Raw genomic sequence first — 47,249 nt, forward strand, 5'->3', positions numbered from 1 at the left:
GCGCGGCCGCCGGGTCGGCATGCATCCGGACCCCGCAGGCGGCGCGCTTCCCGCGGCGGCCGTCCTCCAGCTTGTGCCCGGCCGGGAGGGCGAGCCCGGCCTTCTCCGGGGCCGCGCCTGAAGTTGACTTCCGTGGCGTCCTGCAGGATCGGGACGGGACCGCCGGCGGCCCGGATGCGCAGGGCGGACGCCGCGGAATGCCCCCCGGGGATCCCGTCTCCGCTGGCAGTCCCGCCGGAGAGGAACCGGCGGGCGCCTCGGCGTCCGGCCGGTCCCGGACCGCCGCGGGCAGCGGCTTCCCCGGCCGCTCCCCTAGGGCCCCGGGCATCGCCCCGAGCCTGCGGTCCAGCCGCCCGTCCCCCGGACCGCTCCCGGCGGCCTCCGGTTCCACCCGGCTCCGTGCCAGGCCCGCACCCCGCGCATCCGGTGCCGCATGGCGGCTCATGACCCTATCGCCGCCGCCAGGGCCAGGGCTGGCAGGCGAACCAATTCACCGCATCAACTTGCGGGGAACTGCAAGTCCGGCGGGGCGGATACTGCGTTCCGCATCGGCGTGCCGTAGACGCCGCCATACTTGAGCATGGCCCAGATCCCGCGCGCTGTCTTGTTCGCGACCGGGACCGTGGCAACATTTGCCGGGCGTCGGCCACGCAGCCGGGCGAGCCACGTCCAGGATTTTCTCCGCCAGCGCATGATCGACCTGCTGCCGTGGATCAGCAGGCGGCGCAGGTAGCCATTGCCGCGCTTGCTGATCCCGCCGAGACGATCGACGCAGGCTGTGGAATGCTGCCGCGGCACGAGGCTCCGCCAGGCCGCCAAGTGGCGGCCGGACTTATAGTCGTCCGCGGCGCGGGCCGATGCGACGATTGCCGTCGCTTTGACGACGCCGACGCCCGGGATCGTCATGATCCGCTTGCAGGCCTCGTCCTGCGCGGCGAGGGAAACGTGCCCCTTGTCGATGGATGCCAGCTTTTCGGCAACCTGCTCGAGCTGCTCGACGAGATAGGGCAGCGCCTGCCGCGCAGCCATGGGCAGGCGGGTGTCTTCCTCGTCCCCGATCACGTCGACCAGAAGCTTCACGCGATGGGCGCGCCGAGGCCCGACAACGCCGAATTCCGCCAGGTGGCCACGGATCCCGTTGATCGCCTGCGTGCGCTGCCGGATTAGCATCTCCCGCACGCGATGCATCGCCAGGATTTCCTGCTTGCTCTCCTCCTTGACGGGCGCGAAGCGCATGGACGGCCGGGTCATGGCCTCGCAGATAGCTTCCGCGTCCGCCGCATCGTTCTTGTTCGCCTTGACGTAAGGCCGGACATATTGCGCGGGCAGCAGCTCACGTCGTGGCCGAGGCTCCGGAGAGTCCGGGCCCAGCAATGCTGCCGGGACAGGCTTCGAGGCCGATCTGGCAAGGCGGCAACGCCCTGAAGAACGGCTCCACCTCCTCGCGCTTGAGCTTCCTGCGCGAGACCGGCTTGCCCTCGCAGTCGGCGGCGTGGACCTGAAAGACGGACTTGGCGATGTCCAGCACGACAAGGGCAATGGGTTCTGGAATGTTCAATCTCCTCTCATGGCAATCTGCCGCTCCGGTTGCACCAACGTTTCCATTCCGGGCGAGAGGGGGCATCCATGCCATCATGGCTGAGCGCCCCGGTCAGGACCAGCGTCGCAAATTCCGCGGTCAGGCGGCAGGATGGCCGATGCCGTCGAGCACCGCCCGCGCCGCCCTCAGCCCGGGCGGCGGGCCGCCGCGCCCCAGCCGCTCCATCGTCAGCCGCGCCGCCTCGCGCTGCGGCCCCGCATCGGCAAGCACCTGCAGCAGCGCCTCGGCGATCGGCTCGGGGCGGCAGTTCTCCATCAGGAATTCCGGCACCACGCGGCTTTCCGAGACCAGGTTCACCAGCGTCACCGTGTCGATCAGCGCCATGCGCTTCATGATCGCGTTGGTGAGGCGCGTGAAGGTATAGGCGATCACCATCGGCGTGTCGGTGGCGGCCAGTTCCAGGCTCACCGTGCCGGACGCGGCCAGCGCGGCATCCGCGGCGGCGAAGGCGGCGGCTTTCTCCATCAGCGTGCTGCCGCGGGTCGGATCGAGGATCAGCGGCTTGACCGTCCAGCCGGCCGTCACCTCGCGCACCAAATCGGCCACCGGCGCGGCGGCGGGCAGCACGAAGCGCGCCCGCGGCTCCTTCGCGGCCACCCCGGCAATGGCCGGACCGAAGATCGGCGCCAGCCGCGAGACCTCGCCCTTGCGCGAGCCCGGAAGCACCAGCACCAGCGGCGCATCCGGCGCGATGCCGTGGCTGGTGCGGAAGCGGCGCGCCGCCTCCGGCCCGGGCTGCTGTTCGGCCGCGACCGGGTGGCCGACAAAATCGCAGCGCATCCCTTCGGCCTCCATGAAGGGCGGCTCGAAGGGCAGCAGCGCCAGCACCTGGTCGATCATCTGCGCCATCTTCTTCGCCCGGCCCGGCCGCCAGGCCCAGACCGACGGGGCGACATAGTGGATCGTGCGGATTTCCGGCGCCTTCGCCTTCACCAGCTTCGCCACCCGCAGCGAGAAATCCGGTGCATCGATGGTGACCAGCGCATCGGGCTTCGTGGCTACGACATGCTCGGCCGTTTCGTGCAGCCGCCGCCGCAGGTCCATGTAGCGCGGCAGAACCTCGGCCAGCCCCATGACGCTGAGCTCGTCCATCGGGAAGAGGCTCGGCACGCCCGCCGCCTGCATCAGCGGACCGGCCACGCCGTCGAACCGGATGCCCGGCACGAGATCGCGCAGCCCGGCCGCCAGCGCGCCGCCGAGCGCGTCTCCGGACGGCTCGCCCGCCAGCAGGAACAGCCGCGGCGGCGGCGCGCTCAGATCGCCCATATGCTGATCCCCTTCTCTTCCGCCAGCCGGACCGCCTCGCCCGCATCGAGCACCATCACGCGGCCCGCTTCGAGACAGATGCCGTCGAGCCCCGCCGCGGCAACCCCGGCCACGGTCGCGGGACCGATCACCGGCATGTCGGCGCGCATCTCCTGCCCGGGCTTGGCGACCTTGACGAAGGTGCCCCCGGTCTCGGGGCGGCGCTCGGGGCGGTGGCGCGCCACGTCCGACAGCAGCGCGTCGGTGCCGTAGATCGACTCGATGCCGAGGCATAGCCCGCGCGCCACGACACAGGCCTGCGCCACGTCCTGGGCGCCTATGGCCGACAGGATGGCGCGGCCGCGCTCTGCGTCGCGAGCCTGTGCCTCCGAGGGGGCATTCCGGGTCATGGCACCGGCGGAGGCGACGAAGTCCGGCAGGAATTCATGCGCGCCGCGGATGCGGAACCCGTTCTCCTCGAAGATCGCGATCACCATCCGCAGCAGCGCGTCGTCTCCCGCCTTCAGCCCGCGGAAGATGCGCGGCACCAGCCGCAGGGTCTTCAGGTCGAAGCGGCGGGGATCGAAATCGGGGCGGTGGAGGATGCCGGCCATCGCAACCTCCTCGACCCCATGGGCGCGCAGCCCGCGGAACAGCGCGCCGAGGCGCTCGACACGGAAGGGCACGACCGGATGGTTTCCGGGAACGCCGGAGGGATGGCCCTCCATCTCGGCCAGCACCACGCCGCGCCCGGAGGCGGCGACCGCACCGGCCAGCGCGACGGGAAGGCCGCCCTGCCCGGCGATGATGCCAAGGGGACCGGCCACCGGCTCAGCGCGGGGTCAGGAAGGACCGGTCGGTCTGACCGAGGATGAACTCGACGATGTCGCGCACATACTGGCTCTCGGTTTCGTCTGCGAGCCTGCGGGCCCGGTCGAGGAAGGCGCCCTCGCCCTGGGCCAGCATCTGGTAGGCGGCGCGCAGCGCGGTGATGTCCGAGCGTGCCACGCCCTTGCGCTTCAGCCCCACCAGGTTTAGCCCGTCCAGCTCGCCGCGCGGCGCCTGCACCAGCCCGTAGGGGATCACGTCGTTGGTCACCATCGTGACTGCGCCGATGATCGCGCCCTTGCCGATGCGCACCCATTGGTGGATGCCCGAGAGCCCGCCGATGATCACGTCGTCATCGATCCGGCAATGCCCGGCCAGAGCGGCCTGGTTGGCCATGATCACCCGGTTGCCGACGATCACGTCATGGCCGACATGGGAGCCGGTCATGAACAGGCAGTCGTCGCCCACCTGGGTGATCCCGCCGCCGCCCTCGGTGCCGGTGTTCATCGTCACGCCCTCGCGGATGCGGTTGCGCTTGCCGACGACAAGGCGGGTTTCCTCGCCCTTGAACTTCAGGTCCTGCGGGATCTCGCCCACCACTGCGCCGGGGAAGATCACCGTGTCCTCGCCCACCTCGGTCAGGCCGGTGACGACGGCATGGCTCTTCAGGTGCACGCCGGGGCCGAGCACGACCTTGGGCCCGACAAGGGAGAACGGGCCGACGATGGCGCCCGCGCCGATCTCGGCGCCGGGTTCGACCACGGCCGAAGGATGGACCTGCGCGGTTTGGTGGATGCTCAAGAGATCACTCCTTGGGGACGTCGATCATGGCCATGAATTCGCATTCGCAGGCGGTTTCGCCGTCGACCGAAGCCACGCCCTTGAATTTCCACACCTTGCCGCCGCCACGCAGCGCCTCGACCGACAGCATCAGCTGGTCGCCCGGTGTCACCTTGCGGCGGAACTTGCACTTGTCGACGCCCATGAAATAGACCAGCGCGTTCTTGCCCACGAGGTCGAGCGACAGGCCGACCAGCACGGAGGCTGTCTGGGCCAGCGCCTCGATCTGCAGCACGCCCGGGAAGATCGGGGTCGCCGGGAAATGGCCGGTGAACTGCGGCTCGTTCATGGTGACGTTCTTGATGCCGGTCGCGGATTTCGACGCCACGATGTCCTTCACCCGGTCCACCAGCAGGAACGGGTAGCGGTGCGGGATCACCTTCTGGATCAGGTCGATATCGGCGGTGGCGGGGCAATCGGTCATGGTCGTCCTGTCTTCGGGATCAGATGCGCTTGGGCCAAGGGGTTAGCAAGCGGCGCGCAGCGGGGCAAGCGGCTCAGTCGCCGTCCTGTGCCGAGCCGCCCTGCCCGGGCACCGCCATCGGCCGCAGCATCCGCGGCGTCGGGCGCAGCTCGGGGCTGGGCTCGGCCGGGCCGAGCGAGCTGGCGCCGTTGCCGATTTCCGCGTCGAGCCGCTTCACCGCCTCCTCGGTGATGTCGACCACGTCGAAGGCCATCAGCACGACGGTGTTGTCGAGGATCACCTGCGCGCCGCGGTCCTGGGCGATCTCGGCGAGGATCGGCGCCGCGCGGTTGACGAAGTTCTGCCGCTCGGTGTCGAGCCGCTGCTGCAGGTTCCGCGCCTTGCGGTCCTGCTCCTGGCGCAGGCGCTGGACCTTCTCGTCGAAATCCGCGGCGAGCTTCTCGAATTCGGCGGCGGGCGTCGCCCCGCGCCGGTCGGTCAGCTCCTGCTCCTCGGCGGTCAGCTCGGCCTCTATGCGGCGGTTCTCGGCGGCCAGCGCGTTGCGGTCGCGCTCCAGCTCGGCGACGATCCGCTTGCCGAGCGCGCTCTGCGAGAACATCGCCTCCTGGTTCAGGGTCAGCACCGGGCTCGGCGCCGCCTGCGGGACGGCTGCCGCCAGGCTCCCGGCGGGCGCCGCCGGGGGGACGGCCGTGGCCGGCGCATCCTCCTGCGCCGCGGCGCCCCCGGCTGCCAGAAGCAGGCCGAGGAGCAGCGCGGCCTCAGAATTTCGTCGAGATCGAGAAGTCGAAGTTCTGCTCTTCGTCATAGTCTTCCTTCATCACCGCCCTGGTGAAGTCGAAGCGCAGCGGCCCCAGCGGCGTGGTCCAGAACAGCGACGCGCCCAGCACCGCCCGCAGGTGGAAGCTGTCATCCACTTCGCCCTCGGTGCCCTGGGTGTTGTCCAGTCCCCAGACCGAGCCGGTATCGAAGAACACGCCGCCGCGGACGCCGTATTCCTCGGGCAGGCCCAGCGGAAAGTCCATCTCGGTGCGCAGCGCGGTGTAGTAGTTGCCGCCGAGCGCGTCCTCGTTGGTGGCCGTCAGGTCACGCGGGCCGAAGCCGTTGCGGTCGAAGCCGCGGACCCGGCGCCCCGCGCCGAAGCGGTCGATGATCCGCGTGTCCTGGCCGTTCAGCGCGGCGATCGCCCCGCCCTGAAGTTCGGCGCGCAGGTTCAGGTCGGTGCCCATCAGCTTGGTCTCGCCGAGCAGCGAGGCGGTGGTGCGGATGTAGTCGCTGTCGCCGCCGAGCCCCGCGAGGTCCTGGGAGAACTGGAAGCGGATGCCCGCATCCGGGTTGATGCCGACGCGGCGGGTGTCGAAGGTGTAGGTGTAGCCGATCGAGCTGGTCAGCCGGTCGCCCTCTTCCTCTTGCAGGATGATCGAGCTGCCGTTGTCGCTGGTGCCCTCGGTGCCGGTATCGACGTCGTAGAGGTCCTCCTGCGCCAGCCGGTAGCGGACGCTGAGGCGGGAATAGTCGCTGAGATTGAAGCCCAGCGAGGGCTGGATGCCGATTTCCCGGGTGCTGTAGTCGGAGCTCCACTGGTCGGTCGAGGTGTAGAAGGCCTCCATCGTGCCTGACACGTCCCGGCCCAGAAGCGCGGGCTCGGTGAAGCGCAGGCTGCCCGCGGCGTTGTCGACGCCGCCCGAGACCGAGAAGGACAGCTGCTGGCCGCGGCCGAGGAAGTTGCGCTCGGACAGGTTGAACGTGCCGCCGAAGCCGTCGCCGACCGAGTAGTTGATGCCGAAGCCGATCTGGCCGGTGGGCTGCTCGTCGACATTCACGTCGATGATGACGCGGTCGGGCGCGGTGCCGTCGCGCGGCTGCACGTCGGCCTTGGAGAAGAAGTTCAGCGCGCGGATGCGCGAGGCGGCGTTGCGGATCTCGCGCGGGTTGAAGGGGTCGCCCTCGACCGTGTCGAACTGGCGGCGGATCACCTCGTCGCGGGTCGAGGAGTTGCCCTCGATGTCGATCCGCTCGACGAAGATGCGCGGGCCGCGGGTCAGCGTGTAGGTCAGGTCCAGCGTCTGGGTTTCCGGGTTGCGCTGGATGCGCGGATCGACCCGGATGAAGTCGTAGCCGTCCATGATCGCCTTGCGCTCGAGCCGCGCGATGCCGTCGTCGATGCGCACCGGCGAATAGAGCTGCCCGGGCTTCGTGCGGACGATGCCGTCGAAGGCGGCGGCTTCGATCTCGGGCACCTCGGAGGCCAGCCCGACCTTGCCGAAGCGGTATTGCTGGCCCTCGCGCACATTGAACGTGATGAAGAACGCGTTGCGCTCGCGCGAGAATTCGGTGGAGACCGAGGTCACCTCGAAATCGACGAAGCCGCGGGCGCGGTAGAAGTCGGTCAGCACCTGCCGGTCATAGGCGATGCGGTCCTCGACATAGCTGTCGCGGGCAACGAGCGCGCGGAACAGCCCGGCCTGCTTGGTGCCAAGCACGTTGCGCAGCCGGCGGTCGGTGAAGCTCTTGTTGCCGACGAAGGCGATGCGCTCGACCTCGACCACGGCGCTCTCGGTGACCTCGAAGACCAGGTCGACGCGGTTCTGGCTGCGCGGAATGATCCGCGGCGTCACGATGGCGCCCAGCCGCCCGGCCTGGCGGTAGGCCTCGGCGATGGTGCGGGCGTCGTTCTCGGCATCCGAGGGGCTGTAGACGCGGCGCGACTTGGTGGTCAGCAGCGGCATCAGCACGTCGTCGTCGATCCGGCGGTTGCCTTCGATCGAGATCTGGTTGACCGTCGGGAATTCCTTGACGGTGATGGTCAGCACGGTGCCGGAGAGGTCGAAATCGACCGTCTCGAACAGGCCCGACCCCATGATCCGCTGGTAGGCGGCGTTGATCTGGCCGGTGGTCAGCGGCGTGCCCGTGCCGATCCCGGCATAGGTCAGGACCGAGCTGTCATCGACCCGGAGGTTGCCCTCGACCTCGATGCGCGACAGGCTCCGCCCGGCCTCCTGGGCGAGCACCGCTCCGACCGGCATGGTGGCCAGCGGCGCGGAAACCGCGAGCCAGGCCGTCATGCTCCATGCCACACTGTTCCGGAGACCGCTCCGCCTGTCCTGCTGCCGCGCCATGCCCACCTCGAACCGTTTCTTGCCTTGTCCCGTCCGTAGACCGTGGCGGCGTGCTTGTCAAAACGGCTTGCGGTTTCGGGGGTGCCATTTTTTGTGGCTGTGGCCGGCCGGCCCCCATCATGATGGGGGTGCGGCCATTTCTTCAGCAGAAGATGTCGTTGGTCAGCGCAAAGGCCATCAGCCCGAGGATCAGCGCCAGGCCGCCGGCCATCAGCACACGCAGCGCGCGATCGGACGGCGGACGGCCCGCGACCGCCTCGTAGGCGAAGAACACCAGGTGTCCGCCGTCGAGAACCGGAATCGGAAAGAGGTTCATCATGCCGACCGCAGTGGACAGCACGGCGAGGAACCAAATGAAGCTGTCGAGACCCTGGCTTGCCGCCGCGCCCGAGGTCTCGGCGATGCCGATCGGGCCGGAGAGGTTGCAGGACGAGATCGCGCCGGTGATCATGTGCCACAGGCCCGAGAGGCTCTGTTCCACGATGAAGGCCACCTGCCCCGCGCCGATGGCGACCGCAGAGAACGGTCCCGGCATTTCGGTCACCGGATCGAAGAACAGCCCGCCGGTCACGCCGATCAGGTAACGCGTCTCGAAGCCGCCGTCGGCGGTCGGCATGTCGGTCTGGCGCGGCGCCAGCTCGACCGGGAAGGTATCGCCGCCGCGCCAGATCTCCAGCGTCAGCGGCTCGCCTGCCGAGACCGTCACCGCGTCGCGCAGGTCGTCGAAGGAGGAAATCGGCGTCCCGTCGACCGACAGGATGTAGTCGCCGCTTTCCAGCCCGGCATCCATTGCCGCCGATTTCGGGCTGACCGAGGACACCAGCGGCGGATAGGGATAGGGCCCGATGGCATCGACCTGGCGCCCGCCGCGCAGAACGGTGTAGTCGAGCTCCGGCGCCTTGGGCAGGGTCGAGACGAAGCTGTCGAACCCGGCCAGTTCCGGCACCTTGGCTCCGTTGATTTCCAGCAGCTCGTCGCCGGGTTCCAGGCTCTGCACCGCGGGCGGCATCGGCCGCAGCGTGTCGATGGTCAGAGGATCGGTCGCCTGGCCCTGCCACAGGATCACCCCGGCGAAGAGCACGACCGACAGCACGAAGTTGAAGACCGGCCCCGCCGCCACCGTGGCGGAACGCGCCCAGAGGGGCGCGGCATGCATGGTCTTCCTCAGCGTCGCGGCATCCATCTGCTCGAAGCCGCCGTCCCTGCCGGCGCTTGCCGGATCGGCATCTCCGAGAAACTTGACGTAGCCGCCCAGCGGCAGCGCGGAGATCTGCCACAGCGTGCCGCGCTTGTCGCGCCAGGACGCGATGCGCGGCCCGAAGCCCAGGCTGAACACCTCGGCGTGGATACCCGACCAGCGGCCGACGATGTAGTGCCCGTATTCATGGATGGCGACGATGACCGACAGCGCGACCACGAAGGCGGCAATCGTCCAGATGAGATTGCCGAATTGAGGGATCAGCCCGATCAGGTCCACGCCTTAGCCTTTCTTGTCCGTGTTCCGCGTCCGTCAGTGCGCGGCTTCGCCGAGCCTGAGCGCCGCGTCCGCGGTATCCCGGGCAATTTGGTCCACGCGGGTCACCTCTTCAAGGGTGACCGGACCGGAGAGCGCGCTGCCCGCGGCCAAATCTTCGAGAACGCGCGCCACGACATCGGACATTTCCGTGAAGCGGATGCGCCCGGCGATGAAATGGTCGAGCGCGCGTTCCTTGGCGCCGTTGAAGGCCGCGCCATGCAGCCCGCCCGCCGCCATCACCTCGCGCGCCAGCCGAAGCGCGGGATAGCGCGTCTCGCAGGCCGGGCGGAAGGTCAGGCTGCCGAGCTTGACGAAATCCAGCCGCTCGACGGGAAGCGCGCGGCGCTCGGGCCAGTTGAGCGCATAGCCGATCGCGTGGCGCATGTCGGGCGCGCCCAGATGCGCCAGGATGCCGCCGTCATTGTGGGCGACCATCGCGTGGATGATGCTCTCGGGATGGACTACGGCCTCGATCTTCGCCGGGTCGATGCCGAAGAATTCGCGGGTCTCGATCAGTTCCAGCGCCTTGTTGAACATCGAGGCGCTGTCGATGGTGATGCGCTGGCCCATGGCCCAGTTGGGATGGCTCGACGCCTGCGCCAGCGTCGCGCCGGGCAGATCCTCGAGCGGCCAGTCGCGGAAGGCCCCTCCCGAGGCGGTGATGATCACCCGCTCCACCGAGGACAAGTCCTCGGCCTGCAGCGCCTGGAAGACCGCCGAATGCTCGCTGTCGACCGGCAGGATAGTGGCGCCGTGGCGGCGCGCGGTCTCCATCAGCAGCGGCCCGGCGCAGACCAGGCTTTCCTTGTTGGCCAGCGCCAGCGTCGTGCCGTGGCGCAGCGCGCGCAGCCCCGGCGGCAGCCCGGCGGCGCCGACGATGGCCGACATGATCCAGTCCGCCGGACGGTCCGCCGCCTCCAGCAGCGCCTGCGGCCCGGCCGCGGCCTCGGTCTGCGTGCCCGCCAGCAGCACGCGAAGTTCGGCCAGCCGTTCGGGATAGGCCGTGACCGCGATCTCGGCGCGGAATTCGCGCGCCAGGGCGGCCAGCTTGGCAATGTTGCCGCCGCCGGTCAGCGCCACCACGCGGTAGCTCTCCGGATCGCGGCGGATCAGGTCGACCGTGCTGTCGCCGATCGAGCCCGTCGCGCCGAAAATGGAAATCCTGCGCATTGCCTATCCCCAGGGCGCGGGCGGGAAGCCCACCACCTGCTCCACCATCAGGAACAGCACTGTCGCGCCCAGCATGCCATCGAAGCGGTCGAACAGCCCGCCATGGCCGGGGATCAGGTTGGAGCTGTCCTTGACGCCTGCCCGGCGCTTCAGCGCGCTTTCGGCGATGTCGCCGAGCTGCGAGGCCATCGACAGGCCGATGGACAGCCCGATCACCTCGTTGCCGCCGCCGAGCAGCGAAATCGCCCCCCAGCCGACCAGCGCGGCGCCGATCCAGCCCGCGACGGTGCCGGACCAGGTCTTCTTCGGGCTGATCTTCGGCCAGAATTTCGGCCCTCCGATCAGCCGGCCGGCGAAATAGCCGAAGACATCCGTGACCACGACGACGAGGATCAGCCAGGCCATCCAGGCCGGGCCGAAATCGCCGCGCACATGGACGAGGCCGAAGCCTGCCAGCAGCATCAGCACCGAGAAGATGGCGAAGGTCATCTTGCGGTGGACGAGCCGGGAGATGCCGACGAAGGCGGGAAGGATCAGGAAGGGCACGCCCCAGCCCTCGGGCAGCAGCATCGCCAGCAGCGAGGAGACCCCGGCGACGGCGGCAAGGATGCCCGCCTCGCCCGAGCCGCACATCCGCGCCAGTTCCCAGACCATCAGCCCGACGGCAATGGCGACGAAGACCGCCAGCACCGGACCGCCCACCGTGACCACCGCGATGCCCGCCCCTGCCAGCACCAGCCCGGACAGGAGCCGGGGACCGAGATCGGCCATCTTCGATCCCGGCGCGGTCCTGGCAGGGTCGTTCATGTCAGCACGGCCCCGAAGCGGCGTTCGCGGGTGCCGAAATTCTCGAGGATGCTGCCCAGCTCGCTGCGGCCGAAATCCGGCCAGTAGACCGGCGTGAACTCGAATTCCGAATAGGCGGCCTGCCAGAGCAGGAAGTTCGAGATCCGGGTCTCGCCCGAGGTGCGGATCACCAGGTCGGGATCCGGCAGGTCGGCGGTGTCGAGATAGGGACGCAGGCTGTCGGCATCGACCGTGTCGGCGCAGATCTCGCCCGCAGCGACATCGGCGGCCATGCGCGCGGCGGCGCGGGCCAGCTCGTCGCGGGCGCCGTAGTTCAGCGCCACGGTCAGGTGCAGCGTGTCGTTGCGGGCGGTCGCCTGCTCCAGTTCGCCCATCAGGCGCCGCAGCTTCGAATTCAGCGGGCGGCGGTCGCCGATGAAGCGCACGCGCACGCCGTCCCTCACCAGATCGGCCATCTCGGCGCGGATGAACTGCCGGAACAGCGCCATCAGCCCCGCAACCTCGGCCGGCGCGCGCTTCCAGTTCTCGGTCGAGAAGGCATAGAGCGTCAGGTAGCGCACGCCGTGGTCGGGGCAGGCCTCGACGACCTCGCGCACGCGGCGCGCGCCCATCTTGTGCCCGTACAACCGCGGCTTCCCCCGGCTCTTGGCCCAGCGGCCGTTGCCGTCCATGATGATCGCGACATGTGATGCCGGAGAAACGGAGGAATCTTTTGCCGCCAATTTATCCTCGTGCGATGGACTTTACAAACGCGCCCCGGAGGGCAAACAGGTAATTCCCGCCGGAGCGGGCCGTAAGGGGCATGCAGGTGCCTTACACCTGCATGATCTCAGCTTGCTTGGACTCGAGCGCCTTGTCCACATTGGCAATGGCGGTGTCGGTCAGTTCCTGGATCTCGTCTGCCCAGATCTTCTGGTCGTCCTCGCTCATGCCGGCGGACTTGGCCTTCTTGATCTGGTCCATGCCGTCGCGGCGCACGTTGCGAATCGCGACGCGGGCATGCTCGGCATATTGCGCGGCGACCTTCGTCAGCTGCGTCCGTCGCTCTTCGTTCAGCTCGGGGATCGGCAGGCGGATGATGGTGCCGTCGACCACCGGGTTGATCCCCAGGCCGCTTTCCCGGATCGCCTTCTCGGCCTTGCCGACCAGCGACTTGTCCCAGATGTTGATCGTCAGCATCCGCGGTTCCGGAACGTTCACGGTGCCGATCTGGTTGATCGGGGTCGAGGACCCGTAGGCATCGACATGGATCGGTTCGACCATGGTCGCTGCCGCGCGGCCGGTGCGCAGCGTCTGGAATTCGTGCCTCAGCGAGGTCATGGCGCCGTCCATGCGGCGCTTCAGGTCATCGAGATCAATCTCTAGGTCGTCTTCGGTGGACATGAGCGAGCAGCCTCATTGTTTCTTTCGTTGCCGGCTTCGGACCGCCGCAGCGGGAGCCGGGATGCATGGGGGCAGAGCCGCCCGGGCCGCGAGGCCCGGCACGGTTCTATACGCCTAACCATGCACTCTTGTATAGGTCCCCTCACCCCGCAAGATGCCGCAGAACCCGCCGGGCTCGTCCAGCGGGAAGACGATGATGGGCTTGTTGTTGTCCCGCGCCAGTGCGATGGCCGAGGCATCCATGACCTTCAGGTTCTTCGCCAGCACCTCGTCATAGGTGACGCTGTCATAGCGCTTAGCGTCCGGATTGGTGCGCGGATCCTTGTCGTAGACGCCGTCGGTGCCGTTCTTGCCCATGAAGATCGCCTCGCAGCCCATCTCGTTGGCGCGCAGCGTCGCGGCGGTGTCGGTGGTGAAGTACGGGTTGCCGGTGCCGGCCGCGAAGATGCAGACGCGCTTCTTCTCCAGGTGGCGCACGGCGCGGCGGCGGATGTAGGGCTCGGCCACCTCGTCCATGCGGATCGCGGTGATCACGCGGGTGTGAATCCCGAGCGCTTCCAGCGCCGCCTGCATCCCCAGCGCGTTCATCACCGTCGCCAGCATGCCCATGTAGTCGGCGGTGGTCCGCTCCATCCCCTGCGCGGAGCCCTGCAGCCCGCGGAAGATGTTGCCGCCGCCGATCACCATGCAGATCTCGACGCCCATCTGGTGGACCTTCAGCACCTCGGAGGCGATGCGCTCCACGGTCGGCGGATGCAGGCCGAACCCCTGGTCCCCCATCAGCGCCTCGCCGGAAATCTTCAGCAAAACCCGCTTGAACGTCACCGGCGTCGCTGCTTTCTCGTCACCCATGTCACACAATTCCTCGAAGTCCTCTCATGCGCCGCGACATTGTCCGAAACTGTCCTCAGGCACAACCATCCACTCGGTGCCGCGGCGACGGCGCGCGGGCATTCGCCGTGGATAGCCGCCTGCCCGATGCCGATCCCGGCCGTCCCGTCCTGCTCTCGGGCTGCACCGCCTCCGGCAAATCCGCGCTGGCGCTGGAGCTCGCGCAGCGGCAGGGCCGCGAGATCGTCAATGCCGACGCGCTGCAGGTCTATGACGGCTGGCGCATCCTGACCGCGCGGCCCGATGACGCGGACCTCGCAGCGGCGCCGCACCTGCTCTACGGCCATGTCGGCTACCGCGAGACCTATTCGGTGGGCGACTGGCTGCGCGAGGTCGCGCCGCTGGTCGCGCGCCGCCCCGCCCCGGTGATCATCGGCGGCACCGGCCTCTATTTCCAGGCGCTGATGAAGGGGCTGGCGGACATCCCGCCGACCGATCCGGACATCCGTGCAGAAGCCAACGGGCGGCTGGCCGAGGACGGGCTGGCCGCGATGGCCGACGCGCTCGATCCGGAAACACGGTCGCGGATCGACCTGCTGAATCCGGCGCGGGTGCAGCGCGCCTGGGAAGTGCTGCGCCAGACCGGCCGCGGCCTCGCCTCGTGGCAGGACGAGACCGGCCCGGCGCTGGTTCCGCCGGGCGCGGCCGACTGCTTCGTGGTGCAGATCGGCCGCGACGCGCTCAATGCCCGGATCGACCGGCGCTTCGACGCGATGATGGCGGCGGGCGCGCTGGAGGAGGCGCGGCGCATGGAACCCGACTGGGATCCGGACCGGCAGTCCTCGCGCGCGATCGGCGCCCGGGAACTGGTCGGGGCGATCCGCGGCAGCATGTCCATGGCAGAGGCGATCGAGGCCGCGAAACTGGCAACGCGCCAGTATGCCAAGCGCCAGAGAACCTGGATGCGCAGCAAGATGGGAAGCTGGATTGCCGTGACGTCTCAAAATTAACCGTTTATTTACGCGATGGGCATGTTATCGCAGGGTGGGGTCCGGTGCGCAGCGAAATGCGATCCGGCCTTGGCCGAATCTGTCAATTTTCCTAGTATCCTGCGGAGTTGCGAGGGAGATCCCATGTTTGACGCGCAGTACAGCGAGAACGTATCCCATCCCCTGCGGGTCGTGCCGCTGTCCCAGCTGGCCCGTGCAGGCGGTCTGGGACTCGGCGCCGAGCGGAGCTACATGGCGCCGGTCCTGTTCTGGATCGCCCATGGCCAGGGACGGCTCAGCGTCGGCGGCGCGCTGCGCGGCTATACCGGCCACAACGCCATTTTCCTGCCGGCAAACCTCTCCCACGGGATCGAGATCTCGCCGCGCTGCCAGGGCACCGCGGTGTTCTTCGCCGAAAAGAGCATGCTGCCCTTCCCGCCGACGGAGCTGCACCTGCGGATGCAGGGCGTGCAGGTCCAGTCCGAGATGAACCAGCTGATCGAGGAGCTCCGCCTCGAATCCCTGAGCGACAGCCCCGACCGCGACCTGATGCTGTTCCACCGCGCCGCGCTGATGCTGCTGTGGCTGAACCGCCAGTCGGGCAAGCCGCATGTCCCCAGCGTCCAGGTGTCGGACATGCTGCGCGCCATCGCGCAGCCCAAGCGCTGAGCGGACCGCCCAGGCGGCCCGCCGCGATGACGGGCCTTGCCGCGCCGCAGATAGCGGACCATCCTCCCTCCAGATGCAGCAGGCCGGCCGGGTGCCTCCGCGCCGCTTCCCTGCTGCCGACGTGACTGCCGCGCCCGAAGGAAGCGACCGATGAGCCATGCCCGCCCGCCCCGTGCCCTGCCCCATCCAGCACTAGCGGAGCTGCGGCGGGACTGGCGTTCGGGCGGCATGGGGCGGCGCGAATTCCTCGCCCGCGCCACCGCGCTCGGGGTCTCGGCCGCCGCCTTCGGACCGCTGCCGCGCGCCGCCGCGCAGGACGCGCCGGGCAGCGTGATCCGCATCCAGATGCGGGTGATGCCGCAGGGCGATCCGCGGCTCTGGGATTTCACCGAGATGTCGAATGCCTGCGCCGGGCTGCTCGACACCCTGGTGCGTGCCGAATCCGACGGCCGCCTGGCCGGGGCGCTGCTGGAGTCCTGGGAAACCGCGCCCGACGCCGCCTCCTACGTGCTGCATCTGCGTCCGGACGTGACCTGGTCGAACGGCGACGCCTTCACCGCCGAGGATGTCGCCGCGAATTTCGAGGGCTGGTGCGACCGCACCATTCCCGGCAATTCGATGGCCTCGCGGCTGCCCGCGCTGATCGACCCCGCCACGGACAGGCTGCGGGCGGGCGCGGTGACGATCCTCGACCCCCACACGGTACGGCTGGAGCTTTCTGCGCCCGACATCACGCTGGTCCCCGGCCTGTCGGACTATCCGGCGGCGGTGATGCACCGTTCCGCCATCGGGGAAAATCCGCTCGACCGCCAGATCGGCACCGGCGCCTACCGCATCGCGGAGTACCTTCCGGGCGTGCGCGCCGTGCTGGAACGCGACCCGGAGCGGCATCCCTGGCGGCCGGGCCATGTCGACCGGATCGAATTCGTCGATCTCGGCCCCGATCCTGCCTCCGCGGCCGCGGCCGCGGAGGCCGGGGAGATCGACGTGAATTACGATACGATCGGCGCCTATGTCTCGGTGCTGGACGGGCTCGGCTGGGTGCGCTCCGAGGTCGACACTTCGGCGACCATCGTCCTGCGCGCCAGCCAGGCGCATGAAATGGGCGGGTTCCGGCCCTATGGCGACCTGCGGGTGCGCCAGGCGCTGCAGCTGGCCGTCGACAACGGCGTGCTGCTGGAGCTGGGCTATGACGGGCGCGGGCTGGTGGCCGAGAACCACCATGTCTCGCCGATGCACCCCGCCTATGCCAAGATCGCGCAGCCGAAGCAGGACGTGGCCGAGGCCCGCCGCCTGATGGACGAGGCCGGTCTGCTGGAATTCGAGCACGAGCTGGTGTCGATCGACGACGACTGGCGCCGCTTCACCACCGACGTGATGGCCGCGCAGCTGCGCGATGCCGGGTTCAAGGTGAAGCGCATCATCCTTCCGGCGGCCGAATACAACGCCGGCTGGAAGGACTTCGCCTTCTCCTCGACCAACTGGAACGCGCGCGAACTCGGCGTGCAGGTGCTCGACCTCGCCTATCGCTCCGGGGCGGCCTGGAACGAGACCGGCTTCGCCGATCCGGAATTCGACACGCTCCTCGACCGCGCCAAGGGCCTGCCCGGCGCGGAGGAGCGCCGCGAGGTCATGCGCCAGCTCGAGCAGCGCATGCGCGACCAGGCGGTGATCGTCCAGCCCTACTGGCGGCGGCTGATGCGACATGCCCGCCCCGGCGTGATCGGGGCCGAGCGCGGCCACAAGGACATGATCGACGTCCACGCGCTGGCGCTGGCGGGCTGAGGCTCAGCGCCCCTCGAATTTCGCGGTCCGCTTTTCCAGGAAGGCCATGACGCCCTCGGTGAAATCCCGCGTCCGCCCGCATTCGCCCTGCAGGTGCGCCTCCAGCTGGAGCTGCGCCTCCAGCCCGTTGTCGAAGCTCGCCCGCAGCGCCTGCTTCATCCGCGCATAGGCCTCGGTCGGACCCTGCGCCAGCTGCGCGGCGCGGGCGCGCCAGACGGTGTCGAATTCGGCATCCGGCACCGCCTGCCAGATCATTCCCCAGCTTTCCGCCTGCCGCGCCGTGACCGGTTCGGCGAACAGCATTGCGCCCATCGCCTTGGCGAAGCCCATCTGCCGCGGCAACCAGTAGGTGCCGCCCGCATCCGGGATCAGCCCGATCCGCGAGAACGCCTGCAGGAAGACCGCCGACTCCGCCGCGATCACCACGTCGGCGCAGAGCGCCAGGTTCGCGCCCGCGCCCGCTGCCGCGCCGTTCACCGCGGCGATCACCGGCAGGCGGCAGTCATGGATGGCGCGCAGCAGCGGCTCGTACTCGTCGCGCAGCGTCCGCTCGATGTCCAGATTGGCGGCATTGCCCCGGTCGGCCAGGTCCTGCCCGGCGCAGAAGGCCTCGCCAGCGCCGGTCAGCACGATCGCCCTGGCGCCGCGCTCGGCCGCCTTCAGCGCGTGCAGCAGCTCCACCCGCATCCGGGTGTTCAGCGCGTTCCTGCGGTCCGGGCGGTCGAGGCGGATCACCGCCACCCCGCCTGCCGACTCCAGCGCGATCGTTTCGTAGTCCATGGATGCCTCCCGTCGGTCCCGCGGCCAGACTAGCGGGGCGCGCCCCGAAGGAAAGCGGAACGCGGGGTCACAGGGTCACTCTTCGAGGATCGCCTTCAGACGCGCGCTTTCCGCCTCGCTCAGGGTCTCGGCCGGCGCCTCGCGCGACAGCCGGTTCTTGCGCTGGTAGGCGAAGCCGATGCCGAGCCCCGCAACCAGCAGCACCGGCCCCGCCACCCAGAGGATCAGGTTGGCGCCGGTCGCGGTCGGCTTCAGCAGCACGTATTCGCCGTAGCGGTCGACGACGAAGTCGATCACCTGCTTGTCGCTGTCGCCTTCGACCAGCCGTTCGCGGACCAGCAGCCGCAGGTCGCGGGCCAGGTCGGCATTGCTTTCGTCGATGCTCTCGTTGCGGCAGACGAGGCAGCGCAGCTCCTTCGACAGCTCGCGGGCGCGGGATTCCAGCACCGGGTCGTCCAGCACCTCGTCGGGCTGCACGGCGAAGGCCGGCGCAGCGGCCGCAATCAGAAGGGCGGCAATCAGGGCACGCATCGGGCTCACTCCGCCGGGACCGGGCTTGCCGGGGATTTTGCCGCGCCGGCCGCGACGCGGAAGCGGCGGTCGGTCAGGCTGAGGAACCCGCCACCGGCCATGATGATCGCCCCCGCCCAGATCCAGTTGGCGAAGGGCTTCACGTAGGTGCGCACCGCGTAGCCGCCCGCCGCCTGCGGATCGCCGATCACCAGGTAGAAGTCGCGCCAGATGCCGTTGTCGATCCCGGCCTCGGTCGTCGGCATCTGCGCCACCGGATAGACCCGCTTCTCGGGATGCAGCGTGGCCAGCTTCTTCTCCCCGTCCCAGACGGTCATGGTCGCCATGGTGGAAAAGTAGTTCGGCCCCTTCACGTCCTCGACCTTGTCGAGCTGGATGCCGTAGCCGCCGACCTCGAACCGGTCGCCGACATCGGCGACGCGGATGTCCTCGATCTGCCAGGCGGTCATCGCGGCGATGCCGATGAAGGTCACGCCCAGCCCGGCATGGGCCACCGCCTTGCCCCAGTCGGCGCGCGGCAGGTGCGCCAGCCGCCGCAGCTTGCCGCCGCCGCGCCCGGTGCGCAGCCACAGATCGCGCAGCGACCCGAGGATCAGCCAGACGCCCAGACCGATGCCGATCGGCGCCAGTGCCGATCGCCCGGTCTGCACCGCGAAGGCCAGCAGGCCGACCGCCATCGCCAGAAGCGCCATCGGCCAGAGCTGCAGGACCACCCGGCCGATCTTGCCGCGCTTCCAGGGCAGGATCGCGCCGAAGGGCAGGATGATGGCGAGGACCACCATGAACGGCGTGAAGGCGGCATTGAAGAACGGCGCCCCGACAGTCAGCTTGCGGCCGAAGAGCAGCTCGGCCACCAGGGGCCAGATGGTTCCGATGAAGACGACGAAGCAGGACACGGCCAGCAGGATGTTGTTGGCCACCAGCGCGCTTTCGCGGCTGACGAGCCCGAAGACGCCCTTCGAGGTCATCGCGCTGGCCCGCGCGGCATAGAGGGTCAGCGCGCCGCCCATGAAGACCGCGAGGATGCCGAGGATGAAGACGCCGCGCTCGGGATCGTTGGCGAAGGCATGCACCGAGGTGATCACGCCCGAACGCACGATGAAGGTGCCGATCAGAGAGAAGCCGAAGGCGAGAATGGCGAGCAGGATCGTCCAGTTCTTCAGGCTCTCCCGCTTTTCGACCACGATGGCGCAGTGAAGCAGCGCCGCGGCGATCAGCCAGGGCATGAAAGAGGCGTTTTCCACCGGGTCCCAGAACCAGAATCCGCCCCAGCCGAGCTCGTAATAGGCCCACCAGGATCCCAGCGCGATGCCGACGGTCAGGAACATCCAGCTGACCAGCGTCCAGGGCCGCACCCAGCGGCCCCAGGCGGCATCGACCCGGCCCTCGATCAGCGCGGCGACGGCAAAGGAGAAGGTCAGCGACAGACCGACATAGCCGAGGTAGAGGAAGGGCGGATGGAAGGCGAGACCGGGGTCCTGCAGCAGCGGGTTCAGGTCGTGCCCGTCCATCGGCGGCACGGCCAGGCGCAGGAACGGGTTCGAGGTGAAGAGGATGAAGGCGAAGAAGGCTGCCGCGATCATCGCCTGCACCGACAGCACGCGGGCCTTCAGCGAGGGCGGCAGGTTCTTCCCGAACCAGGCGCAGAGCGCGCCGAACAGCGTCAGGATCAGCACCCAGAGCAGCATCGAGCCCTCGTGGTTCCCCCAGACGCCCGAGACCTTGTAGAGCATCGGCTTCAGGCTGTGCGAATTCTCGACGACGAGCCTCAGCGAGAAGTCCGAGGTGACGAAGGCATGGGTCAGCGCCGCGAAGCTCAGCGCCGTCAGCAGGAACTGCGCCGTCGCCGCCGGGACCGCGGCGGCCATCCACGAGCTCCAGCCGCGCTGCGCGCCGATGAAGGGCACCACCGCCTGGAACAGCGCGACGAAGCCTGCGAGGATCAGCGCGAAATGGCCGAGCTCTGAAATCATGGGGGCCTCCTTCCCGTGGCTTTGCCCCTTCTAGCCGCCGCAGCCCCCCGCGCCAAGTGGCCGTTCCCGGCACCAAGGTGCCGCACGCGATCGTGTCCGGCCCGGCGGCGGCCGCAATGCCGCCCCCGGCTCCGGAAATCCGCACCTGACGCGGATTTGGTTTTCTGCTCAACGTCAGGTAGAGTTCACGGACTCTTTACCATTCATGGACTGCGCTGGAGGAGGAGCCGCCATGCCCATCGACGTGTATCTCAAGATCCCGGATATCGACGGCGAGTCGCAGATCGCCGAGGCCGAGCGGCTGGTCAAGGAGTACGGCAGCCAGCTGACCGAGGATGCCGCGGATCTGCTGCTGGCCTTCGCCACGATCGCCGACCGCCAGGACATCGACAGCTTCGACTTCTCCAGCCTGACCGTGCCGCCGCCGGATGCCGGGGCCGCCAGCGAGGAGATCACGCTGAACTTCACCAAGATCACCTTCGACTACGACCCCGAGGCAAGCGGCCGCGAGGGGATGCTGGAAACCCGCGCCTATGCCGCCGAGCTGGAGGCCATGCTGGAGGAACAGGGTTTCGACCTGAAGGTGAAGACCACCGGCACCAATTCCATCGACTTCTACCTGAAGCTCGACGGCATCGAGGGAGAGGCGCAGGACCACGGCCGCCCGGACGGCGCGGACCTGACCGATACCGGCGATTTCTTCCTGCTCTGACGTGGCCGGAACCCCCTGGGGCGGCGGCTATCCCGTCGCGACGAGCTATCTGGAAACGGCCCAGCCGCTCCAGGCACCGGACCTGATCGACCTGTCGCTGCTGGCGGCAGGCCATCTCCCGCCGCGCCGCGAGGGCGGCTTCCGCTATGCGGAGCTGGGCTGCGGCACCGGCTTCACCCTGATCGGACTGGCCGCGCTGCATCCCGAGGGACAGTTCCTCGGCATCGACTTCATGCCCGAACATGTAGCCCGCGCCCGCGCCTTCATCGCCGAGGCCGGGCTGGCGAACATCGAGATTGCCGAGGCGTCCTTTGCGGAACTGGCCGCCGCGCCGCCGCCCGCCGCTTTCGACTATGTCGCGATGCACGGGGTCTGGACCTGGGTCTCGGCGGAGAACCGCGCCCACCTGGCGGCGATCCTCGGGCGCTGGCTGGCGCCGGGCGGCGTCTGCTACAACGGCTATTCAGCCGCGGCCGGCTGGCAGGAGACCGCGCAGATCCGCCGGATCTTCCGCGAGGCGCCGCAGATCCCCGGCCGCCCGCAATTCGAGGCGGCCCGCGCGGCCGTCGATGCCTGGCTGGCCGCGGGCGGCGGCAGCGAAACGGCGGCGCGGCTGTGGAAGAAGCTCGCCAAGCTGCCCGACCGCTACCTCGCGCATGATTTCGGCGCCGAGCATGCCTCGGCCTGCTGGTGCCCCGAGGTCGCCGCGGCGCTGGCCCCGGCCAAGATGGGCTTCGCCGCCCCTGCCGACCTTTTTGACCAGTTCGACACGCTGCGCTTCGAGCCGGGCTGGGCGGAATTCGTCCGCAGGGCCGCCGCCGAGGGCTGGGGCGAGACCGCCCGCGACATGGCCAGCGGCCGCGGCTTCCGCACCGACCTGTTCGGCCGCGGCACGCCGCGGATAGGCGAGGCGCAGCAGCAGGACCTGCTCGGCCGCATTGCCATCCGGGACTGGCCGCCGCTGCTGCGCCACGAAACGCAGGAGGCCGAGGAGCGCGGCAAGCGCGGCTTCGGGCCGGAGACCGCCGCCAAGGTCGCCGCGGCGCTGGAGGGCGGCCCGGTAACGATCGGCAGCTTCGCCGCGCGCACCGGCCTGCCTGCGCGGCAGGGGCTGCAGGCGGCGCTGCTGGGGCTGGCGCGGCGGGAGATCAGGATGGTCGCCCCGCCCGAGGTGCTGGCCGCGCGGGCGGCGCCGGTGAAGGGCTATCTGGCGGCGCTGCGCAGCCGCCTGGCCCGCGGCGAGCCGGTGCCCGGCGTGGCGTCACCCGCGCTGTCGCAGGTGGTGCCGCTCGGTGCGAACGAGGCCGCAGCGCTTTCGAGCAGCTGCCTGCCGGAGGCGCTGGCCCGGCTCGGCCTCGGCTAGCGCCGCGCCCGTCGCCTTGCGTCGGGGAAGAAGCTGCGGATCTGCGGATGGACGGGCTCGAAATGGCTGCGCGTCGTCCAGAGGAATTCCCGGACCGCCGTCGGCCGGTCCGGGATGGTCCGCAGCAGATGGCCCGCCAGCGCAAGCCCGACCAGATCGCGCGAACGCGGCGACAGCTGGCGCGGGCCATTCCGGAACATGTGGCGGCAATACGGCAGGTAGTCCCGCCGCTTGCGCAGCGCGCGGGCGAATTCGGCGGATGCCGTTGAAAACTCGCCGACGATCTGCTCCTCGGGCTGATAATGCGGATGATTTCAGGGGATTTTCTGCAAGCCTGAAGCCCACATGATCGGCCTTCCCAGGCGATCTGCGTCGCGGGTGAGTTCATGGGGGGCGAGCTTGGCCAATTTCCGGAGGTTTTGGGCGATCGCGGCGAGTGTGAACTCGTCCTTCACGCCCAATGGCCCCCTCAATCGCAAGCGGCCGAGACCCAGGAGACGTTTCAGGATGCGCGAACAGCATCTCGACCTTCTCGCGCCGCCTCGGGGCCGTCTCGTTGAATGCGGATGCGGTGCAGGTGCGCGCAAAGTCGCGCACGATCTCGTACTTGCCGCGTTGTAGGCTGCGCGTTTCGCTGTTCGGGCAGCATTGCGTCTTCAAGGGACAAGCCTGGCAGTCGGCTTTTGCAGCGCGATACCTGCGTGCTTTCACCTCGGTCGAGAAGCGCTCCGGATCGGAATAGTTCCGCCGCGTGTGTCGCAGCTCCTTCCCGTTCGGACAGATGTAGCGGTCATTCTCTTCGTCCCAGGTGAAGTCGGAACGTGACAAAGTCCCGTCCGTGCGCTCACCCTTGTCGATTACCGGGATGAAGGGCAGGATCTGCCGCTTCAGGACGATCTCGGCCAGGCCTTCCTTGGAGCCATAGGCCGTATCGGCCACCAGCCAATCCGGGCCAATGCCGAAGCGGTCTGCCGTGCGGTCCAGCATCGCAAGTGTGGATCCGACCTCGGCCTGCCGAACCGAAAGGGTCGCTTCGACATCCATGATGATCCCGTGATCCGTGTCGATCAGGTAGTTGTCCGGATAGGCGAAGAAGGCAGGTCCCTTGCGCGCTGCCCTCCATTGGCTGGCGGCATCAGCATGGGCCGTGAACTTGGGCCTAACGGGCGTGGCCGCGCCGAAGGCCTCCTCATCCAGCGTGTCGAGTTTCTCGCGCACCGCCCACGGGGCTTCCGCCGGATCGATGGCGGAGGCGTCCCAGTCGCGCTGGCGGCTGGAGCTCCGCTTTTGGAGGTCGGCGCAGATCAGGCTGGCATCGACGGCAAAGCCATGGCCGCCGACCAAGCCATGGGCGATGCACTGGGCCACCACCCGTTCGAAGACGACGCGGAAGATGTCACTGTCTCGGAACTTGCCATGCCGGAGCTTTGAGAAGCTCGAAGGATCCGGCACCTTGTCCTCGAGCCCGAGCCGGCAGAACCAGCGACAGGCGAGGTTGAGGTGAACCTCCTGAGGGAGCCAACGCGCGGACCGCAGCCCCATGACATAGCCAGCCACCAGCATCCGGATCATGAGCTCGGGATCGATCGAAGGCCGCCCGGCATGGCTGTAGAAGCCGCGCATCTCCTCGTGCAGACCCGCCAGATCCAGGAAGCATGGGTAGTCGGGCGGCCCTGCGCGTTGGGGTCCGGCTCTGGATAGAAGGCGGATGCATCTGCTGCTCAGGAGAGACCCATGGACGACTATGCCGGATTGGACGTGTCACTGCGCTCGGTGGCGATCTGCATCGTCGACGCCAAGGGCAAGGTCGTGCTGGAGAGGAGCGTGACGATCGGATTTGCCGGGATCATTGCTTGCCTCAACAGTTTTTCCCAGCCCCTGACCCTGGTCGATTTTGAAGCCGGGGCCATGAGCCAGCACCTGTTCCCGGGCCTGAAGGCCGAGGGCTTCGCAACGGTCTGCATGGAGGCGCGCCAGGTCAATGCCGCTCTTTCGGCAATGAGGAACAAGACCGAGCGGACGGATGCGCGCGGCATCGCCCAGGTTCTGCGGGCGGCCTGTTTCAGCCCGGTCCATATCAAGAGCCGCGAGGCGCATGCGACCCGGGCGCCGCTGAGCAGCCGGAAAGCGGTCCAGCAGAAATGCATCGACCTGGCCAACGAAATCCGCGGTCTTTTCCGGGTGTTCGGCCTGCGCCTTCCGGCGCGCGTCGCGCAGCGGGCCTCCGATGGAATGGTCCGCCCGATCATCGAGGCGGATCCCGACCTGTCGCGGGCTCTGCCGCCGCTTCTGGATGCGCGTGCGGCACTCTACCAGACCTACCAGGAACTTGACCGCCGGGTGAGGCAGTCGGCGAGCCGGGATGCCATCTGCCTGCAGTTCATGGAGATCCCGGGCGTGGGCACCATTGCCGTGCTCACGTTCCGGGCGGCAGTGGATGACCCGGCGCGGTTCGCGCGTTCCAGGACTGTTGCCGCTCCTTCTGGCCTGACCCCGCGCCGATGCCAGTCCGGGGAAATGGACAATCCCGGCCGCATCTCCAAGGCGGGCGACACCGGCCTCCGGTCCGCTCGGTACGCGGCGGCCAATGCCATGCTGATGAGATCTGCCGCCGGATCGGAGATCAAGAATTGGGGCATGCGGCTTCTGCGCCGCAGGGCCCGCCCCCGTGCGATCATTGCCGTCGCCCGTAAGCTTGCCGTCGTCATGCACCGCATGTGGGTGGATGGCACAGAGTTCCTCCGTGGTCAGGAGGCAGCCGCATGACCTGAAGCCTTCCTGAAACACGGCCGGATCGTCCTCACCGGACGAGGTCCGTGGATGACGCCGAAACCGGCTGCTGCGGCTGGAACAGAGCGCGACAGAAAGCAGGGCGCTCCTCTGCCGATCCGGCACATGCCTGCAGCGTCCGGCCACGTGTCAGGCCAGATGAGACTGCGAAGAGAAGCGTGACCCGGATGACCGATTAGAGCAACGGTCGATACCCCGGAGGACATGGTCGGACGGGATGGGCGTCTCGAGATCGAACTCGTAAAACAGCTGGGCGTGAACCTTCTGCCTTCCACGCATCGCAATATCTCCAGATCCCCGCAAACCAAGGGACTCAGAAGCTCTTGAGCCGATAAAGCCCGGCGTTTTCCAACAGTATCGGCCCGTCCGGGAGGCCGCGCAGCAGCGTCCGGACGAAGTCCCCGGGCAGGCCCATGTCGAGCACGTGATCGCCGACCCGGTCCCCGACGCCGGTTACCGGGCAGAAAATGACGTCGGGATGGGCCGTCCCGTAGCACCGCAGCTGCGCGCGGTCGGCGCGCAGCTACGGGTCGGCTGCGATGGCGATCTCGGTCCCGGGCCCCGGCACGGCAGCACTGTCGTTGCGCGGGCCGCTCCAGCCGTGTTCCCTGGCCGCGCCGGAACGGTGTTCCCAAGGGGCGAGCGCCTCGTCGAGCGTCGAAATCGGGCTGATCAGCACGAGCCTGTCGCAGCGCAGCACGTCAGAGAAGGCCGCCGCCGCAAAGGCGCCCATGGAGGCACCGTAGCCGATGTGGCGACAGCAGGGCCAGGCATCGACCCTGGCGACGGCCTCCTTGAAAATGGGCAGGAAACTATCGCGGCGGAACCAGGCATCCGGATCGCCTTCGGAAAAGGAGACCGCGTCGAACCCGTGGCTGCACAGGAAATCGAACCCCCAGCCCCGTCTGGTCTCGAGCGCATTGTGCGCCTCCCCGGCATTGTCGAAGGCGAAGATGACCGGTCCGTCATTGGCCAGCGGGATGTCCGCCCCATAGTCCCCGTTTTCCAAGCAAATTGCGGCCATGACAATCTCCTGCATCTCCAATGGCACGATCATTGAGCGGCACGAATGCAGGCATCAATGTATGTCGGACGCGTTCGGATGGCCTATCCGGCAGGAAACCGTCAGGCGACGGCCTCGATCAGGCGCTCCCGTCCGCCCATGCGGAACCGGTCGCCGGCCGCGAGGCCCTGCATCTGTTCGAAGACCGGCGCGGTGGCCGAGATGCCGAGGCAAGGGTCGCCGTCGAAATCGAATTCGGTGGTGGCCACGGCGACGACCAGCCAGCGGCCCTCGACCAGCACGGCCGCGCCCTCCTCGACGCTGGTCTTGGGGCCGAAATCGATGTCCTGCAGGCGCTCGATCTTGGCTCCGTGCGCGGCGATCGGATTTTCCAGCGCGGCGGCAAGATCGGCCGACTGTTCGGCGCGGCTCTCGCCGTCATGGTCCATCTGCGTCTCCCCGTCGAGCTCGCTGCCCGCGACGAAATCGGCGAAGAAGCCCTGGTCGTCGTCGAGCTCCGCCCGTTCGAGGTCGAGCATGCGGTTGCGCAAAGCTTGCTTGTCCATTGTCCTTTCCTCCTTTGCAGGGTCGCAGGGACAACGGGAGCGGCCCCGGCAGGGTTCCTGCCGGGAACGCGGCGTCAGCTTCCGGGAGCCTCGTAGACGCCCTGCTCCTTCAGCGCGTCGATGACATCCTTGGGCATGTAGGTCTCGTCATGCTTGGCGAGGATCTCGGTCGCCTGGAACACGCCGTCGACATAGCGGCCGGTGCCGACCATGCCCTGGCCCTCGTCGAAGAGATCCGGCAGCACGCCGGTATAGGCGACGGGGACCGAAGCGCCGCCATCGGTGACGCGGAAGGAAATCGTCTCGCCCTGCCCGCGCACCAGGCTTCCATCCTCGACCAGGCCGCCGATGCGGAACACCTCGGTCGGCCGCGGCGGATCGGCCGCGACCTGGCTCGGCGAGCGGAAGAAGTTGATCCCGTCGCGCATCGCATAGCCGATCAGCCCGGTGGACACCGCCAGCGCCACGGCGGCGACGGCAATGATCTGGATGCGGCGTTTCTTCTTCAGTCCCTTCATCGGCTCCTCACGGGAAGACCGGGGCCAGTTCGAGCCCGGCGGTCTCCTTCTCTCCCAGCATGATGTTGGCGCATTGCAGCGCCTGTCCCGAGGCGCCCTTCATCAGGTTGTCCAGCACCGACAGGATGATCACCCGGCCCGGACGGCGGTCGGCATGGACCCCGATCCGGCAGATGTTCGAACCCTTCACGTGCTGGGTCTGGGGAACGCCGCCGAGGGGCAGGATATCGACGAAGGGCTCGGAAGAATACTGCTTTTGCAATGTCTCCAGAACTTCCGCCGCGTCGCCCTTGGCATAGATCGTCGCCTGCATGCCGCGGATCATCGGCACCAGATGGGGCGTGAAGGCGGCCGTCACCGGCTCGCCTGCGGCGAGGCCAAGTTCCTGGTCCAGCTCGCCCATGTGGCGGTGCCCGGCGACGCCGTAGGACTTGAAGCCCTCGTTCGCCTCGGAGAACAGCATCGCTTCGTTCAGGCCGCGGCCCGCGCCCGAGACGCCGGATTTGGCGTCGATCACGATGTCGTCAGCCGCGATCGCCTTCGCGCGCAGCAGCGGGATCAGCGGCAGCAGCGAGGTCGCCACGTAGCAGCCGGTATTCGCCGTCACCCGCGCCCTGGCGATTTCCGCACGGTAGAATTCCGGCAGGCCGTAGGCCACGTCCGCCTGCACGTCCATCGCGGTGTGGTCGAGCTTGTACCATTTCTTGTATTCGGCCGCGTCGCGCAGCCGGAAATCCGCCGAGAGATCGACGATCTTCACGTGGTCCGGGATGTCGCGCACCAGCCCGTGCGCCACGCCGTGCGGCAGCGCGAAGAAGGCCAGGTCGATGCCGGAGAAATCCACCTCGTCGATCTTCGAGAGCACCGGCAGGTCGAGATGGCGCAAATGCGGGAAGACCTCGCCCATCGGCTGGCCGGCCTTGCGGTCGGCGGTCAGCGCGGCGATCTCGAAGGAGGGATGCGTGGCGATCAGCCGGACAAGCTCGGCCCCGGTGTAGCCGGAAGCGCCCAGAACTACGATTTTCTTGGTCATGTCAGGTCCTTGCGGAGCAATTCTTCAGATAGGGTCGACGTGTTCGAAGACGACCCGTCGTCGGAGGATCTGGGTCGCCTTGTTCGACACGGCGCGCGCGTCCCCCGTGGTCAGGAAACGGGACTCGGTCCCCGATCCGTACATGTCGGGATGGCGCTTGAGATAGTCCTCGAGGCTCGAGGCCACCAGGTTGGCCTGGGAATAGACCGTCACCTCCGGCCCCAGAGCCTCCTGGAAGACCGACTCCATGATCGGGTAGTGCGTGCAGCCCAGGATCGCGGCCTCGGGATGCGGCATGCGCCGCTTCAGTGCCTCGACATGGGAGCGCACCAGCGCCTCGGCGAGGATGTCGTCGCCCGCCTCCAGCGCATCCACCAGCCCGCCGCAGGGCTGTGCCTCGACATCGACGCCGATCGCGCGGAACGCCAGCTCGCGCTGGAAGGCGCGGCTCGAGACGGTGGCGGGCGTGGCAAACAGCGCGACATGCTTCACCGCGACCTCGCGCGGCGGGGAATTGTCGCCCCACTGGCGTTCGGTCAGCGCTTCGATCAGCGGCACGAAGACGCCCAGAACGCGCTTGTCGGCCGGGATCCAGTGTTCCTGCATCCGCTTCAGCGCGGCGGCCGAGGCCGTGTTGCAGGCCAGGATCACCAGATCGCAGCCCGCTTCCCACAGCCGGGTCACCGCCGACGTCGTGAGGTTGTAGATGTCTTCGGCATCGCGCACGCCGTAGGGCGCGTGGGCGTTGTCGCCGAAATAGACGAAGGGCACGTCCGGCAAGCGCCGGGACACCGCGTCAAGGACGGTGAGCCCGCCCAGGCCTGAGTCGAAAATGCCGACAGCCATCAGTTCCGGTGCTTTTCCTCGAATTCGAACCCGTAGCCCATGGATTTCACGGGCGTTGGCGAAAGGCGATACGTCTGTTCGCGCAGAAAGTCCATCATCGCGCGCGCATCTCCCAGAAAAGGCGCCATCATTTCCCGCGGCACGGGAGTGCCGATCACCACGTCGACGGGGCGGTTCACCCGCGCCTTGAACTCCTTGATCAGCAGCCCCAGCCGCAGGTTCTGGTGCAGGTGGCTGGCCAGCTGGAAGAAGCGCGAATTGTGGCCGACGAAGAAGACCGGCACGACGGCGGCGCCGGACTTTGCGATCATCCGCGCGGTGAAGCTGCGCCAGCCCGGATCCATCGGCTGGGAAAACGGCCTGAGCGCGGTGGAGACGGTGCCGCCGGGAAAGACGCCCATCGCGCCGCCCTGCCCCAGATGGCCGAGCGCCAGCCGCCGGGTCTCCAGGTTGAGCTTCACCGCCTCCTTCGTCTCGTCGAAGCTGATCGGCAGGATGGCCTGCTGCAGGTCCTCGGCACGGCGGAAGACCTGGTTGGCGAGGATGCGGAAATCGCCCCGCGCCCGGCGCAGGATCAGGCCCATCATCAGCCCGTCGAGGATGCCGAAGGGATGGTTGGCAATCACCACGACCGGTCCCCGGGCGGGGATGTTGCCGAGGCCGCCGCCGACGATGCGCAGGGACAGCCCGTAGCGCTCGGCCATGACCTCCCAGAAGTCGCGGCCCTCGGCGACCTCCCGCTCGTAGCCATCCGCCCGGCGGATCAGCTTGATCCGGCCGGTCGCATTCTCCATGACGCGGATCAGCGCACGCCCGCCGGGCGAGCCGGCGGAGCTTGCATAGCTGATGTCGCGCGCGATATCCCGCCGGCGCTGCCGGTCCCCGCGGCTGATGCGGCCCATGGATCCTCCGTTCCTCGGATGCCCTTCCGGATACCAGCGCCGGTCAACCTGCGGCAAGGGGGCCATAATCTGGGCGCAAAGCTGATTTCTCATAATTGCAATCCTCGGCTGCGCATGTCAGGTTTGCTGCACTCAACACAGGCATGATCATGGACTGGGACAAGTTACGGATTTTCCACGCAGTTGCGGACGCGGGGAGCCTCACGCATGCGGGCGAGCACCTGCACCTGTCGCAATCGGCGGTCTCCCGCCAGATACGGGCGCTGGAGACATCTCTCAATACCACCCTCTTTCACCGCCATGCCCGCGGCCTGATCCTGACCGAGCAGGGGGAACTGCTTTTCGACGCGACCTCGGCGATGGTGAAGCGGCTCGATGCTGCGGCTGCGCGGATCCGCGACAGCGAGGAAGAGGTCTTCGGCGAGCTGCGCGTGACCACGACCACCGGCTTCGGCTCGCTGTGGCTGGTCCCGCGGCTGCCCGCGCTCTACAAGAAGTATCCCGACCTCAAGATCGACCTGATGCTGGAAGAGCGCGTGCTCGACCTGCCGATGCGCGAGGCCGATGTCGCGATCCGGATGAAGGAGCCCTCGCAGGCCGACCTGATTCGGAAGCGCCTGATGGCGGTGCACATGCGGCTCTATGCGACGCCGGAATACCTGGCGGAATACGGCACGCCCCAGACCCGCGCCGACATGCGCAACCACCGGCTGATCTGCCAGAACGCGACCAGCTTCCAGGTGATGGCGGGGCTGCGCATGGTGCAGGCGCTGATGGCCGAGGACATGCCGTCGCTGCTGACGGTGAACAACTATTTCGGCGTGCTGCAGGGGGTGGCGAACCATCTGGGCATCGGCGTGCTGCCGCATTACGTCGCCCATGACACCGGAAACCTCGTGCGCGTGCTGCCGGACGTCGACAGCGGAGAGGTGCCTGTATACCTCGCCTATCCCGAGGAACTGCGCCAGTCCAAGCGCATCGCCGCCTTCCGCGATTTCGTGATGGACGAGATCGCCATCTACCGGCGCAACGCCCAAATTTCTGCAGGTGCGAGCGAATAGGCCAATTTACGCGTATTTTTCGCTACTGCGGAAAATTTAATCTTGAACTAGGCAGGCCAGCCGATTAAGTGGGCTGCAGATGAAGGTTTTGGCCTTCTTCTACCTCCCTGTTGGACTTTGGCCGAGCTTTGTCTCGGCCTTTTTTTTGCCTTGCCGCCAGGTGAGCCGCCTCGGGCAGGCGGAACCGCGGAGCGCTCCGCCACGTTGTCCATCCGAACGCAGACAAATGCCAAAGGTAGGACACACATGGATTTCTTGAGGATCGTCATCGCCATCCTGCTGCCGCCCCTGGGCGTCGCGCTGCAGGTCGGGCTGAGATGGCCTTTCTGGATCAACATCCTGCTGACGCTTCTGGGCTACATTCCTGGCATCGTCCACGCGGTGTGGATCATTGCGAAGCGCTGAGACGGCAGAACGGCTGGCCCGGGCCGAGCGGATCGCCGCGCTGATGGATGCGCGGTACAGCCTCTTCGGCATCCACTTCGGCTGGGATTCGCTGATCGGGCTGCTTTTGCCCGGCATCGGCGATGCAGCCACCGCCCTGCCGTCCCTATATGTGATGTACGAGGCGCACCGCCTCGGCGCGCGCAAGCGGGTGCTGGCGCGCATGGGGCTGAATGTCGGCCTCGACACGGTGCTGGGTTCGGTCCCGCTGGCAGGGGACATCTTCGACCTCGCCTTCAAGGCGAATCGCCGGAACGTCGCCCTGCTGTCCCGGGAACTGGCCCGCGCCGAACGGAAGAAGGAGGAAAACCCATGGCCAAACGCAATTCCGGACTGAAGCCGGGCACCTGGGTGCTGATCGCAGACGGCGGAAAGGCGCTGTTCCTGCGCAACGAGGGCGACGAGCTCGACATGAACCTCGCCGTCATCTCCAAGGAGGAGCACGAGAACCCGCAGGCACAGGACTGGAAGACCGACCGTGCGGGCCGCTTCAACGACGGACCCTCGGTGCAGCGCTCGGCGGTCGAGGAAACCGACTGGCACCAGCTGGAGAAGGAGCGCTTCGCCGCCGATCTGGCGGAGATCCTCTACAAGGCGGCGCATCGCGGCCGCTATGACCGGCTGGTGATCCTGGCGAGCCGCCCGGTGCTTGCGACGCTGCGCAAGGAGCTGCACCGCGAGGTGCTGGACCGGCTGGTGCTCGACATCCCGAAAGTGGTCACGAACATCCCGCTCGACGAGGTCGAGGCGGTCGTGGCCCGCGAGATGGCGGCCATGGCCTGACATCCGGCAGGGAGGCTCCGGCCTCCCGCCCCTCCCCGGCCTGCCGATAATGCTTCATTCCGGGCGATAGATCGCGCGCAGGCCTTCAATTCCCGCATCAACATCGCTAAGGGCAGGCGCAAAGCAACCTACGGATGGTGCCATGACCGAGCCCGAGATCACCGAAGACCTGATCGCCGCCCACGGCCTGAAGCCCGACGAGTACGAACGGCTGCTGGAGATCATCGGGCGCGTCCCGACCTTCACCGAGCTCGGCATCTTCTCGGCGATGTGGAACGAGCACTGCTCCTACAAGTCCTCGAAGAAATGGCTGCGCACCCTGCCGACCACCGGCGAGCAGGTGATCTGCGGCCCCGGCGAGAATGCCGGCGTCGTCGATATCGGCGACGGACAGGCCGTGGTCTTCAAGATGGAGAGCCACAACCACCCGTCCTACATCGAGCCCTACCAGGGCGCGGCGACCGGGGTCGGCGGCATCCTGCGCGACGTCTTCACCATGGGCGCGCGGCCGATCGCGGCGATGAACGCGCTGAGCTTCGGCGAGGTCGCGCATCCCAAGACCAAGCAGCTGGTCCATGGCGTGGTCGAGGGCATCGGCGGCTACGGCAACTGCTTCGGCGTCCCCACCGTGGGCGGCGAAGTGCGCTTCCACCGCGCCTATAACGGCAACTGCCTGGTCAACGCCTTCGCGGCCGGCCTCGCCGATGCCGACAAGATCTTCTACTCCGCCGCCTCGGGCGTCGGCATGCCGGTCGTCTATCTCGGCGCCAAGACCGGCCGCGACGGCGTCGGCGGCGCGACCATGGCCTCGGCCGAGTTCGACGACACGATCGAGGAGAAGCGCCCCACCGTCCAGGTCGGCGACCCCTTCACCGAGAAGCGCCTGATGGAGGCCTGCCTCGAGCTGATGCAGACCGGCGCCGTGATCTCGATCCAGGACATGGGCGCGGCGGGCCTGACCTGCTCGGCCGTCGAAATGGGCGACAAGGGCCGCTTGGGCATCCGGCTCGACCTCGACAAGGTGCCGGTGCGCGAAGAGGCGATGACCGCCTACGAGATGATGCTGTCGGAAAGCCAGGAGCGCATGCTCATGGTGCTGAACCCCGAGAAGGAGGACGTCGCCAAGGCGGTCTTCGACAAGTGGGAGCTCGACTTCGCCATCGTCGGCGAGACCATCCCCGAGGACCGCTTCGTGATCGTCCATGGCGGCGAGATCAAGGCGGACCTGCCGCTGTCGAAGCTCTCCTCCGAAGCGCCGGAATACGACCGTCCCTGGGTCGAGACCCCGGCCGCCGCGGCTCTGGGCGATGTTCCCGCGATCGACGCGATGGAGGGCCTGAAGGTGCTGATCTCCTCGCCGAACTACGCCTCGAAATCCTGGGTCTACGAGCAGTACGACCATATGGTGATGGCCGATACGGTGCGCCGTCCGGGGCTGGGCGGCGGCGCGGTGCGCGTCCACGGCACGCGGAAGGCGCTGGTCTTCACCTCCGACGTGACCCCGCGCTACGTCAAGGCCAACCCCTATGAGGGCGGCAAGCAGGCCGTGGCCGAAGCCTACCGCAACCTGACCGCCGCCGGCGCCAAGCCGCTGGCCACGACCGACAACCTAAACTTCGGCAACCCCGAGAAGCCCGAGATCATGGGCCAGTTCGTCGGCGCGCTGAAGGGCATCGGCGAGGCCTGCTCGGCGCTCGACATGCCGATCGTCTCGGGCAACGTCTCGCTCTACAACGAGACCGACGGCCAGGGCATCCTGCCGACCCCGACCATCGGCGCGGTCGGCCTGCTGAAGAACGCGAAGAACCTGATCGGCACCGCGCCGGAAGCAGGTGACCTTGCCGTCCTGCTCGGCGCACCGGGCAGCCATCTGGGCCAGTCGGCGGTTCTCGCCGAGCTTCTCGGCCGCGAGGATGGCGATGCACCGGCCGTCGACCTGAAGGCCGAGCGCAAGCACGGCGTCTTCCTGCGCAACAACCGCAAGCTTGTCCATGGCGCCACCGACCTGGGCGATGGCGGGCTGGCGCTGGCGGCCTTCGAGATGGCGGCAGCGGGCGGCATGGGCGTCGAGCTGGAAACCGGCGATGCCGAGGAGCTCTTCGGCGAGGACCAGGCGCGCTACCTGCTGGCCTGCGGCTATGACGAGGCCGAGGAACTGCTGGTGCTGGCGGGCGGCAAGGGCATCCCTGTGGCCGTCGTCGGCAAGTTCGGCGGCGACACGGTAAGCTTCGGCGGCGCCTCCGCACCGCTCGCGGAGCTGCTGGCGATCTACCGCGGCGCCTTCGAAGGCACCGTCGGCTGAGGCCTGCGCCGGAGCGCGCCCTGAAGGGCCAGCGCTCCGGCCCCCGGAACGGTCCCCGGCGGCAGCGGCGTGGCGGCGGTCAGCACGACCGGCGCCCGGCTTCTCCAGGCACGCCGGAACTCGCCATGGCCGCCGAGAGGCTGGCGAAGCGGAATTCCTGCGCCCAGTCGCCTTACCCGTCGAAACAGGCCGGAGGCTCCGGCTTCGGATTCAAGCCGGCGGCACTGAAATCGAGGGCCTCGCCGCCGGATCTGGCGGCAAAGTCCAGCTTCGCCGCGGTTTTCGCGGTCCCGGCCGAAATCGGCTCCGCTCGTCCGCTGCACGGCAGGCATCAGCATGCCGGAGGCAGGCTCTGACGGCAGGGCCGCCAGATCGGGCTCGCTGCCTTTCGGGAGACCCATCAGCCCCCGGAAGGTCCAGCCGCCCACCACGCCGGTTCAGATCCGGGATGCCGATGCCGGACCGATCGTCCGGCGGGCTGCCCGGGCTGCGGGTCGAAGCCGAACAGCGCCAGCGGATTGTCCCCGCCGAGAGACTGGGCGGACATGCCGATGTCATGTTTGATCTCGTGTTCGTCCCCAGCGGCTCTGCCTGGCATGGCGGGTGCTGCACCGGGGAAAAGCGACGCCGCGGGCAACAGGACTCCGACAATCCGCATGAACATGACAAAATCTCCGATCGGATGGATGCCCAAACCTTGCCCCAAGGTCAATGCGGCAGCCGAGCGGATGGGCGTCCGGCAAACCCCGCCCCGGCCGGAAAGGACGGGCCGCAGTTCCATCTTGCGGGGCGGGCAGCCGGGCCTTAGATTTCGACAGACACAAAGGAAATATCCCATGCCGATGCAAGCCGAGGAAATCGAGACTCTCCTGCGCGAGACGTTTCCCAACGCACAGATTACCATCATGGACATGGCCGGCGACGGCAACCACTACGCCGCCGAGATCATCGACGAAAGCTTCCGCGGCCTGAACCGCGTGCAGCAGCAGCGCTCGGTCTATGCGGCGCTGAAAGGCAAGATGGACGGCGCCGAGGGCGAACTCCACGCGCTGGCGCTGACCACCAAGGCGCCCGAGTGAGCACGCTTCTCTGGGTCCTCGCCGGACTGGCCGCGGCCCTGGCCGCAGCCGCGCTGGCAGAGGCCTGGATCAAGCGTGGCCGCCACCGCCCGCTGGCGGAGCACCGGCCCCTGCCCGACCGGGACATCCCGGCGGAGCTGGGCATGGAAGCGACCGATATCGCCGGATACCGGAAGCTCCTGAGACAGAACGACCAGATCGGCGCGCAGCGGACGCGTCTTGGCACCTCCCGTGCTAGGATCCGCAAGAGTGACACACGCGCCTGACGCAGACCAAGGAGACGACGCATGACCACCACCGTGGAAGACCAGATCAAGGATACCGTGACCGCGAACGACGTGGTCCTGTTCATGAAGGGCACCAAGATGATGCCGCAATGCGGCTTCTCCAGCCGCGTCGCGGGCGTGCTGAACTTCATGGGCGTCGAGTTCAAGGACGTGAACGTCCTCGAGGATGACGGCATCCGCCAGGGCATCAAGGATTTCTCCGACTGGCCGACCATCCCGCAGCTCTACGTCAAGGGCGAGTTCGTCGGCGGCTGCGACATCATCACCGAGATGACCCTGTCGGGCGAGCTCGACGCGCTGTTCGAAAAGGAAGGCGTGACCTTCTCCAAGGACGCCGCAGACAAGATCCGGGCCGCCAACGGCTGACCCATTCCGCCGGGGCGGCCCCTCCCGCCCCGGCCCTCTCCGCCGCCTACGGGCGCGTGCGGAGACCTGCCCCAGAGGCAGCCCCCGGCCCCTGCTAACGCTACCGGATTCGCGGCCCGGGCCGGTTTTTCCCGCCGCCGTTGCCGCATTGCAGAACCGTTACCGCAAACGGTCGCGCTAACACGTCACGTTTACCGCTAACACATTCTATAGACAGGATTTTTCGCTTTTTTGCCACGGTACGCACGGGTATACGGAGGCCAGTTCAGCACCGGCTCGGCGCGCCTCCCACGCCTCGCAGCCCCCCCTTCAGGAGACTGTCCCATGACGATTACCGTCGGCATCAACGGTTTCGGCCGCATCGGCCGCTGCACGCTCGCCCATATCGCCGAAAGCGGGCGCAACGACGTGGAAGTGGTCAAGATCAACGCCACGGGGCCGATCGAGACCAATGCGCATCTCCTGAAATACGACTCCATCCATGGCCGCTACGGCGGCACGGTGAAGGTCGAGGGCAACACGCTGGACATGGGCCGCGGCCCGATCCAGGTCTTCTCGACCTACGAGCCGAAGGAACTGGACTGGACCGGCGTCGACATCGTGCTGGAATGCACCGGCAAGTTCAACGACGGCAAGAAGGGCATCGTCCATGTCGAGCAGGGCGCCAAGAAGGTCCTGTTCTCCGCCCCGGCCAAGAACGTCGACAAGACCATCGTCTACGGCGTGAACCACCGCAGCCTTCTGACCTCCGACACGATGGTGTCGAACGGCTCCTGCACCACCAACTGCCTCGCCCCGCTCGCCAAGGTGCTGAACGACGCCATCGGGATCGAGCGCGGCATCATGACGACGATCCACTCCTATACCGGCGACCAGCCGACGCTGGACCGCCGCCACAGCGACCTCTACCGCGCGCGCTCCGCCGCGATGGCGATGATCCCGACCTCCACCGGCGCGGCCAAGGCGCTCAAGGAGGTCCTGCCGGAGCTGGAAGGCAAGCTCGACGGGTCCTCCATCCGCGTGCCGACCCCGAACGTTTCCTGCGTCGACCTGACCTTCGAGGCCGCCCGCAACGTGACCGTGGCCGACGTCAACGAGGTCGTCCGCGAGGCCGCCGAAGGCCACATGCGCGCCGTGCTGGGCTACGATCCGGAGCCGAAGGTCTCGATCGACTTCAACCACACCACGCAGTCCTCGATCTTCGCTCCCGAGCAGACCAAGGTCGTCGGCGGCCGCACCGTCCGCGTGCTGGCCTGGTACGACAACGAATGGGGCTTCTCCTGCCGCATGGCCGACGTGGCCGCCGCGATGGGCCGCCTGCTGCACTGAACCACCGCCAGGCGCGAGCCCGGCACCTCGCGCCGACCACACACGCGAGCTCCGGCCCCGGCAGTCCTGCCGGGGCCATTTCTTTTGCCCTCCCCCGGATCGTGAAGGAACATGCGCCCCGCACGCCTGTTCCCCTGACAGGCGGTCCCTTGGACCGCTCCGTCGGAACCATAGAGGAGGATGACCGATGACCCTGCAGACACAGATCGAGCGCGGCGCCGGGCGTGCCGTCAACGCCGCGGCCGCGGCCCAGGAAGAGGCCCGCCGGAAGCTGGGCGAGACCGCCTCCCATGCCGCCAGGCGCGGCGCGGAGGCCGGCAAGACCGTTTCAGAGTCGCAGCGCGAGATGATCGGCCACATGGCCGAAGCCATGACCGGCACGATGGAGAAGCTGCGCGACGCGATGCAGGACTTCGCCGGAATGGCCCGCGAAAGCGCGCATGCCGTCACCGACGGCAGCGCCGAGGTCGGCAACGCCGCCGCAGCCGAGGCGCGCAAGGCGGCGAGCGGCCCGGCCGAAAGCCGCAGCCGGCCCAAGGCCCGGGCCTGACCGGCACGCGGGCGCGGCCCCGCCGCCGCGCCCGGCCTCCCGCCGCCGTGACGATTTAGCCTGTTAGCGCAATCATCTTGCTGTTGACCGCTGCGTCAGAAATGTTAGGGCTAACGCAACCCTGCACGCTGCTGAAAGGGAGGCAGACATGGCCATTCAGGTCGCAATCAACGGTTTTGGCCGCATCGGCCGCAACGTTCTCCGCGCTGTCATGGAAAGCGGTCGCACCGATATCGAAGTCGTGGTGATCAACGATCTCGGTCCGGTGGAGACCAACGCCCACCTGTTCCGGTACGACAGCGTCCACGGACGCTTCAAGGGCGAGGTCACGACCGGCGAGGACTGGATCGACGTCGGCCAGGGCAAGATCAAGGTGACCGCCGAGCGCGATCCGGCGAAGCTGCCCTGGGGCCATGTCGACATCGCGATGGAATGCACCGGCATCTTCACCGCCCGCGAGAAGGCCGCGCTGCACCTGGAGAACGGCTCTGCCCGCGTCCTGGTCTCCGCCCCGGCCTCCGGCGCCGACAACACCGTCGTGTTCGGCGTGAACCACGGCACGATCACCGCGGACCAGAAGGTGATCTCCAACGGCTCCTGCACGACGAACTGCCTGGCCCCGGTGACCAAGGTCCTGCATGAAGGCATCGGCATCACCCGCGGCTTCATGACGACGATCCACAGCTATACCGGCGACCAGCCGACGCTGGACACGATGCACAAGGATCTGTACCGCGCCCGCGCCGCGGCGATGAACATGATCCCGACCTCGACCGGCGCCGCCCGCGCCATCGGCCTGGTCATGCCGGAACTGGCAGGCAAGCTAGACGGCGTCGCGATCCGCGTGCCGACCCCGAACGTCTCCTGCGTCGACCTGACCTTCGAAGCTGCCCGCGACACCACCGCGGAGGAAATCAACGGACTGATCAAGGCCGCCGCCGAAGGCCCGCTGAAGGGCGTGCTCGGCTATGCCGACGGGCCGATGGTGTCCATGGATTTCAACCACGACCCGCATTCCTCGACCTTCGCGGCCGAGCAGACCAAGGTGCTCGACGGCAACATGGTGCGGATCCTCAGCTGGTACGACAACGAGTGGGGCTTCTCCAACCGCATGGTCGATACCGCGGCGGAGATCGGCAAGACGCTCTGAGCGCAGCCGCCCGTGGAAACGAACGAACCGCGCAGCCCCTGCTGCGCGGTTTTTTCTTGCGCCGCCACCGGTGCAACCCCAGGTAATTTGCCGTTGCAGCATTTCAGCCATGCTCTGGACGCAAACCTGGCCCGCAACCCACTGCACCAATGAATTTTTCTTTTACGCCGCGTTGCAGCAAACGCATGCCGGGACTGCCGGTTTGGCGGTTTTTCTCGTTAGCGCCATCACGTATCTAAGGCTCAACAGACGAACACATACTCATCCGATGGAGCCGAAAATGACGAAGATCGTGAACACCTGGAAAAGCCGTTTCGCTCAGCGCGAGCGTTTCCGCCGCACGCTGAACGAACTGAACATGCTGTCCGACCGCGAAGCCGCCGATCTGGGCCTGGCCCGCGCAGACTTCCGCCGCGTGGCGCACGAGTCGGTCTACGGCTACTGAGAGACTACCGGCGCTCGGCCATCCGGGCCATGAGCGCCTGCCGCACGGCCGGGGTGACGAATTTCGATACGTCTCCCTCGAGCCGGGCGATTTCCTTGACCAGCTTCGACGCGATCGCCTGGTGCTGCGCCTCCGCCATCAGGAAGACCGTCTCGACATCCTGGCTCAGCGCGCGGTTCATCGCGACCATCTGGAATTCGTACTCGAAATCCGCCACGGCGCGCAGGCCGCGGATAATCACCGTCGCCTCGACATCCTGGGCGCAGTGGATCAGCAGGTTCTCGAAGGGATGGACGGTGATCTTGCACCCTGTCCCCTCGGCCAGCATCTCCTTCTCCGCCTCGATCATCGCGACGCGCTCTTCCAGCGAGAAGAGCGGACCCTTGTCGCGGTTGATGGCGACGCCGATCACCAGATGATCGACCAGCTTGCAGCCGCGCTTGATGATGTCCACGTGTCCCATCGTCAGCGGGTCGAACGTGCCCGGATAAAGGCCAGTACGCATTTGGGCGGTCCCTCGTCGCCAATTGTTGGCCCGCAGACCACCTCAAATTCCGCCGGACTTCAAGATGCTTGGCCAAAGCCGCGCAACTTTGTTGCGCAGGCGTTGGCGTCCTGCAACCCTGCCCGGCCCGGCGTCAGTGGTACTTGAATTCTCCGACCACGTTGCGCCATTCGCCGGGCGCGATCATCTTGCGGTGGGTGAAGCGCACCGAATGCAGCGGGCCCTCGATCTCGCCCTGCCAGAATTCGATGAACTTGAAGAGGCGCGGATAGTCCGGCGCCAGATCGTATTCCTGCCAGACGAACGTGTTCAGGACGTTCCGGTAGTCGGGCATCCGGTAGAACACCTCCGCCGTTGTCAGCCCGTAGCCCTTGAGCATCAGTTCGGTTTCGCTTGTTGCCATTCTCGACCTCTTGCCATACACGGCTTCCATGCTGCGGGAAGACGGTTAAAGGTCAACAAAAACAATCTGTTATCACTCCATCGCACTGGATGATGACAAACGCATGACTGCGACATTGCAGCCCTGTCTGCCGGTCTGATATACCCTGTCTCGAAGCTGGACCCCTAAGTCACAAGCGAGCAGGCAGACATGAGCGACAAACCGGAACCCCCTGAAGACAAAGACGAAAATCCGGCGCCCCGCTATGACGGCCCTGCGGTTTCCATCGCCGACGAAATGAAGTCGAGCTATCTCGACTATGCGATGAGCGTCATTGTCAGCCGCGCGATCCCCGATCTGCGCGACGGCCTCAAACCTGTGCACCGGCGCATTCTTTATGCAATGTTCGAGACCGGGAACAGCCACGACAAGCCCTACCGCAAATCGGCCCGTCCGGTCGGCGACGTGATGGGGAAATACCACCCGCATGGCGACGCGGCGATCTACGACGCGCTGGTGCGGCTGGCTCAGCCCTTCTCGATGTCGCTGCCGCTGCTCGACGGCCAGGGCAACTTCGGCTCCATGGACGGCGACAGCGCCGCCGCCATGCGCTACACCGAGGTCCGGATGCAGAAGGCGGCGATGTCGCTTCTCGAGGACATCGAGAAGGAAACCGTCGACTTCCAGGACAACTACGACGGCAAGGACAGGGAACCCTCCGTCCTTCCGGCCCGCTTCCCCAACATGCTGGTCAACGGCGCGGGCGGCATCGCGGTCGGCATGGCGACGAACATCCCGCCGCACAACCTGGGCGAGGTGGTCGACGCGACCCTGGCGCTGATCGAGAACCCCGATCTCGACAGCACGGACCTGATGGAATACATCCCCGGCCCCGATTTCCCGACCGGCGGCATCATCCTCGGCCGCTCCGGCGCGCGGAAGGCCTATCTGGAAGGCCGCGGCTCGGTGATCATCCGCGCCAAGACCCGGATCGAGGAAATCCGCAAGGACCGCTACGCCATCGTCCTCGACGAGATTCCCTACCAGGTGAACAAGGCGGCGATGATCGAGAAGATCGCCGATCTGGTGCGCGAGAAGCGGATCGAGGGCATCGCCCATGTGCAAGACGAATCCGACCGCGTCGGCGTCCGCGTGGTGATCGAGCTGAAGCGCGACGCGACCCCGGACGTGGTGCTGAACCAGCTGTGGCGCTTCACCCCGATGCAGACTTCCTTCGGCTGCAACATGCTGGCGCTGAACGGCGGCCGCCCGGAACAGCTGACGCTGCGCAAGTTCCTGACCTCCTTCATCGATTTCCGCGAGGAAGTCGTGGCACGGCGCACCGCGTACGAGCTGCGCAGGGCGCGCGAGCGCAGCCACGTGCTCTGCGGCCTCGCGGTCGCGGTGTCGAACGTGGACGAGGTGGTCCATACCATCCGCGAATCCGCCGATCCCGCCCAGGCGCGCGAGAAGCTGATGACGCGCCGCTGGCCCGCGCACGAGATCGAAGGCTATATCCGCCTGATCGACGATCCGACCCACACGATGAACGACGACGGCACATACAACCTGTCGGAGACCCAGGCCCGCGCCATCCTGGAACTGCGGCTGCAGCGCCTGACCCAGCTGGGCGTCAAGGAAGTCACCGACGAGCTCGAGGAGCTTGCCCGCAAGATCCGCGAATACCTGGAGATCCTGCGCTCGCGCGATCGGATCATGGCGATCATCTCGGACGAGCTGCGCACCGTGCGCGAACTTTTCGCCGTCCCGCGCCGCACCGAAATCACTGAATGGTCCGGCGACATGGAGGACGAGGACCTCATCGAGAAGGAGGACATGGTCGTCACCATCACCCAGACCGGCTACGCCAAGCGGACGCCGCTGGCGGAGTACCGCAGCCAGAAGCGCGGCGGCAAGGGGCTCTCGGGGATGGCGATGAAGGACGAGGACGTGGTGACGACCCTCTTCGTCGCCAACACCCACACGCCCCTTCTGGTCTTCACCACCGACGGCATGGTCTACAAGCTGAAGACCTGGCGCCTGCCCCAGGGCGGCCGTTCGGCCCGCGGCAAGCCGATCGTCAACATCCTGCCGATCAACCCGGGCACGGGCGTCGCCGCGATCATGCCGGTCGACCGGCCCGAGGCGGAATGGGACGAGCTCAACATCGTCTTCGCCACCTCCGAAGGCGACGTGCGCCGCAATGCGCTCGGCGACTTCACCAACGTGATGCGCAACGGCAAGATCGCGATGGAGCTGCCCGAGGGCGTGAAGCTGGTGAACGCCCGCATCTGCTCGGAAGAAGAGGACGTGATGCTCTTCACCGATCTTGGCCGCGCGATCCGCTTCCCGGTGACCGAGGTCCGCGTGTTCAAGGGCCGCAAGTCGACCGGCGTGCGCGGCATTAAGCTGCCCGCCGATGCCAGCGTCGTCGCCATGTCGGTGATCCGCCATTTCGACGCCAGCTCGGAAGAGCGCGCCGCCTATCTCAAGATGCGCCGCGCGGTCGAGGGCATGACCGAGGAAGCCGAGAACGAGGACGAGGAGGCCGTGGCCGATGTCGCGCTGCCGCAGGAGCGCTATGCCGAGATGTCGGCGGCCGAGGACCTGATCCTGACGATCACCTCGCGCGGCTTCGGCAAGCTCAGCTCGTCGCATGACTACCCGGTGCGCGGGCGCGGCGGCCAGGGCGTCGCGGCGATGGACAAGGGCATGCGCGGCGGCCGCCTGGTGACGAGCTTCCCGGTGATGCTCGACGACCAGATCATGCTGGCGACATCGAACGGCCAGTCGATCCGCTGCCCGGTGGGCGACATCTCCTTCCGCTCCCGCGCGGCCGGCGGCGTCCGGGTGTTCAACACCGCCCAGGGCGAAGAGGTCGTCTCCGTCGCCTGGATCGCCGATCAGGGCGAAACTGACGGCGACAGCGAAGAGTGATCCCGGACGGCCCGCCGCACCCGCGGCGGGCCGTCTGCCTCCGTTCCGGCCGTCCGATGCCCTCCGCAGCGACGGTTCCGAACTCCGCGAGATGGCCGCGCAAGGCATTTTCGGCGCGCACGCTGCCGGATCAGAAGCTGCCGCGCCTTCAGTTCCGCGCCTGACGCTTGCGGTCCGACAGTATTCCTCCCGGCAAAACGCTTTGTGCCGAGCGTGACGCCTCGCAGATTGCTTCGGCATCAGCAGCGCCAGACTTGCCCCGTTGGACATATGGCTTGAGGTAGTTAGGCGGCATGAGCCGCACTTCATTTTCACACCCAGCCAGGTCTCGCGCCCATTGGACTACACTGCCGCCGGTTTCCATGCCGGTCAGCCACGGAGCCGGCCCGGTGAAGAAGGTGAGCAGGCCAGCCAGTCGCCGCGCCAGGTACAGCTAGACGCCCGCCGGCGCTTGCTCCGCGTGCCTGGACCACGTTCAGCCCGATCATGGCATTCTTCATCCCTGTCCCACCTCATCTATTGTCGAACGCTCCAAGCACCGCTTGCGACGCTCGCGTCCCGGGGCTTGGTATATCTGGGGGCCATCGGGTTTCCCGTCAGGGTCGGGTTGCCGCGCCAACCTGAGCCGGGGGATGTCCAGGATGGCCAATCCCATGATGGACCTGCGCGCGCGTGGAGACGAGCATCGGCGCCAGCCTGCTGGATGACCGGCTTCGCGGCCAAGCGGCTGATGGAATTCGAGCGCCCGTCAATAGAACCGGTCCGTTGGTTGCAGCGGGAATGAGGTCGGCGCCAGGACCCTTGCCGGCTAAGGCGGGAAGAGCGGCGAGCGGCTGGCACAGCGCAACGGCGACCGAGACCGGCAGACCCGCGTCGGAAGCGCCGCGCTTCGCGTCGCGCGCCGGCGCACGGGATCCTGTTTCCCGTCCTTCCTCGAGCTGCCGCGCTCGGCCGGGAAGGCGCTCGCTGCGGCGATCCGGGAGACATGCGTCCATGGCGTCCCGGCGCGATCCATGGACGACCCGCGAGAGGCAACGGGCGGGACCGGCATCTCGAAGAGCCAGGTCAGCCGCCCGTGCGAGGAGATCGACGAGAGGGTCGATCGAGGGCGAACGGCCCGTCGGCAAGGAAAGGCTCCCCCGGAGCCTTTCTTGCTCCGCTTCGGCTCATGGATCGATGCGACCAACCTGAAGGTGCGCCAAGGCGGCCGGATCGTGTCCGTCGCGGTCACGCTGGCCGTGGGCGCGGACAGCCTGCCCTTGAAGGCGCCATCGGTCCGGACCCGATGGCAGGCAGGCTGCCGGGCATGGCAATCGGCGCATCCGGGACGGAGCCCTTCTGGACCGGGTTCCCGCGCGATCCCGTCCGCAGCGGTCTCGGCGGCGCGAAGCTGGCGGCCGACGACGCGCACGAGGGCATCAAGACAGCGGCGGCATGCGTGCTCTCCACCACCTGGCAGCGCTGCCGCATGCCTTTCCAGCGCAATGCCCTGGCCCATGCCGGGAGGAACAGCCGACGCATTCGCCGGGGAAACGATCCCCCGGTTCCTTTCCCGGCCCGGCACATTCTCGGCCGACTTCGCCACCGCCTTCGTCCAGCCCGATCATGCGGCGGCCAGAGCGCAATGGCGCTTCGCCGCCGACCGGATGCGGCACAGCCTGCCGAAGCTCTCCACTCTGACGGAGACGGCAGAGCAGGACGCCCGGTTAGCATGGGCCCCCGCCCGTTCTTGCCTCAAGCCGACCGCGGGACGGCTTGCCGCTTAGCGGACCGGCGCGAACTCCCCGGCAGCAGTGGACCAAGCTGCGCAGCACGAGCTCGCTCGAGCGTCTCAACGGCGAGGTCAAGCGGGGCGTCGATGTCGCCGACGTTGGTCGGGGAGTCTTTCCCCCGGAAATATTTCTGATCCCCCCAACTTCCAAACGAAGCCGCGATCCGTCGCCTGGTACGCGCCATCCTGATGGAGCAGGCCGGGGAACGGACCGTTCGGAGCGGCAAGTACATGACGCTTCCGTCTTGGGCACCCGGTCGTCAATCCGGAATCTGGAAGGCAAGCCTGCCGCAATTGCCCCGCCTCGCGTTCCGCAGCGTGGCGTGTTTGTTCCGCAGCGCCGTCACGTCCGCTCCCGGTCCCCGTTCCGGTGTCATGCTCCCATCCGTGGTCAGCAAATCGGCTGGCCGCATCACGTCGATGAGATTGGTTCCCTGGCGCCCACCTGGAAAACGCGCTCGGACGGATGTGCAGCGGCAGCTGCATGTGCGGCATCGCCGGGAACCCCGTCCCAGCGGGGACTTCGTCGTGGCCGGTTCGGCCCTGCCAGGAGCTGATCCTCTCCTTCTTCCTGTATCGTTGGTCGTCTCAGGCGGCGGCCGCAACCAGATCGCGCAGCAGGCGGCAGGACGGTCCGTGGTCCCACATCCCCCGACGGGCGTAGCCGCGTCGGGTCGTCCATCGCCGAGCGCACCGTCAGCGCGATCCCGGCGCCGCCGCCGGCTGCCCGGCAGGCGATTTCCCGCAATCGCCCGGAGGGAGCATCGTCATCATCAGCCGGGAGGCGCCGCTCCATCGGGCAAGCCTGAGCACCCGGCGATCCAGCGCCAACTGCCAGTCGCTCAGCATCGCCCGGGCATCCAGGATGGCCGAGGCGGCTGTCTCCAGCGCGGAATTCCCCGCGACCGGCTCGCGGACCCGAGCCTCGCAGCGCCCCTTGCCCTTGCCGACGGGACCGAGTTTCATCCCGAAATTGCGCAGGACGCCGCGCAGCGACTGCTCGATGTCGGGTGCCGCCTTCTGGACCGCCTTGCGGGCGCTGAGCCGGGCGCGCATCTCCTGTGCGGACACCTATTTGCAGTGAACAGGCCCGAACCAGCCCAAGCGGAGCATCCGGGCAATGCCCTCGGCATCGCGGCGGCCGGTCTTCACGGGCATGGCGTTCAGGACCGCCTTGACCTGGCTCTCCATCAGGATCAGCTCGAAGCCCGCTTCGCCCTGGCCGCGATGAATCCCCTGCGACAGCGGGCCCGTCGAGCCCGACCGCCTCGACGGGCCCGGGCAGGTTCCGAACGCAGGCGAGCAGCGCCTCGGGCTCACGGTCTATCTGCGCCCGCTTCACGACCCGCCCATGTTCGTCCAGCACGCAGACTGCGGAACTGGCGACCGAAACGTCGCTGCCGATAAAGATCTCCATGCCGTCCTCCTCTGGTATGTGGAAGCGCCAGCCTATCCGGTCCTGGCCGCCGCATGACGACTGAGGTGGCTCCCAAAATCCGGACACCCTGCCAAGCTTGCCGCCAACGAGTACGAGGACTGACAGCGTGGCTGGCAAACGGAAGAACTACAGCGCGGAGTTCAAGGCGAAGGTGGCCGTGGAGGCGATCAGGGGCGAGATGACGGTCGCCGAGCTGGTGG

46 protein-coding genes and 2 pseudogenes are annotated in these 47,249 nt (G+C 67.7%); 21 read left to right on the plus strand and 27 right to left on the minus strand.

Annotated elements, in window-relative coordinates:
• Positions 1-498: 498 nt before the first annotated feature.
• From HCC78_RS21115 to pyrH, 14 genes are all read right to left on the minus strand, one after another.
• Entirely contained in the window at positions 499-1,374 is an 876-nt protein-coding gene (locus HCC78_RS21115) for an IS110 family transposase (RefSeq protein ID WP_253949287.1), read from the minus strand.
• Positions 1,334-1,558, minus strand: coding sequence for a hypothetical protein (locus HCC78_RS33885; protein WP_253949288.1), 225 nt, complete (start codon positions 1,556-1,558; stop codon positions 1,334-1,336). The genes HCC78_RS21115 and HCC78_RS33885 overlap by 41 nt, the downstream gene beginning before the upstream one ends.
• Positions 1,559-1,678: 120 nt before the next feature.
• Positions 1,679-2,866 (minus strand): lipid-A-disaccharide synthase, encoded by a 1,188-nt coding sequence (gene lpxB / locus HCC78_RS21120; RefSeq protein WP_172330782.1) that lies wholly within the window; start codon positions 2,864-2,866, stop codon positions 1,679-1,681.
• Positions 2,854-3,672 (minus strand): LpxI family protein, encoded by an 819-nt coding sequence (locus tag HCC78_RS34930; protein ID WP_371743876.1) that lies wholly within the window; start codon positions 3,670-3,672, stop codon positions 2,854-2,856. Before HCC78_RS34930 ends, lpxB begins: the two co-directional genes overlap by 13 nt.
• 4 nt (positions 3,673-3,676) lie before the next feature.
• On the minus strand, positions 3,677-4,474 hold the full coding sequence (gene lpxA, locus HCC78_RS21130) for an acyl-ACP--UDP-N-acetylglucosamine O-acyltransferase (RefSeq protein ID WP_172330783.1): 798 nt from the start codon (positions 4,472-4,474) through the stop codon (positions 3,677-3,679).
• Between the two features lie 4 nt (positions 4,475-4,478).
• Positions 4,479-4,937 (minus strand): 3-hydroxyacyl-ACP dehydratase FabZ, encoded by a 459-nt coding sequence (gene fabZ / locus HCC78_RS21135; RefSeq protein ID WP_172330784.1) that lies wholly within the window; start codon positions 4,935-4,937, stop codon positions 4,479-4,481.
• Positions 4,938-5,010: 73 nt separating this feature from the next.
• The gene (locus HCC78_RS21140; RefSeq protein ID WP_172330785.1) at positions 5,011-5,742 is read right to left on the minus strand and encodes an OmpH family outer membrane protein; all 732 of its coding nucleotides are present in this window, start codon (positions 5,740-5,742) and stop codon (positions 5,011-5,013) included.
• The gene (gene bamA, locus HCC78_RS21145; protein ID WP_253949289.1) at positions 5,696-7,999 is read right to left on the minus strand and encodes an outer membrane protein assembly factor BamA; all 2,304 of its coding nucleotides are present in this window, start codon (positions 7,997-7,999) and stop codon (positions 5,696-5,698) included. The genes HCC78_RS21140 and bamA overlap by 47 nt, the downstream gene beginning before the upstream one ends.
• A 196-nt stretch (positions 8,000-8,195) precedes the next feature.
• Positions 8,196-9,530: an RIP metalloprotease RseP gene (rseP, locus tag HCC78_RS21150; protein WP_172330787.1), complete on the minus strand. Its 1,335-nt coding sequence runs from the start codon at positions 9,528-9,530 to the stop codon at positions 8,196-8,198.
• Positions 9,531-9,563: 33 nt separating this feature from the next.
• Complete coding sequence (gene dxr, locus HCC78_RS21155) at positions 9,564-10,739, minus strand: 1-deoxy-D-xylulose-5-phosphate reductoisomerase (RefSeq protein WP_172330788.1); 1,176 nt, start codon at positions 10,737-10,739, stop codon at positions 9,564-9,566.
• A 3-nt stretch (positions 10,740-10,742) separates the two neighbouring features.
• On the minus strand, positions 10,743-11,546 hold the full coding sequence (locus HCC78_RS21160) for a phosphatidate cytidylyltransferase (protein WP_172330789.1): 804 nt from the start codon (positions 11,544-11,546) through the stop codon (positions 10,743-10,745).
• Positions 11,543-12,268, minus strand: coding sequence for a polyprenyl diphosphate synthase (gene uppS, locus HCC78_RS21165; protein ID WP_256368312.1), 726 nt, complete (start codon positions 12,266-12,268; stop codon positions 11,543-11,545). The genes HCC78_RS21160 and uppS overlap by 4 nt, the downstream gene beginning before the upstream one ends.
• Positions 12,269-12,359: 91 nt before the next feature.
• Positions 12,360-12,929: a ribosome recycling factor gene (frr, locus tag HCC78_RS21170; RefSeq protein ID WP_172330790.1), complete on the minus strand. Its 570-nt coding sequence runs from the start codon at positions 12,927-12,929 to the stop codon at positions 12,360-12,362.
• Between the two features lie 114 nt (positions 12,930-13,043).
• Complete coding sequence (gene pyrH / locus HCC78_RS21175) at positions 13,044-13,781, minus strand: UMP kinase (RefSeq protein ID WP_172330791.1); 738 nt, start codon at positions 13,779-13,781, stop codon at positions 13,044-13,046.
• 107 nt (positions 13,782-13,888) lie between these two features.
• Here pyrH and miaA point away from each other — a divergent pair, with 107 nt between their 5' ends.
• The 3 genes from miaA (at position 13,889) to HCC78_RS21190 (ending at position 17,203) form a co-directional block, all read left to right on the plus strand.
• Positions 13,889-14,770, plus strand: coding sequence for a tRNA (adenosine(37)-N6)-dimethylallyltransferase MiaA (gene miaA, locus HCC78_RS21180; RefSeq protein WP_371743877.1), 882 nt, complete (start codon positions 13,889-13,891; stop codon positions 14,768-14,770).
• A gap of 123 nt (positions 14,771-14,893) precedes the next feature.
• Entirely contained in the window at positions 14,894-15,418 is a 525-nt protein-coding gene (locus HCC78_RS21185; RefSeq protein WP_172330793.1) for a hypothetical protein, read from the plus strand.
• Positions 15,419-15,568: 150 nt separating this feature from the next.
• A complete protein-coding gene (locus tag HCC78_RS21190; protein ID WP_172330794.1) occupies positions 15,569-17,203 on the plus strand; it encodes an ABC transporter substrate-binding protein in 1,635 nt (544 codons plus the stop codon).
• 3 nt (positions 17,204-17,206) lie between these two features.
• On the opposite strand, the gene HCC78_RS21195 is transcribed toward HCC78_RS21190, so the two are convergent.
• The 3 genes from HCC78_RS21195 to HCC78_RS21205 all read right to left on the minus strand — a co-directional run bounded on the left by HCC78_RS21195 (position 17,207) and on the right by HCC78_RS21205 (position 20,487).
• Positions 17,207-17,983 (minus strand): enoyl-CoA hydratase-related protein, encoded by a 777-nt coding sequence (locus HCC78_RS21195; protein WP_172330795.1) that lies wholly within the window; start codon positions 17,981-17,983, stop codon positions 17,207-17,209.
• Positions 17,984-18,058: 75 nt separating this feature from the next.
• Positions 18,059-18,514 (minus strand): cytochrome c-type biogenesis protein, encoded by a 456-nt coding sequence (locus HCC78_RS21200; protein ID WP_172330796.1) that lies wholly within the window; start codon positions 18,512-18,514, stop codon positions 18,059-18,061.
• A gap of 5 nt (positions 18,515-18,519) precedes the next feature.
• On the minus strand, positions 18,520-20,487 hold the full coding sequence (locus tag HCC78_RS21205) for a heme lyase CcmF/NrfE family subunit (RefSeq protein ID WP_172330797.1): 1,968 nt from the start codon (positions 20,485-20,487) through the stop codon (positions 18,520-18,522).
• A 232-nt stretch (positions 20,488-20,719) separates the two neighbouring features.
• Between HCC78_RS21205 and HCC78_RS21210 the strand changes: the two genes are divergently transcribed.
• Genes HCC78_RS21210 through HCC78_RS21220 form a run of 3 tightly spaced genes read left to right on the plus strand, consistent with a single transcriptional unit; the run spans position 20,720 to position 22,831 of the window.
• Complete coding sequence (locus HCC78_RS21210) at positions 20,720-21,199, plus strand: hypothetical protein (RefSeq protein WP_172330798.1); 480 nt, start codon at positions 20,720-20,722, stop codon at positions 21,197-21,199.
• A gap of 1 nt (position 21,200) precedes the next feature.
• Positions 21,201-22,562: a class I SAM-dependent methyltransferase gene (locus tag HCC78_RS21215; RefSeq protein ID WP_172330799.1), complete on the plus strand. Its 1,362-nt coding sequence runs from the start codon at positions 21,201-21,203 to the stop codon at positions 22,560-22,562.
• Positions 22,563-22,609: 47 nt separating this feature from the next.
• Positions 22,610-22,831, plus strand: a complete 222-nt coding sequence (locus HCC78_RS21220) for a hypothetical protein (protein WP_172330800.1) — start codon at positions 22,610-22,612, stop codon at positions 22,829-22,831.
• A gap of 45 nt (positions 22,832-22,876) precedes the next feature.
• On the opposite strand, the pseudogene HCC78_RS21225 reads toward HCC78_RS21220, so the two are convergent.
• Positions 22,877-24,212: pseudogene (locus HCC78_RS21225) on the minus strand (IS1182 family transposase); the annotation flags it as partial.
• 84 nt (positions 24,213-24,296) lie between these two features.
• Between HCC78_RS21225 and HCC78_RS21230 the strand changes: the two are divergent.
• Positions 24,297-25,328 carry an IS110 family transposase gene (locus tag HCC78_RS21230; protein WP_172330801.1) on the plus strand — a complete coding sequence of 344 codons (1,032 nt, stop codon included), beginning with the start codon at positions 24,297-24,299 and terminating at the stop codon, positions 25,326-25,328.
• 547 nt (positions 25,329-25,875) lie between these two features.
• Here the strand turns inward: HCC78_RS21230 and HCC78_RS21235 are convergent.
• The 6 genes from HCC78_RS21235 to HCC78_RS21260 all read right to left on the minus strand — a co-directional run bounded on the left by HCC78_RS21235 (position 25,876) and on the right by HCC78_RS21260 (position 30,220).
• Positions 25,876-26,376, minus strand: a complete 501-nt coding sequence (locus HCC78_RS21235) for a hypothetical protein (RefSeq protein WP_172330802.1) — start codon at positions 26,374-26,376, stop codon at positions 25,876-25,878.
• Between the two features lie 101 nt (positions 26,377-26,477).
• Positions 26,478-26,921, minus strand: coding sequence for a hypothetical protein (locus HCC78_RS21240; protein WP_172330803.1), 444 nt, complete (start codon positions 26,919-26,921; stop codon positions 26,478-26,480).
• Between the two features lie 74 nt (positions 26,922-26,995).
• Complete coding sequence (gene ccmE, locus HCC78_RS21245) at positions 26,996-27,439, minus strand: cytochrome c maturation protein CcmE (protein ID WP_172330804.1); 444 nt, start codon at positions 27,437-27,439, stop codon at positions 26,996-26,998.
• A 7-nt stretch (positions 27,440-27,446) separates the two neighbouring features.
• The gene (gene argC, locus HCC78_RS21250; RefSeq protein WP_172330805.1) at positions 27,447-28,472 is read right to left on the minus strand and encodes an N-acetyl-gamma-glutamyl-phosphate reductase; all 1,026 of its coding nucleotides are present in this window, start codon (positions 28,470-28,472) and stop codon (positions 27,447-27,449) included.
• 24 nt (positions 28,473-28,496) lie between these two features.
• Positions 28,497-29,318 carry a glutamate racemase gene (locus HCC78_RS21255; RefSeq protein ID WP_172330806.1) on the minus strand — a complete coding sequence of 274 codons (822 nt, stop codon included), beginning with the start codon at positions 29,316-29,318 and terminating at the stop codon, positions 28,497-28,499.
• Complete coding sequence (locus tag HCC78_RS21260) at positions 29,318-30,220, minus strand: lysophospholipid acyltransferase family protein (protein WP_172330807.1); 903 nt, start codon at positions 30,218-30,220, stop codon at positions 29,318-29,320. The genes HCC78_RS21255 and HCC78_RS21260 overlap by 1 nt, the downstream gene beginning before the upstream one ends.
• A 149-nt stretch (positions 30,221-30,369) precedes the next feature.
• Here HCC78_RS21260 and HCC78_RS21265 point away from each other — a divergent pair, with 149 nt between their 5' ends.
• The 12 genes from HCC78_RS21265 (at position 30,370) to HCC78_RS21320 (ending at position 40,016) form a co-directional block, all read left to right on the plus strand.
• Positions 30,370-31,281: a LysR family transcriptional regulator gene (locus HCC78_RS21265; protein ID WP_172330808.1), complete on the plus strand. Its 912-nt coding sequence runs from the start codon at positions 30,370-30,372 to the stop codon at positions 31,279-31,281.
• Positions 31,282-31,527: 246 nt separating this feature from the next.
• Positions 31,528-31,686 (plus strand): YqaE/Pmp3 family membrane protein, encoded by a 159-nt coding sequence (locus HCC78_RS21270; protein WP_172330809.1) that lies wholly within the window; start codon positions 31,528-31,530, stop codon positions 31,684-31,686.
• The gene (locus HCC78_RS21275) at positions 31,673-32,062 is read left to right on the plus strand and encodes a DUF4112 domain-containing protein (protein WP_256368313.1); all 390 of its coding nucleotides are present in this window, start codon (positions 31,673-31,675) and stop codon (positions 32,060-32,062) included. Before HCC78_RS21270 ends, HCC78_RS21275 begins: the two co-directional genes overlap by 14 nt.
• Positions 32,038-32,508, plus strand: coding sequence for a host attachment family protein (locus tag HCC78_RS21280; RefSeq protein WP_172330810.1), 471 nt, complete (start codon positions 32,038-32,040; stop codon positions 32,506-32,508). The genes HCC78_RS21275 and HCC78_RS21280 overlap by 25 nt, the downstream gene beginning before the upstream one ends.
• A gap of 142 nt (positions 32,509-32,650) precedes the next feature.
• Complete coding sequence (purL, locus tag HCC78_RS21285; RefSeq protein ID WP_172330811.1) at positions 32,651-34,810, plus strand: phosphoribosylformylglycinamidine synthase subunit PurL; 2,160 nt, start codon at positions 32,651-32,653, stop codon at positions 34,808-34,810.
• Between the two features lie 836 nt (positions 34,811-35,646).
• Positions 35,647-35,889, plus strand: a complete 243-nt coding sequence (locus HCC78_RS21290) for a BolA/IbaG family iron-sulfur metabolism protein (protein ID WP_172330812.1) — start codon at positions 35,647-35,649, stop codon at positions 35,887-35,889.
• Positions 35,886-36,155: a hypothetical protein gene (locus HCC78_RS21295; RefSeq protein ID WP_172330813.1), complete on the plus strand. Its 270-nt coding sequence runs from the start codon at positions 35,886-35,888 to the stop codon at positions 36,153-36,155. Before HCC78_RS21290 ends, HCC78_RS21295 begins: the two co-directional genes overlap by 4 nt.
• Before the next feature lie 21 nt (positions 36,156-36,176).
• Positions 36,177-36,542, plus strand: a complete 366-nt coding sequence (gene grxD, locus HCC78_RS21300; RefSeq protein ID WP_172330814.1) for a Grx4 family monothiol glutaredoxin — start codon at positions 36,177-36,179, stop codon at positions 36,540-36,542.
• Between the two features lie 324 nt (positions 36,543-36,866).
• Positions 36,867-37,871 (plus strand): type I glyceraldehyde-3-phosphate dehydrogenase, encoded by a 1,005-nt coding sequence (gene gap, locus HCC78_RS21305; RefSeq protein ID WP_172330815.1) that lies wholly within the window; start codon positions 36,867-36,869, stop codon positions 37,869-37,871.
• Between the two features lie 187 nt (positions 37,872-38,058).
• Entirely contained in the window at positions 38,059-38,421 is a 363-nt protein-coding gene (locus tag HCC78_RS21310; RefSeq protein WP_172330816.1) for a hypothetical protein, read from the plus strand.
• 148 nt (positions 38,422-38,569) lie between these two features.
• Entirely contained in the window at positions 38,570-39,571 is a 1,002-nt protein-coding gene (gap, locus tag HCC78_RS21315) for a type I glyceraldehyde-3-phosphate dehydrogenase (protein ID WP_172330817.1), read from the plus strand.
• 280 nt (positions 39,572-39,851) lie between these two features.
• A complete protein-coding gene (locus HCC78_RS21320) occupies positions 39,852-40,016 on the plus strand; it encodes a DUF1127 domain-containing protein (RefSeq protein ID WP_253949290.1) in 165 nt (54 codons plus the stop codon).
• A 4-nt stretch (positions 40,017-40,020) separates the two neighbouring features.
• Here the strand turns inward: HCC78_RS21320 and coaD are convergent, their stop codons facing one another.
• Together coaD and HCC78_RS21330 are read right to left on the minus strand one after the other, a co-directional pair.
• Positions 40,021-40,521 (minus strand): pantetheine-phosphate adenylyltransferase, encoded by a 501-nt coding sequence (gene coaD / locus HCC78_RS21325; protein WP_172330818.1) that lies wholly within the window; start codon positions 40,519-40,521, stop codon positions 40,021-40,023.
• Positions 40,522-40,654: 133 nt separating this feature from the next.
• Positions 40,655-40,924 (minus strand): usg protein, encoded by a 270-nt coding sequence (locus tag HCC78_RS21330; RefSeq protein ID WP_172330819.1) that lies wholly within the window; start codon positions 40,922-40,924, stop codon positions 40,655-40,657.
• A gap of 189 nt (positions 40,925-41,113) precedes the next feature.
• Here HCC78_RS21330 and gyrA point away from each other — a divergent pair, with 189 nt between their 5' ends.
• On the plus strand, positions 41,114-43,840 hold the full coding sequence (gyrA, locus tag HCC78_RS21335; protein ID WP_172330820.1) for a DNA gyrase subunit A: 2,727 nt from the start codon (positions 41,114-41,116) through the stop codon (positions 43,838-43,840).
• A gap of 641 nt (positions 43,841-44,481) precedes the next feature.
• A pseudogene (locus HCC78_RS21340) lies at positions 44,482-45,866 on the plus strand (transposase); the annotation flags it as partial.
• A 441-nt stretch (positions 45,867-46,307) separates the two neighbouring features.
• Here HCC78_RS21340 and HCC78_RS21345 read toward each other — a convergent pair.
• The gene (locus HCC78_RS21345; protein WP_172330781.1) at positions 46,308-46,667 is read right to left on the minus strand and encodes a hypothetical protein; all 360 of its coding nucleotides are present in this window, start codon (positions 46,665-46,667) and stop codon (positions 46,308-46,310) included.
• Positions 46,668-47,249: the final 582 nt, after the last annotated feature.

This window comes from Mangrovicoccus sp. HB161399, assembly GCF_013184745.1.
Classification (GTDB): domain Bacteria; phylum Pseudomonadota; class Alphaproteobacteria; order Rhodobacterales; family Rhodobacteraceae; genus Mangrovicoccus.

Coding starts and splice junctions, on each gene's coding strand:
- HCC78_RS21240 (WP_172330803.1), bottom strand. CDS start 26,921: ATGGACAAGCAAGCTTTGCGCAACCGCATGCTCGACCTCGAACGGGCG.
- purL (WP_172330811.1), top strand. CDS start 32,651: ATGACCGAGCCCGAGATCACCGAAGACCTGATCGCCGCCCACGGCCTG.
- HCC78_RS21270 (WP_172330809.1), top strand. CDS start 31,528: ATGGATTTCTTGAGGATCGTCATCGCCATCCTGCTGCCGCCCCTGGGC.
- grxD (WP_172330814.1), top strand. CDS start 36,177: ATGACCACCACCGTGGAAGACCAGATCAAGGATACCGTGACCGCGAAC.
- pyrH (WP_172330791.1), bottom strand. CDS start 13,781: ATGGGTGACGAGAAAGCAGCGACGCCGGTGACGTTCAAGCGGGTTTTG.
- fabZ (WP_172330784.1), bottom strand. CDS start 4,937: ATGACCGATTGCCCCGCCACCGCCGATATCGACCTGATCCAGAAGGTG.
- coaD (WP_172330818.1), bottom strand. CDS start 40,521: ATGCGTACTGGCCTTTATCCGGGCACGTTCGACCCGCTGACGATGGGA.
- HCC78_RS21195 (WP_172330795.1), bottom strand. CDS start 17,983: ATGGACTACGAAACGATCGCGCTGGAGTCGGCAGGCGGGGTGGCGGTG.
- HCC78_RS21140 (WP_172330785.1), bottom strand. CDS start 5,742: ATGACGAAGAGCAGAACTTCGACTTCTCGATCTCGACGAAATTCTGAG.
- argC (WP_172330805.1), bottom strand. CDS start 28,472: ATGACCAAGAAAATCGTAGTTCTGGGCGCTTCCGGCTACACCGGGGCC.
- HCC78_RS21160 (WP_172330789.1), bottom strand. CDS start 11,546: ATGAACGACCCTGCCAGGACCGCGCCGGGATCGAAGATGGCCGATCTC.
- gap (WP_172330815.1), top strand. CDS start 36,867: ATGACGATTACCGTCGGCATCAACGGTTTCGGCCGCATCGGCCGCTGC.
- HCC78_RS21320 (WP_253949290.1), top strand. CDS start 39,852: ATGACGAAGATCGTGAACACCTGGAAAAGCCGTTTCGCTCAGCGCGAG.
- frr (WP_172330790.1), bottom strand. CDS start 12,929: ATGTCCACCGAAGACGACCTAGAGATTGATCTCGATGACCTGAAGCGC.
- lpxB (WP_172330782.1), bottom strand. CDS start 2,866: ATGGGCGATCTGAGCGCGCCGCCGCCGCGGCTGTTCCTGCTGGCGGGC.
- HCC78_RS21235 (WP_172330802.1), bottom strand. CDS start 26,376: ATGGCCGCAATTTGCTTGGAAAACGGGGACTATGGGGCGGACATCCCG.
- gap (WP_172330817.1), top strand. CDS start 38,570: ATGGCCATTCAGGTCGCAATCAACGGTTTTGGCCGCATCGGCCGCAAC.
- gyrA (WP_172330820.1), top strand. CDS start 41,114: ATGAGCGACAAACCGGAACCCCCTGAAGACAAAGACGAAAATCCGGCG.
- bamA (WP_253949289.1), bottom strand. CDS start 7,999: ATGACGGCCTGGCTCGCGGTTTCCGCGCCGCTGGCCACCATGCCGGTC.
- HCC78_RS21265 (WP_172330808.1), top strand. CDS start 30,370: ATGGACTGGGACAAGTTACGGATTTTCCACGCAGTTGCGGACGCGGGG.
- ccmE (WP_172330804.1), bottom strand. CDS start 27,439: ATGAAGGGACTGAAGAAGAAACGCCGCATCCAGATCATTGCCGTCGCC.
- HCC78_RS21220 (WP_172330800.1), top strand. CDS start 22,610: ATGGACGGGCTCGAAATGGCTGCGCGTCGTCCAGAGGAATTCCCGGAC.
- HCC78_RS21190 (WP_172330794.1), top strand. CDS start 15,569: ATGAGCCATGCCCGCCCGCCCCGTGCCCTGCCCCATCCAGCACTAGCG.
- HCC78_RS21345 (WP_172330781.1), bottom strand. CDS start 46,667: ATGCGCGCCCGGCTCAGCGCCCGCAAGGCGGTCCAGAAGGCGGCACCC.
- HCC78_RS21205 (WP_172330797.1), bottom strand. CDS start 20,487: ATGATTTCAGAGCTCGGCCATTTCGCGCTGATCCTCGCAGGCTTCGTC.
- HCC78_RS21185 (WP_172330793.1), top strand. CDS start 14,894: ATGTTTGACGCGCAGTACAGCGAGAACGTATCCCATCCCCTGCGGGTC.
- HCC78_RS21200 (WP_172330796.1), bottom strand. CDS start 18,514: ATGCGTGCCCTGATTGCCGCCCTTCTGATTGCGGCCGCTGCGCCGGCC.
- HCC78_RS21210 (WP_172330798.1), top strand. CDS start 20,720: ATGCCCATCGACGTGTATCTCAAGATCCCGGATATCGACGGCGAGTCG.
- HCC78_RS21330 (WP_172330819.1), bottom strand. CDS start 40,924: ATGGCAACAAGCGAAACCGAACTGATGCTCAAGGGCTACGGGCTGACA.
- HCC78_RS21230 (WP_172330801.1), top strand. CDS start 24,297: ATGGACGACTATGCCGGATTGGACGTGTCACTGCGCTCGGTGGCGATC.
- HCC78_RS21260 (WP_172330807.1), bottom strand. CDS start 30,220: ATGGGCCGCATCAGCCGCGGGGACCGGCAGCGCCGGCGGGATATCGCG.
- HCC78_RS21280 (WP_172330810.1), top strand. CDS start 32,038: ATGGCCAAACGCAATTCCGGACTGAAGCCGGGCACCTGGGTGCTGATC.
- HCC78_RS21290 (WP_172330812.1), top strand. CDS start 35,647: ATGCCGATGCAAGCCGAGGAAATCGAGACTCTCCTGCGCGAGACGTTT.
- HCC78_RS21255 (WP_172330806.1), bottom strand. CDS start 29,318: ATGGCTGTCGGCATTTTCGACTCAGGCCTGGGCGGGCTCACCGTCCTT.
- HCC78_RS21310 (WP_172330816.1), top strand. CDS start 38,059: ATGACCCTGCAGACACAGATCGAGCGCGGCGCCGGGCGTGCCGTCAAC.
- dxr (WP_172330788.1), bottom strand. CDS start 10,739: ATGCGCAGGATTTCCATTTTCGGCGCGACGGGCTCGATCGGCGACAGC.